Raw genomic sequence first — 55,251 nt, forward strand, 5'->3', positions numbered from 1 at the left:
GACCGAGATTCTCCGGGCGAATGTCGATCTGGGCGACCTTCGCTTCGGTCGGGAAGAACTGCTTGTAGGGAAAATCAGTGCCGAGCATCACCAGCGCGTCGCAGGCGTGCATGGCGGCATAGCCGGAGGAGAAGCCGATGAAGCCGGTCATGCCTACGTCGTAGGGATTGTCGTATTCGACGTGCTCCTTGCCGCCGAGCGCATGCACGATCGGGCTCTTCAAGGCTTCCGCGAGCTGCATCAACGGGGCATGCGCGCCGGCGCAGCCGCGACCGCAGAACAGGGTGATGCGTTCGGCGCCGTTCAGCAGGTCCGCAAGCGCCTTCAGCTCATCGCCCTGCGGCATCACCTTCGGCGCCGACAGCGCAAGACCACGCGCCGTCGACAGCGCGCGCTTCGGTGGGCTGCGGAAGGCGACGTCGCCCGGCATGGCGACGACGGCGACGCCGCGCATACCCACCGCCGCGCGGATGGCGTTTTCCAGCACGTAAGGCAGCTGACTCGGATCGGAGACCAGCTCACAATAATGGCTGCACTCGCGGAACAGGTTTTGCGGATGCGTCTCCTGGAAATAGCCGCTGCCGATCTCGGCAGTCGGAATTTGCGCAGCGATCGCCAGCACGGGAACGCGGCTGCGATGGGCGTCGAACAGGCCGTTGATCAGGTGCAGATTGCCGGGACCACACGAGCCCGCGCATACCGCAAGGCTGCCCGTCATCTCCGCTTCGCCGGCGGCGGCGAAGGCCGCAACCTCCTCATGCCGGACATGGATCCACTCGATCGTGCCGCGCCGCCGCAGCGCTTCAGTCAGCGCATTCAGGCTGTCGCCGACGATGCCGTAGATACGCTTAACGCCGGCCTGTTCGAGCGTTGCCACGAACAGATCGGCCACGTTGTTGATCGCCATGTCGGTCTCCTGATCTCGCTGGTCCAGCAAGATAGGATAACGTGCGACCGTGACGGGATCACGGCTTGTTTATTGCCGCTTCAGTCTTTCGCAATCGCCCGATCGTAGGCCGCGATCGTCAATTTTGCGCGAGCGGCAACGTCCGCTGCCGTCATGCCGGGCTTGTAGAGGCTGGAGCCGAGCCCGAACGCAGTGACGCCGCCCTTGATGTACTCCGCGAAATTCTGATCGGAAACGCCGCCGACGGCGGCGATCATGGCGCCGGCCGGCAGCACGGCGCGGATCGCGGCGATGCCGGACGCGCCGAGCACGCTCGCCGGAAAGAATTTCAGGCCCGAGGCGCCGGAGCGCGCCGCAAGCAGCGCCTCGGTCGGCGAAAACACGCCGGGCAACGTCACCATGGCGTATTGATGGGCACGCGTGAGCACCTGCGTATCGACATTCGGCGATACCATCAGCTTGCCGCCGACATCGTTGAGCCGATCGACATCCGAAGTGGTCAGCACCGTGCCGGCGCCGATGAGCACGCCCGCCGGTGCCTGTTTCACCGCGGTTGCGATGGAGCGGAACGGGTCAGGCGAGTTCAGCGGAATCTCGATTGCAGTCATGCCGGCTTCGATCAGCACGCCGACGATGGCCTGCGTCTCCTCGGGCTTCACGCCGCGCAGGATCGCGACCAGTGGCCGTTTCATCGCCGGAAAGGGAACGCTCATCACAACAGTCCTCTCATTTCGTCCAGATCGCGGCAGACGCCATCGACAGACCGCGGCGGACGGCTTCATCGGCATCGACCGGGTTCACGGTGACGGACAGCGCGTCGAAAGCCAGCCTGTACAGCATTGCGAGCCGCCCCGAGGCAATCAGCGTGATCCCAGCTTTCGGTATCGCGCCGGAAAGCCCTGCCGCCAGCTCGACGCCAATCAACGTGCCCGACAGCGTTTCGCGCGCCGCGGCCGGTGTGCCTCCGAACAGGAGCTGACGCGACCGCGCGCCGAACAGGAAATTGGCGGCGAAGGCCGGTGCTTCGTACGCTGCCTTCACCGCAGCCTGGAAGCTCGTGACATCCTCGGCGTCTTCGGCGCCCGCGACCGCAAGCGACAAAATCGTCTCGCGCGACACCACGCTGAAGAGCTCGCCGGTCATGAAGGTAGAGAAATGCGCGACCGTACCGTCCTTGAGGCGCACCCATTTCGAATGCGTACCGGGCATACAGACCAGAGCTTCACCTGCAGCATCGAGGCCGAGCGCGCCGAGCAGCTGCGTCTCCTCGCCGCGCATCACGTCCGGCGCTTTTGCATCGCGCTGCGCGATACCCGGCAGGATGCGGATGTCGCGCGTTTCGCCGGACACGCGCGCGGCCTGCTTCAGAACAGCGGAGAGTGGCGCGGGCGTATCGACATAGCCGGCCTCGACCCAGCCGGTACGCGCGCCGGCCATGCCGCAGACGAGGACAGGCAGATGATCGGGCGCCTCGACTGCCGCGAGATGCGATTGCAGCACGGCGGCAAAGCCGGCCTTCGCGGCCACCAGCATGCCCTCATCGCTGCGGCGCTCGGCCAGCACCTCACCGGCGCGGTCGATCAGCCAGAGCCGGAAGCTGCTGGTGCCCCAGTCCACCGCGACGTAGGCGGGTTCGGTCATCTCGATTCTCGTCCTCGTCTCACCGGCAAGACGCCGTCTCGCGACAATGAGACGACATCAGGCAATTTCGCCCCGGAGATATCGGCTATTGCGGCCGCAAACCAGCGTTTTTTCGCAGGTTTGAGACGCTGTAGCGATGGCACACCGCTTGCTCAAGCAACCCTGCTCACATCCGTGAACCGCGCAACAAGACGCGTCAATTGTGGAGAGGAAACCCATGGAGATCGGTTATTTCACGATGCCTTCGCACCCGCCGGAGTGCGGCCTGAAGGAAGGGAACGACTGGGACCTGCAGGTCATGCGCTGGCTCGACGAGCTCGGCTATCAGGAGGCCTGGGTCGGCGAGCACCACACCGCGCCTTGGGAACCCAATCCCACGCCGGATCTGCTGATCGCACAGGCCCTGATGCAGACCAAGAATATCCGCATCGGACCGGGCGGCTTCCTGCTGCCCTATCACCATCCGGCCGAACTCGCCAACCGCGTCGCCATGCTCGATCATCTCTCCGGGGGCCGGCTCAATTTCGGCGTCGCGGCTAGCGGCCTGCCGAGTGATTGGGCCATGTTCAACGTCGACGGCATGAGCGGACAGAACCGCGACATGACGCGCGAGGCGCTGGAGATCATTCTGAAGATGTGGAGCGATCCCGCGCCCTGGACCTACAAGGGCAAATTCTGGACGGTGACCAAGCCGGACACGATGTTCGACTTCCTCAAGCCGCACATCAAGCCGTTGCAGACGCCGCATCCGCCGATCGGCGTCGCCGGTCTCTCGAAGAACTCGGACACGCTGAAGCTCGCCGGCGAGCGCGGCTTCATCCCGATGAGCCTCAACCTGAACCCGGCCTATGTCGGCAGCCATTGGGATTCGGTCGTAGCAGGTGCCGCCAAGACCGGGCGCAAGCCGGACCGCGCGGATTGGCGGCTGGTGCGCGAGGTGTTCGTCGCCGATACCGACGAGGAAGCGTGGAGGCTCTCGACCGGCGACATGATGGGCCGGATGATGGGCGAGTACTTCCTGCCGCTGCTCGGCCATTTCGGCTTCAAGGACTATTTGAAGCACGCGCCGGACGTGCCCGATAGCGACGTCACCGTCGAATATTGCGCCAAGCGGAACTGGATCGTGGGCTCGCCCGCGACCGTCGCCGATAAGATCGAGAAGATCTACGAGGAGGTCGGCGGCTTCGGCGTGCTGCTGGTGTTCGGCTTCGACTATAAGCACAAGGCTGAAGCCTGGCATCACTCGCTGTCGCTGCTGAGGAACGAGGTGATGCCGCGCCTGAAGCATCTCGGCTCCGCGCAGAAGGCAGCTTGACCCGACCCGGGTGCGGCGCGATCGTGCCGCACCCGTTCTTTCTGGAGACCATCGCGTGAGCGTGGACGCAAAGGATTTCAAGCAGGCGATGCGCCAGTGCGCCGGCGCCGTCGCGCTGGTGACGGTGGGGGCCGAGCACGGCAAGCGGACGGGGCTGACGGTCACCTCGGCCTGCTCACTGTCGGACTCACCGCCATCCCTGATCGTCTGCGTCAACCGCAATGCCAGCGCGCACGCGCGTATCCGCGAAGAAGGCGCGTTCGCGATCAATTTCCTGCACGAGGACCACGCTCTCCTGGCGCTCACCTTCAGCGGCCAGAAGGGCGTCAATGGCGACGACCGTTTTGCGTTCGGGGAGTGGACACGCGGGGTGACCGGCGCGCCGGTGCTGAGCGACGCGGTCGCCGCGTTCGACTGCGTGCTGGCGCAGGAATTCGAGACGACGACGCATTCGATCTTCGTCGGCGAGGTACGCGGCGCATCGCATTCCGACGGCGCGGCGCCGCTGGTGTATCTGCGCAGCAGCTTCCACGCCCCGCGCGAAATCCGCGGCACCGTCACAGTCGGCGACCTCGACTCGCGGCATCTGAGCTGGAGCGATTTTTCGTAAGGCAGCGGCGACGTTGAAGGTGCGCTCTTCCTTCTCCCCTTGCGGGAGAAGGTGGCGCGAAGCGCCGGATGAGGGGTATCTCTCCGCGTACACAAATGGCTGAGGTGAATGCGGAGAGATACCCCTCACCCGTCTCGCCGCTACGCGGCGAGTCACCCTCTCCCACAAGGGGAGAGGGCAAGAACGCTCGCCGCACACAGCTGAGGACTACTGCGTCGTCTCGATCTTCAACTGCTTGATCTTGCGATACAGCGTTGCGCGGCTCAGCTTCAGCGCGCGCGCTGTTTCCGTCACGCGGCCGCCGTGCTTGCGCAAGGCTTCGACGATCGCCGCGCGCTCCGCCGCCGTGAGGTCCGCCTCCACCGCCCTTCCACCAAACGGGGGCAGATCGAGGTCGGCATCGGTGATGACGCCGTCCTCCGCCGTGCAGCCGGCGAGCCGCAGCACATGCCGGAGCTGGCGCATGTTGCCGGGATAGGGATAGGCCGCCAGTTGCGCCCAGGCCTCGTCAGAGAGGGAGCAGTTCGGCGCTTCCTCGCGCGCGATCTGGCGGATGACGTCGTCGCGGTCGGCGCGATCGCGCAAGGCCGGCAGCCGCACCTCCATGCCGCGCAGACGGAAATAGAGGTCGGTGCGGAAGGCGCCCTCCTCGGCCATGCGGCCGAGATCGCGATGGGTGGCGCTGATCAGGCGAATGTCGATCGGCACGGGCTTCAGCGCGCCGAGCGGCCAGACTTCGCGGTTCTCCAGCACCCGTAGCAGCCGCGTCTGCAGGGCGATCGGCATGTCGCCGATCTCGTCGAGGAACAGCGTGCCACCGTCGGCCTGCACGATCAGGCCCTTCGAGCCGTCGCGGCGTGCGCCGGTGAAGGCACCGGCCTCGTAACCGAACAGCTCGGCATCGATCAGGCTTTCCGGCATCGCCGCGCAGTTCAGCGCGACATAGTTGTGGCGCGCGCGATTGCCGGCTGCGTGAATGGCACGGGCGAACACATCCTTGCCGACGCCGGTCTCGCCATGCAGCAGCACCGGCAGATTGCGATCGCCGATGCTTCTCAGTCGCTTCACGCTCCTGATCAGGCCGGGATCGCGGCCGGCGAGCCGCTGCAGAGCATCGAATCGATCGACCTGTGCATCGCGGCGCGGCGCGAGCGGACGGCTCGAGACCCTCGCCCGCAGCGGGGGCGCGACATGGCCATGCCCCAACGGAGTGCCATCGGCCCGGCGCAGCTCGACGAGATCGTCTGCGTCGCGCGCAGCGGGATGGTCGAACTTGACGTAGCGCGACAGATCGATGCCGGATGCGATCAAGCCGTCGGTGAGACCCAGCAGCGCGCGCGCCGAACGGCAGGCGCCGACGATGCGGCGATCGTCGTCATAGGCGAGCAGGCCGCTGCCGCCATCGCCCGGAACGGTTGCGATCCATGCGTGGCGGAAATGACCGCGGAAGATCGCACCCTCCATGCGCCGCGTTGCCTCCATCGTCACCGCGAGCGCAAGCTGATGCGCGGTGCGTTCGAGGTCTTCGCGGCAGGAAGTGATGTTCACGGCGCCTGCGAGCCGTCCGGCCTGGTCGAACAGCGGCGTCACGGCGCAGGAGAACATGTGCCACTGCGCGCGAAAATGCTCGTCGCGATGCACCAGGATCGGCTTCTGCTCGGCGAGCGCGGTGCCGAGCCCATTGGTGCCTTCGAAGGCCTCGGAAAAATTCGAGCCGGTGTAGATCTTCCAATCCATGAACAGTCTTGCGTCGGCCTCGCCGGGCAGGCGGCTGAACAGCATGGTTGCGTTCACGTCTGCCAGATTGACGCAATAGCCGGCATCGCGCAGCACGCGGGCGAGATCGTCGAGCTCCGGTGTTACGAGCCGGATCGTCTCTTCCATCGGTTCGGCGACGTGACGGATCTCGGCTTCGGTGAGCGTCTGCGGCGGCCCCTGACGGGCGGGATCGAGCTTGTGGCTGACCAGGCAGCGCCGCCAGGAATTGGCAATGCGCGAAGAGGCATCGACGTCGGCCAAGCGGTCTGCAACCTGATTGGCGACGGACAAGACACGGGCGACATGGTTCGAGGCCGAAAGGCTGGCCATCGCGGACGTCTCCACCCTGTATTATTGTGCAAAGTCTGGCACCGCAGGCGGGGATGTCAATCGGGAACCGGAACGCGGCAAGGCGCAATCAGAATTGCTGCACCGCCCTCACCACGTATCGATGCACGGCCGCTTCTTCCCATTGCGCGCCGGCGGCTTCGGCACTGAGCGCAGGCCTGCCATGATCCACCGCCGCGTTTCAGAGGGGTCGATGACGTTGTCGATCTCGAACACCGATGCGATCGAGACCGCCTTGCCGTTGGCATAGAGCTCGGCGACCTTGTTGCGATAATAGGTCTCGCGCTCGACCGGGTCGGCGATCGCCTCCATTTCCTTGCGGAAGCCGAGGCGGACGTATCCCTCCAGGCCCATGCCACCGAACTCGCCGGTCGGCCAGGCCGCGGTAAAGAACGAGGCATGGAAGCCGCCGCCGATCATCGACTGCGCCCCGAGCCCGTAGCCCTTGCGCAGCACGATGCCGAACAACGGCACGCTCAGGCTCGCGCCTGTCACGAACATCCGCGAGACGTGGCGCACGATCGCGGTCTTCTCGGCTTCCGGGCCGACCATGAAGCCGGGCGTGTCGCACAGCGAGACGATCGGCAGATCGAAGGCGTCGCAGAGCTGGAGGAAGCGCGCGGCCTTGTCGCCGGCATCGGCGTCGATCGCGCCGCCGAGATGGCGCGGATTGTTGGCGATCAGGCCGAACGGTCTGCCCTCGATGCGGATCAACGCGGTGATCATGCCGACGCCATAGTCGCGGCGCAGCTCCAGCACGGAGTCCTTGTCCGCGACGAGGTCGATCACGCTCCGGATGTCGTAGACGCGCAGGCGGTTCTCGGGGATGGCGCGGCGCAGCAGCCGCTGGTCGGCGGCCTGCCAGTCCGTCACTGCCCCCTGGAAATAAGACAGATATTTTTGCGCAACACGCGTCGCCTCCTCCTCGTCCTCGACGAGGATGTCGATGACACCGTTCGGCGACTGGAACGTAACAGGACCGACCTCGGCCGGGTGATAGACGCCGAGCCCGCCGCCCTCGATCATCGCGGGGCCACCCATGCCGATCGAGGCGTTTTTGGTGGCGATGATGACATCGCAGCAGCCGAGCATCGCGGCATTGCCGGCGAAGCAATAACCGGAGACCACGCCGATGACCGGCACGAGACCCGAGAGTCTCGCGAACTGCACGAAGGATGGACCATCGAGCCCGGTCATGCCGAGCCGGTCGGTATCGCCGGGCCGGCCGCCGCCGCCTTCGGCATAAAACACCAGCGGCAGGCGCCAGTCTTCCGCGAGCGTCAGCATGCGGTCGATCTTCTTGTGGTTCATGTGGCCCTGCGTGCCCGCGAGCACGGTGTAGTCATAGGCCACGACGATGCAGCGGCCGCTTTCAGGGCCGAACTTTTCGGCGTTGACGGTCGCGACGCCCATGACGAGGCCGTCGGCCGGCGTGTTCTTGACGAGATCATCGAGCTTGCGCCGGCGCCGCTGCGCCGCGATCGCAAGGCTGCCGTACTCCATGAACGAGCCATCGTCGACGAGCTGCGCGACATTCTCTCGCGCGGTGCGCTGATTGGTGTTGCGCCGGCGCTCGACCGAGGCATGGCGATTTTCGTCGAGCGTGTTGGCCTGGCGCGCGATCAGCTCGGCGAGATCAGGACGGATGTGGTCGAGATCGACATCGGTTTCCGTTGCCGACGCATCAGCCGCAACCTCGAGCGGCTCCAGATACATGATCGGCTCGCCATGCATCAGCGTGACACCGTCGCCGGCGAGTAGCTTCATGACACGGCCGCCCTGCTCCGCCATGACCAGATGTTCCATTTTCATGGACTCGATCACGGCGAGCTGCTGGCCCGGGCGTACGACCTCGCCTTCCTTCACCTGGATGGTAACGATGGTCCCCTGCAAGGGCGCTGCGACCATCACGGCGCCTTCAGGCACCACCTGTGCGACGCGTGCATCGGTGTCTTGGCCACCGCTTCGCTCGGTCGCGGCAAAATAGAGTGGTTTTGCGGCGCCATCCGCGGCCTCGACGAGCTTGCCAATGTTGCGATCGATGAAGTCTGTCGCGATGCGGTTGGACCGGAAGTCGGGATGCGCCAGCACGGCCTGGAGGAAGGCGATGTTGGTGACGACGCCGTCGATCCGAAACTCGCGCAACGCGCGCGAAGCCTTGGCAACGACCTCGTGCCAGGCTTCACCGGACGTATGCACGATGACCTTTGCCAGCAGCGAGTCGAAGGCGGCGCTGGTCTTGTAGCCGGCGTAACCGAAACTATCGACGCGGACACCGGGGCCCGACGGCGACTCGAACACGGCGAGCACGCCGCCGGTCGGGTGCGTCGCACCCAGCTCGTCCAGCGTCTCCATGTTGACACGCAACTGCATGGCGTAGCCGCGCGGTTTCGGGATCGAGCCTTGCGCCAGGCCGAGCGAGGCAAGCGAGGCCCCGGCGGCGACCGCGAGCTGAGCGCGGACGAGATCGAGACCCAGCACCTCTTCCGTCACGGTGTGCTCGACCTGGAGCCGCGGGTTGGCCTCGATGAAGGCAAAACTGTCTTCGGCAGCGCCGTCAACCAGAAACTCGAACGTGCCGAGATTGTCGTAAGAGGCGGCCACGGCGAGTTGCTTCGCCGCCTCGATGATGCGGCCACGCAAGCCGTCGCTGAGCGACGGGCTCGGCGCCACCTCGATCAGCTTCTGGTGCCGGCGCTGGATGGTGCATTCGCGTTCCCAAAGATGAGAGATCGCGCCGTGGCGGTCGCCGATGATCTGTACCTCGATATGGCGCGCCTGCCGGATCAACCGCTCGGCATAGACGCCGTCGAAGCCGAAAGCGGCCTTGGCCTCGGACTGGCAGCGCGCGTAGGCCTCCGCCAGATCGGCAGCGCGCTCGACCACGCGCATGCCGCGGCCGCCGCCGCCGGCCACCGCCTTGATCACGATCGCCGCGTTGCTGCCGAGCGAGGTGAAGAACGCCGCGATGTCCTCCAGCGAGGACGGCCCGCTGGTGCCGGCGATGATCGGCACGCCGCAGCGCTTTGCCAGTTGCCGTGCCGCGACCTTATCGCCGAACAGTTCGAGCGCCACGGCCTTCGGCCCGACGAAGGCGATGCCTGCATCAGCGCAGGCCTTCGCAAACGCAGCGTTCTCGCTGAGGAAGCCGTAGCCGGGATGCACGGCATCGCAGCTGGCCGCTTTCGCCGCTCTCACCACCGCGTCGATGTCGAGATAGGCCCGCGCGCCGCGGCCGGGAATTTCGACCGCCTCGTCGGCAACCCGCACGTGCAGCGACAGCGCATCGTCCGCGGGATGGATCGCGACCGTCGCGATGCCGGAATCGGCGGCGGCGCGCGCGATGCGGATGGCGATCTCGCCGCGATTGGCGATCAGGAGCTTCTTGAACGACATGCAGCGTCTCCATGCCCGCGTGCCCAATCGCGGGTCGACAGGTCCGATGGTTCTGCTTCGTCACTTTAACCGAGGCCGTCAAGGGCAAGAACGCCGGTCCCGACGACCGTTCCCGCGGGCCGGAATTTCAGTCGGTCGCGCGCGCCGTGATGAGGCGAATAATCCGCGCCACGGCAGACGCGATCGGGGCGATGATCGGCACGGTGAACATCGGCTGAAGCTCGCGCGCGGCTTCGCCCAGCGGCCCGCCGCCTATGATGACCGCCTCCGCGCCATCCTGCGCGATGCAGGCCTCGACCGCGCCGGCGAGTGCTGCGCACAATCGCGCCGGATCGCGCATTAGCTCCTGCGGATCGCCCTCCGCGAAGCGGACGCCGGTGTAACGCGATCGCAACGCCAGCGCTTCCGGCAAGGCGTCGATCTTTGCTTCCAACAGCGGCGTCGTGGTCGCTATGCCAAAGCGGCGGCCGTTCTCGGCGGCTGCCAGCATCGAGGACTCGCCGATGCCGACCGCGGGCAGCTTTATCGCGGCCCTGATCCCGGCCAATCCGGGATCGCCGAACGCCGCGACGATGATACCGTCGCATGCACGCCGGTTCGACTCCGCGATCTCTAGAACTTCGGCGGAGGCTGCATCCAACGCATCCGGCGTCACGATCATTTGCGGCGCGCGCGTTGCGGTCGCGCCGTCGATCTCGAAGCCATCGACGGCGGCCGACCTCGCGATGGCAACCATCATCGCAGTGGTCGCCACGGAACTGTTCGGATTGATCAGGAGAATGCGCGCGCGCCGATCGGAAGTTTGGCCCATCCCCCTGCTATACTAAGCCGCCCGCACCCCCGCAACGAAAGCGCTGACCTCGTCTTCCAGCGATTGCAGCTTCTGCGACAGCCGGCCGCTCGATTGCAGCACGAGGCCGGCGGCCTGGCCGGTCTCCGCCGTCGCATCGGTCACACCCGAGATGTTCTGGGAAACCTGGTCGGTGCCGGAGGCGGCCTCCCTTACACTGTGGGCGATCGCCGCGGTCGCGGCGCCCTGCTCCTCGACCGCTGCGGCGATCGACGAGGAGATCTCGTTGACCTCCATGATGGTCTTGCGAATGCTGTCGATGTTGCCGACCACCTGGTTGGTCTCGGCCTGGATCGCGGTGATCTGCGCGCCGATCTCGTCGGTCGCCTTCGCGGTCTGGCTCGCCAGCGACTTCACTTCGCTTGCCACCACGGCAAAGCCCTTGCCGGCCTCGCCGGCGCGCGCCGCCTCGATGGTGGCGTTGAGCGCGAGCAAATTGGTCTGCGAGGCGATCTGGTTGATGAGGTCGATGACCTCGCCGATCTTGTGCGCGGCGGCGGCAAGTCCCTGCACTGTGTCGTTGGTGCGCTGACCGTCGGCGGCGGCCTTGTCGGCCACGTTTGCAGCCTGCGCGACGCGCTGGCTGATCTCCGTGATCGAGGACGACAGCTGCGCGGCGGCGGAGGCCACCGTCTGCACGTTGCTTGAAGCCTGCTGACAGGCGGTGGCGACGAAGCTCGCGCGGTCGGTCGCCTTGTTGGCGGTTTCGGACATGCCCTGCGCGGCCTGCTGCATCGCGCGCGCCTCATTGAAGACGTCGCGGACGACGGCCTGAACGTTCGCCTCGAACTTGCCGGCGAGGTCGGTCATCGTTCTGCGCTTCTCCTCGTCGGCCTTCTGCTTCGTCTCCTGCTGTTCGGTGTGCATCCGGCCGACCTCCGCAGCATTGTCCTTGAACACGGCGAGCGCCTTGGCGAGCCCGCCGATCTCGTCGCGTCGGTCGGTATGGGGCACGTCGAACGCGCTGTCACCGGAGGCGAGGCGCTCGGTGAGCGCGGTGATCTTCGTCAGCGGCCGGGTCACGCTGCGGCCGATCACGAAGGAAGCGCCGAGCACGAGCACGAACACGACCAGGCATACCAGGGCGAAGGTCATCGCATTCTGGCGGAAGACGGCGTCGACGTCGTCGAGATAGATCCCGGTGCCGATGATCCAGCCCCAGGGCGCAAAACCCTTCACATAGGAGATTTTCCCGACCGGCTGGTCGAAGCCGGGCTTCGGCCAGAGGTAGCTGTAGAAGCCCGCTCCCTGCTTCTTGACGACGTCAACGAAGCCGACGAACAGCGCGTTGCCGGATGGATCCTTCATCCCGGAGAGATCCTTGCCGTCGAGCTCGGGCTTGATCGGATGCATGACCATTTTGGGGGTCATGTCGTTGAGCCAGAAATACTCGACCCTGTCGTAACGCAGGCTCTTGATCTCCGCGATCGCGCCGGCCTGCGCCTGCTCGCGCTGGAGTTTTCCTTCGCTCTCGAGCTTCTGGTAGTGCGCCAGGATGCCATAGCCGACGTCGACCATATGCTGCGTCTTGGCCTCACGGTCCGCGATCATCTGCGCGCGCAGCGTCGAGAGCGCGATCGGCGCCAGCGCGATCATGCCGAGGAGGCTGATGCCGACAATCAGGACCAGCTTGAAACTGATGCGGGAGAAAAACATCGGTGCTCGCAAGATTTGGAAGGGCTGATATGCCAGTTTATCCCGCGTCCCTTAGCAAAGCTTTAAGCATTCGGGTTCCCCCAAGTCCCCGCAAAACTCCGTAGAATCCTACCGGCATGCCGCGGACGGCCTCGCAGGCTCGCGAGACTGGCTGCATCCGAGATGCGAACTCTTCAAAACTAGAAGGCCTCGATATCGCCCCTGCGAGCGTTGACTTGCGGGGGGCTCTGACCGAACGATCGGCGCAGATCATCGGCGCCGGCCGGGGCGTCGGCGCAGCCAGAGGCCAGAGGCTAGAATGCATCAATCGACATCGACAGGGTCCCTCGATCTTCCGGCGCTGAGCGCGGCGGAGCGGCTCTTCATCTGGGGATTTCGGGCCAAGGCACGCAGCGGAAGCGCTGTTCCCACCGCGGCCGACATCCAGCAAGTGTACGACCATTTTCGCGTGGGCGACGCCGTGCCGTCGCTGGAATCGATCATCGAGATCTTTGCCTGCACGGCGCATACGGCCATCGCGGTGCACTGCCCGACCTGCCCGCGGATGTCCGACAGCGAGTACGGCATGTTGCGGGCGATCGCCGCCGCGCAGAAAGAGCGCGACGATATCGCGCGCGAGCAGTTCGAATGCTGGCTGCCGCCGGTCGGCGCCGATTGGGCTCTCGCACCCGTGCGCGGGCTTGCAACGATCTTCCGCATGGCCGGTCTCATCCTGCCTGACCGACACGTTCCGTCTTTCGACCATGACCGGACGATGGCGATGAAGAGCTGGCTGGTCGGAAGCCCCACGTTGCACTGACGAGATCGCGCATGATGCAGGATAGTTGCGGCTTTGTGCCTGTCACGGAATCCGGCCAAGCGCGGCTCTGTCCACTCCAGGCCGCGCTTGCGACGCGGCCTGACGTCGAGAGCTACGATGATTTTGGCCGCGTCACGCTGTCGCTGTTGCGGTTCATCGCAGCCGCCTATGCGACCGGCGCGTCCGATTGCTGGGAGGCGGCCTATCGCTTCGCCGACGAGGCACCTGATATCGCCGACAGCCCGCTGCTGGTCGCACGCGTTGCCGCGCTCGTCAGAATCCTGCGCAGCGGCCGGCCCTGCCAATTGTGCTTCATGCCGCCGTCGTGCCGGCGCCTGTCGAAGGACGAGGCGGAATTGATGCGGCTGCTGGCGGTGGCACGCGGCAACCAGCCGGGCGAGCTCGAATCCGCCGTCTGTCAGTTCGTCGGCGACGAGAACGGGATTGCGACAACGAGGGCGGTCAACGCGCTCGCCTTCTGCTGACACCTAGCCGCCCTTCTTGCCGAGCACGAGATCGATAGTGTGGGACGCGATCTTGCGCAGCTGCGGCTCGTCGCCGAAGGCGCGTTCGAGCACGGCGAGGCCGCGCGTCACGGTGATGATGTGCAGTGCCGCGGCCGCGGAATTGCCGCTGAACTCGCCGCGCGCCGCACCCGCCGACAACGTCTCCTGAACCAAAACAGTGATGCGCGAGATGAGGTTCGCGAAGGCCTGCCGCGCCGCCTCGTCCAGCCCCTCGCCTTCGGCCGCGCCGAGCTCCATCAGGCCGCGCGTGGTCGGACATCCCCGCGGCGGCGAGCCGGCGCGGAAGTTGCTGATGGTCAGGTCGAAGAACGCGGTGAGGCGCTTTCGCAAGCTGCCCGCGCCCAGCGCCTTTTGCAAAGCGATGAGATAGTCGCCCGCATAGCGCTCGTACGCCTGCAGGAATAGTGCCTCCTTGCTGCCGAAGGCATTGTAGAGGCTGCCGCGCTGCACACCGGCATCCCGTGCGATGTCCGACAGCGAGGTGCCGCGCACGCCCTTGCGCCAGAACTGGTCGAAGGCGATGCGCAGGACATCGTCATGGTCGAATTCGCGCGGCCTCAAGCTTTGCTCCCGTCAGGCATATTTGACACGATGTCAAAAATATGTTTTCTTGACGCTGCGTCAAAAACAAACTGGCGCCTACGCAGCCTTTCGTCAATGAGGAATTCGCGATGCCTCTCCTCCACATCTCGATGCGCGCCGGAAAGCCCGAAGCCTACCGGAAGGCGATCCTCGACGGCCTCTACCGCGCCATGCGCGAGGCGCTGAACGTCCCTGAAGGCGACGAGTTCATGACCATCAGCGAGCATTCGCCCGCGAACTTCCGCTGCGGCAACGCCTACGGCGTCACGCGCAGCGACGACGCCGTTCTGATCCAGATCACCGTGTTCGCCTCGCGCACGCCTGAGCAGAAGAAGGCCCTGTACAGGCGGATCGCGGACCTGCTCGGCGAGAACCCGGGCATCAGGCCCGAGGACGTGTTCGTGAACGTACTCGACGCGCCGGCGGCGAACTGGTCCGTTGGAAACGGCATCGCACAATTCGCTTGAGTTTGCCGAAACTGCTGACGCCCTCTTGAGAATTGCCGGCCGGAAGGGTCTGATAGGCTGCGGAGTACACCTCCTCCAAGCCGAACCCGGGACGTGAGCGGCATGACCATGTCGGTCGAGCAATTGTGGAGCTTGCCGGAAACCGCGCTGATCGGTGCCTACGCGGAGGCGCGGCGGCGCTATGCGGAAAAGAAGTTCGAGCGTGACACCCAGCGGGCGCGGCTCGAATGGATGCGCGCCAAGCTGTTCGTCAACACGCAAGGCAGCGTCACCGAGCGCAAGATGGCGGTCGACGTCTCCGAGGAACTGGCGCGCAAGGGCCAAGAGGTGCGCGAGATGACGCGCGATCTCGACATGCTGAAGATCGAGGTCGACGTGATCGACACCATGATTCGGCTGCGCGGCGCGCACGGCGCTCCGCCAGTTCACGCCGACGAAACCGCCGAGAAACCGACCGAGCCGAAGGGGGAGTGAGATGGCCGCGTTTCGGGGAAGCTGCCTGTGCGGCGAGGTGGCGTTCGAGGTCGAGGCGCCGTTCGAACGCTTCCTCAACTGCCATTGCTCGCGCGGCCGCAAGGCAACCGGGACCGCGCATGCCTGCGAGGTGATCGTGGAGGCGGGGGCGCTACGCTGGCTGCGCGGGGAAACATCCGTTGCGCGCTTCGATCTGCCCAATGCACGAAGCTTCCCGACGGCGTTCTGCAGGACCTGCGGCAGCCCGATGCCGCATCTGACGCGCAGCGGACGCGAAGCGATCATCCACGCCGGCGCGTTCGACGAGCCGCTGGGCGCGACGCCCCACCGGCATGCCCAGTGGACCTCACGCGCGAACTGGTATGTGCACGGCAACGGATTGCCGGTAGAGAACTGAGGCAACGCGCGGTCAGGTGTTGCGCGATTTGACCTGACATGCCTCGCTCGAAGCAGGCTATCCACCGGCAACGCACGTCTCCATAATCCCATCGAGTTCGGCCTTCGAGAGCACCCCGAGCTCGGCGATGAAGACGATGCGTGACCGCGGCGCGCCCGACGTCGGCGCATCGCCATCTGCAGGGGCCAGCGTGGCGCGGCCGGCGGCGAATTGAAACACCATCTGGCGCCCGGGCTGCTCGACGGTCTCGAACAGGCCCTTTGCCCGCGCGAGTTTTGGCGCAAGTTTGCCGATCGCCTGCTGCAGGCGGGCCAGCGAGATCCGGTGTTCCGAGGTCCAGCTCAGCGTTTCGAAGCGTTGCTCTGCCGGACGTTTCGGTCCGGGCTCGCGTAGCGGCGGCGCGCGATCGACGGTTGCGGGAAACAGCAGGGCGGACGGAATCTCGCCGTGCTGCGCATCGACCACCACGGCAGGGAGGCGCTGCGCGCGGATGGCCTCGCGCATCCGCGCACCCGCGCCCTCGTCCGCCAGATCCAGCTTGCTCAGCGCCACGATGTCGGCGACGCGCAGCTGCGAACGATACAGTGCATCATCCAGGGCAGCCGGCGGTGTCGCCGCGTCGATCACGCAGAGCACCGTCTCCAGCGGCGCCTCGCGCAGGATCACCGGATCCATCAGATTGCGGACGATCTCGGCGGGATCGGCGACGCCGCTGGTCTCGATGACGATGTATTCCGGCTTCGGATCACGCCGCAGCAGCGTCGAGAGCGTGCGCAGCAGGTCGCCTTCGAGCGAGCAGCAGATGCAGCCATTGGCGAGGCTGACCACGCCGTCGCTTGCGCCCGCGATCAGTTCGGCATCGATGTTGATCGCACCGAAATCGTTGACCACAGCGGCAATCCGCCGCCCCTCCGCGTGCGCCAGCAGATGGTTCACGACCGTGGTCTTGCCGGCCCCCAGAAAGCCCGTCACCAGGAGAATGGGGACCGGCATGGATCAGCTTCCGACGACGGGACGCCGCACGGGACGGCCGGGCCGCGCCGCGACGTCCAGCACGCCATCGCTGATCAATGGCTGGCCGCTGACGATCAGATGCCGCACGCCTTCGGAGGGGCGGTTCATCGCCGTGAAGGTCGCGCGGTCCGAGAGCTTCTCGTAGTCGAACACGACGATGTCGGCATCGGCGTCCTTCGCGAGCCTTCCCTTGGCGCGCATCGCGGGCGTGCTCTGCGACAGGATTTCCGCCGGGATCAGCGCGCATTTGCGCACGCCTTCGAGCAGCGACACGGTCTTGCGCTCGCGCACCCATTCGCGGATGAACTTCGTGAAGCAGCCGGCCGAGCGCGGATGCGAGGTGGCGTCGTCCGGCAGCGGCCAGGCATCGCCGGTATAGGTCTTGCCGTCCGACGTCGTCCACGGCATCGCGTCGGAGGCGATGGCGCCGCCGGGATAGAGCACCGACATGTCGAGCAGGTCGCGGTGATGCGCATTGTTCTCGGTGTCGAGGATGTGCCACAGCACCAGCGACGACGGCTCTTCAGCCTGCGCCTTCAAGAGCTCCTCGCGATCGCTGAAGCGATGGCCGTCGGTCACCCGCTGCACGGAATCGTAACCGGTGCCGTTGCGCTCGACGAATTCGGGGTCGCTGAAGAAGGCCGCCGCCAGCACGGTCGAGCCGGTGCCGTAGGGATAGGCCTCGACCGTGATCGGCAGGCCCTGCGCCTGCGCTTTCGCGATCAGCACGCGGCAGCGCTCGACGTCGGTCTTGCTCGACGAGTTGAAATGGCAGATGTGCATGTGCGCCCCGGTGGCGCCGGCATAGCCGATCAGGCGGATATAGGCCTCCGCCGCGCTCTCGGGGTCGACGCGCGACATGTAGGCGACGTGGGTGAAGGTCGGAACGTCCTGCGCGGCCGCGAGCTGGCACACCGCGGTCAGCTCCTGCACGCCGGCACCCGGCGCATAGGCGTTCAAGATGCCGATGCCGATGCCGCCCTCGTTCAGGCCGCGCGAAAGGCGCTCCAGAATGCCGGCGACCTCCGCATCGCTGGCCACGTTGTCCATCCAGCGGCGATCGCGCATGGCGTTGCCGAATGCCTCCAGCGAGCTCTCCGCGTTGGAGCCCGTCATCGCGCCAATACGCGCGAAAGCCCAGTTGGTGGCGGCGCCGTAGTTCAGCACGCGTCCCTTCCGCGCCTGGCGCTCATACCAGGACCCGACCGGCAGCACACCCGCTTCGAGATCGAGCGTCGTCGTGACGCCGTCGAACGCCTGCATGCGATCGGCGGGGAGCGACTGGCCATGCGCATGAAGGTCGATGAAGCCGGGCGCGACCACGAGCCCGGTCGCGTCGATCACCCGCTCGGCGCCGCCGAGCGAGGCGCCGACCGCGGCGATCTTGCCGTCCACCACCGCCACATCGCCAACCTCGTCCATTCCGCTGGCGGGATCCACCACCCGGCCGCCAGAGATCACCAAGCCGCTCATATCGTCACTCCCTCACGCTGAGCTCGCATCAAGGCAGATTCCGGGAGGCACGACCACCTCCACCGATGCCGATGCATCATGCTCGCAAGGAAGGCTCGCAAAGCTGGTTCGAAAGGGAGGTCAATTTACATGCGGGTCGCAGACACGCGCGTGCAGTCTCGCGGCAGGTTTGCCCGAGCTATGCTTCTCGCTTCACCCCCTCGAGAAGAAAGCGCGCAGGGAAGACCGGGCGCCGGCTGGCACCCATAAAAACCCCCATGCGAACTGATTGCACACGCAATGCACAGGGGAGCCACAGGGCAGCCGAGACCAGGCCTTCCCTGCGCGATGGTTTGACGGCCTATGCCGCGCTCTCCCCGGAGACGAGTTCCTGCTTGCCTCCGTCACCTCCGCGAAATGCACGGCACCGCGCCGGTTGACGCGCTGACGCCTTCGCAAAGGCTTGACCGTAGCAACGACGGCCAGGACCACACGGTTTCGCCGTACGCGAGCTGACCCTGCTTCGCCTAGAGGCTTCGCAGGGCTTCGGCGCCGTCCGTCGATGCGGTTCGTGCCATGCTCACGAGGTTCATCTCGCCCTGCACGCAACAAGCCCGCCTTTAACGCCGCCCGCGTCCACCGCAACTCCCAACCCGCGTTCGTGACGACGTACGACCGCCCCTTTTGTGGGCTGGGATGGCAGACACATACGACAAATCCGAATTTCGGTAAAGTGGAATATTTTTGATGCGACCGCTTGACTTGCGTTTGCGTCTGTTTCGACCATCGGAGACGACGGACGCCACGACCATGCAAGGGGACCCGCGAAGCTGCTCCGCCGTCTTCTCGCCCCCATTGTCATTCAGGAAGTTAGATGGGGCGCTACGGTGGACAAAGTTCCCAAAGGTTTCGTGTGATCGTTCGACCTCTTCTGCAACGCGACCCTCGTCCTTCTATTTCGCGCCGCGCGCTCCTCGGTGGATTTATGTCGGCAGGGACCGCCATTGCGCTCGGCGGATGCGCCGGCTTGGGTGCGACCGGGGCGCGTTTCGACGCGTCATCGCTCTCCCTTGATCCCACATTGCTCGTCGCTACCACGCGCAAGCCCGTCAACGGTGGTCGCACGAAACCCTGGTTCGGGCCGGAGCGCGCAACCAACGTGACGGTAGCGCGGGCGAAGCTGGTGGCGCCGGACGAGAGCCGACTCTCTCTCGCCTCGGTCGGATTTGGCGATTGGCGCCTTGATCGGCTCGAACCGGTATCGGCAGACGCTGGCGATCTCGTTGCGCAGGCCGGCGGAGGAGACGTGCTGATCTATGTGCACGGCTTCAAGCAGACATTCGAGACGGCGGTGCTGGATGGCGCCCATCTCTCGGACGGCATCAAGTTCCGCGGCCGGACCATGGTGTTCTCCTGGCCCTCCAAGGCAGGACTGTTCGACTATGCCTATGATCGCGACAGCGCGATGTGGTCCCGCGACGAGTTCGAACGCGTGCTCTCTGCGCTCGTGTCGACGCCAGCCGGCGGCCGCGTGCACATCGTTGCGCATAGCATGGGAACCATGCTGACACTCGAAAGCCTGCGTCAGCTCTATGCGCGATATGGCGATACAGTGACGAGCAAGATCGGCGCGGTCGTGTTTGCCGCGCCTGATATCGACATGGACGTGTTCTCGTCGGCGATCCAGCGTATCGGTCCGCTGGCCGGCAAGATTACCGTCATCGCCGCAACGAACGATCGCGCGCTGGCGCTGTCGGGACAGATCGCAGGAGGAATGACCCGGGTCGGCGCCGCCGAGAAAGCCGTCATCGCGCAGCTCGGTGTGCGCGTGGTCGATGCTTCGCAGGAGGGCTGGGGCATCATCAACCACGATCTGTTTCTGTCGAATGCAGAAGTACAGCGGGTGATCCGCCGCTCGATCGACGGCACGATCGCTTAGGAGAGCGCCCGCGCCGAGCCGTGCGAACTGCGCACGCCGGTTGGGGCTACAAGCGGAAATGGCCGGTTTTCGAAGTGCCTAGTCTGGCAGGAAAAATGGCGCTCCCTAGGGGAATCGAACCCCTGTTTCAGCCTTGAGAGGGCCGCGTCCTAACCGCTAGACGAAGGGAGCGTGAGGGAGAGGACATAGCCTCGAATTTTGCCGGCGGCAAGCGGGGATCGAGGGTTTCGGACGTCTGCTTGGGGCCGTCCTGGCTTGGTGCGCAATTGCGCACGAGAGCCAGGACCCATTAACCGGAATGGGGATGGTTAAGGTCGATCGGAACGACGATCTCGTTCACGCAATCGGATTCGGTGGTTATGGGTCCTGGCTTTCGCCAGGACGACGATGGCGGCGAGTTCCGGGGCCCGCCTCACGGCTCGTTGGCGAATTTCAGCTTTCCGGCCGGCCGCAAGGTGTGGGCGTCGAAGGTGCGGATCTCGGTGACGCCGCCGACGTCGAGCGTGATCACGAGCCGGTCGCCGGCGACGCCGCTTGAGACGATTTTGGCGCCCTTGGGCAGGGTCGCGGTGACGTCGCCTGCCGGCTCGGGCGCCCTTCCCTCGGACTTGAAAAGGCGGTAGCCCACCGCGATCAGCACGGCGCAGATTGCCAGCGCCGTGGTCAACCCCGCGATCAGCATCATCCGCCGTACCCGCGCGAACAGCGCGGCCTGCTCGGGGCTCGGGTCGGGAACAACGGTATCAGACGTCGTCATGGAAAATTCTGGCTCTGCGCAAAGGTTGGAGGTTGTCGTCGAAGGCTCCGAGGGCTCGACCCGGCTCGACCGCGTGCTGGCGCTGCACCTTGCCGAGCTGTCGCGATCGAGGCTGAAAACCCTGATTCTGGCGGGCGCGGTGAGCCTCAGGGACGCCGCGATCCGGGACCCCGCTTATCACGTCGCCTCCGGCGATACGATCACAATCGACGTGCCGGAAGCGGCCGCGCCGGAGCCGAAAGGCGAGGATATCGCCCTCGACATCGTGTTCGAGGACGACGACATCGTCGTCCTCAACAAGCCGAAGGGGCTGGTGGTGCATCCCGCGGCGGGCCACGAGACCGGCACGCTCGTGAATGCGCTGATCGCCCATTGCGGCTCATCGCTGTCGGGCATCGGCGGGGTGCGCCGGCCCGGCATCGTGCACCGGCTGGACAAGGACACCACGGGGTTGATGGTGGTCGCCAAGAACGACCTCGCGCATGCCTCGCTCACCGCGCAATTCGCCGACCACGGCCGCACCGGGCCGATGCGGCGCGGCTACATGGCCTTTGCCTGGGGGCTGCCGGGCCGCCATCGCGGCACCGTGGACGCGCCGATCGACCGCCACCCGCATGCGCGCGAGAAGATGGCGGTGCGCCAAGGCGGCCGCGAGGCCGTGACCCATTGGGAGCTTCTGGAGAGTTTTGCCGGGCGCGACGGCAAGCCGATCGCGGCGCTGCTCGCCTGCGAGCTCGAGACCGGGCGCACCCACCAGATCCGCGTCCACCTCGCCCATATCGGCCACCCGCTGATGGGTGACGCCGTCTACGGCCCGCATTTCAAGACCAAGGCAAACCAGCTGAGCCCTGAGTCGCAGGCCGTCTTGGCCGCGCTGGGCCGGCAGGCCCTCCACGCTTACCTGCTGGTATTGCAGCACCCGAGGACTGGAGAATTACTCCACTGGGAGACGCCTCTGCCGGAGGATTTGCTTCTCCTTCAGGGGGTCCTGAAAGCGGCGCTATGACGCAGGCCGCTTCAGAAATGCTTTACATTACAAAAAGTTATAGCTGCCACACGGGGACGTGACGTCAGCAATCCTTCCCTTTTTGCCTCCCGATGGAGTATATTGCGCTTGCGTTGAAGACCAACGCGGAACATCGCAGCACCGATCGGCTTTAACCAAGCGGTCGTCTGCCTGGCCCGCCGCTATCGGGGGCCTGAACCTGTTTGGAGGGCGCACTATGGCCCGTACAGCTACCCTGCCGGTCCTTAACGGCGAATCCGGCCTTTCCCGTTACCTCGGCGAAATCCGCAAGTTTCCGATGCTGGAACCCCAGCAGGAATACATGCTCGCCAAGCGTTGGCGCGAGCACGATGATCGTGACGCCGCGCACCAACTCGTCACCAGCCATCTCCGTCTCGTGGCCAAGATCGCCATGGGCTATCGCGGCTACGGCCTGCCGATCTCTGAGGTCGTCTCGGAAGGCAATGTCGGCCTGATGCAGGCGGTGAAGCGGTTCGAGCCCGAGAAGGGCTTCCGTCTCGCCACCTACGCGATGTGGTGGATCAAGGCGTCGATTCAAGAGTACATCCTGCGTTCGTGGTCGCTCGTGAAGATGGGCACCACCGCGAACCAGAAGAAGCTGTTCTTCAACCTTCGCAAGGCGAAGAGCAAGATTTCCGCGCTGGACGAAGGCGATCTCCGCCCCGACCAGGTGGCCATCATTGCCAAGCGTCTCGGCGTCACGGCTCAGGACGTGGTCGACATGAACCGCCGCCTCGGTGGCGACGCGTCGCTCAACGCACCGATCCGCGACGACGGCGAAGCCGGCGAATGGCAGGACTGGCTGGTCGACAATTCGCCCAACCAGGAAGCCATGCTGGCCGAACACGAGGAGTATGATCACCGCCGTGACGCCCTGAACGGCGCCATGGGCGTGCTCAACCCGCGCGAACGCCGCATCTTCGAGGCGCGCCGCCTCGCCGATGAGCCGATGACGCTGGAAGACCTTGCGGCCGAGTTCGGCGTGTCGCGCGAGCGCGTCCGCCAGATCGAGGTCCGCGCCTTCGAGAAGGTGCAGTCCGCGGTCAAGGGCACGATCGCAAAGGCCGAACAGGCCGCGCTGGAAGCCGCGCTCTAAGCGCGAGGTTTTAGCGCCAGAGATTGGCGGATCGACAAGAGACAGAAAGCCGGCGGCAACGCCGGCTTTTTTATTGGACGCAACTCTCACCGTCATGCCCCGCGACCCGGCTACGCCAAGGCTTCGCCGAGGTTGAGGTCTAGGGGCGCCGAAGCTTTAGCGCAGGCGGCAGGCGGGGCATCCAGTACGCCGCGGCGCTTGTTGTAAGAGCGAGGTCTCCAATGCAGGTCTCTGGAATAGTGGATCGCCCGGCTAAACCGGGCGATGACAGCGGGGTTGTGGCTCTGCGTTGAACCCGCGCTGCCGGTCGACCGACCAAAAGCATCGGACCGGCAGCCTCAAGAGAACGGACACGCACCGTGTCGATCATCCTGCAATCCACCGTCGGCGGTTTCTCCGCCCAGTTCATGCGGAAGCTGCCGCTGGTCGAGCAGGCGATGCGCGACCACGGGCTCGAGCCGTCGGAGTTCGTGATCTCGAAGGACTACGCCTCGACCGCCACGATCCCGCTGATGGGTCCGTTCTTCTTCAATTACAGCGTCTACTTCGGCGACGAAACATTCACCGTCACCGAGCCGAACGACATGGTGTTCCTGGACTACTTCTTCAAACGCGTGCTGGCGGCGGATGACCCGCCGGAACTGCCGCGGCGGCCGGGCTTGATCCGGCGGCTGTTCGGCTGGATGTCGCAACCGGTGTAGCTCGTCACTCCCCCCAAGTTCTTGCCCCCCAAACCCGCGCCAGCGTCGCGAGCCAGCAGCCTTCGCAATAGCGGGCGTCCTTGTAGTCGATCCAGTTGTGCGCATAGACGTGGTCGAGCGGGATGCCGTAGCGCGCGCGCAGGATTTGGACGAGGATCTTCCATGCCGCGACCTGCGCCGCGGTCGGGCCCGTCGTGACGTCGGGATAGTTGCCGGCGAACTCGACTCCGATCGAATTGTCGCGCACCACCTGGCGATAGGTCGGCTTGTTGTCGATGTACTTGTTGTCGTTGCGGTTGGCGCCGTCGCCATGGGTCGGCACCAGGTTTTCCGCGACCGCCCAATAGACGGTGCCGTCGGTCTCGACCCACAATGTGACGCCGCGACGCGTGGGATTCTTCGCTTGCGCCTCAGCACCGCCCCGCGCCGAGCCGGCCGGTCCCTCGGTCTGGTGCACGATGATGTTGCGCCAGGGTTTTGCGTTGCCGACATCGCCCCATGGCGCCAGCCACACCATCTTCAGGCCGGGAATGTCGGGCGTGCCGGAGGCGCGCGCGAGCTTTGCGAGCTCGGCGTCGGTGGCAGCGGCAGGTGCGATCAGAATGAGAGCGGCGAGAACGGCCGCGAGCAGGCGAGAGATCATCATGCGGGTCCAGTGCGGACCTCACGTTAGCACGCCCTTACGCGAATTTGCGCAAGGCCTCGCCTGGACCGACCGGGTCAGGCATGAGCGGCGGCGCCGGATCGTGGACGGCAAAGTCGTTCTTGCCGTTCTTCTTGGCCGCATAGAGGGCGTGGTCGGCATGCGCGATCAGCCGGTCCGGAAACTGGCCGACGCCGCGGTCCCACTGCGCCACTCCGATCGAGATCGCGATCGGAATGTCCACGCCGGTGCAGTTGACGGCATCCTGGCGGCAGACCTCGAGCACGCGGCGGGCGATCGCAGCCGCTTCGCGCAAGGTTGACGACGGCAGCACGACGCAGAATTCGTCGCCGCCGGTGCGGGCGAGCATGTCGCCGGGCCTCAAGCGCGTCTGCGCCATCAAAGTGAAGTGCTGGAGGCAGGCATCGCCCGCGGCATGGCCATGGGTGTCGTTGATGGTCTTGAAGCCGTCGAGATCGATCACCAGCAGCGAGAACGGCTCGCTGCTGCGCTCCGAGCGGGCGCATTCTTCACCCAGCCGCTGCAACAGGTGCCGCCGGTTGGCGACACCGGTGAGATCGTCGAGCAGCGCGAGGTCGGCAACCTCGTTGCGCAGGCGGTCCATCGCCATCAGCAGGAAGCCGAAATTGAGCGTCATCGACAGAAACAGCAGGCCCAGCACCATGACAGCATGAGACTGCCCGCCGGCGACCGACGAGAAATCGCCGCCGAGCAGATTGCCGATCGCACGGGCCGCGAAGATCGCGATGATGGTGATGATCACGATGCCGGAGAGCCGGGCTCCCGGGCTGGCGCGGCCTTCCGGCGGCGACAGCAGCAAACGCAGCGACAGCGCCAGCGGCAGCCCCTGACCGAGCGAGTAGCTGAGCATGCGCAGCTGCATGTGATCGTATGCGACCATGAAGAACACGACGCCACCGAGGCTGAGAATTCCGGTGGCGGCCATGACGCGCCAGGACACCGGTTGGCCGTAGAAGCGCTGAATGCCCATGGCGGCAAGGCAGCTCGCCGCGATGACGCCGGCGGCACCAAGCAGAAGCGGGACAGGCGAAACGACGAAAAGGCGGATCAAGGCCGCCATCGTGCCGGTCGCGCCGACGAAGCACGATGCCATCCAGAACCGTGCGGCCGCGAATTTCGGATAGGAGCGCGTCACGTAGGCCCAGATCAGGCCGAGCGCCAGGAAGTTGACGACGAACACGGTCCAGAGTGTCGGCACGTTCAGCATGGCGCGCGCCACAAGCGCAGCATCGCGCCCTCTGTCCCTGCCAGCTGTCCGTCCATGACCCCGTCCCCGTTTTCTTGCGGGGACAATGCGGCCGTCGCGCTTAACGGAGTCTCACTGCGATCCGCGAAAGCATGCCTTTGGTTTTGGATTCATGAACGGCTGGCGCATTGTCGGATCGTTAGGCATGCCGGCGACGCCGGATTCGCGAACCAAAATCACCCGAAAATGCATCTGAGCTGTGGATAACGCGATGACACGGATGTGACAGCGCGGGGCAGAAGCGCGCGAATCTGCTGAGCTTGTCATCGAGGATGTTGCGAGGCTGGCCCTCCGCCGAGCATCCCTCGTGTCGCGTTTCACCATTAACCCTGAAGAGGATCCTATGGCTAAGAAAGCGAAGAAGGCGAAGAAGGCGACGAAGAAGAAGGCCAAGAAGGCAGCGAAGAAGAAGTAACGAGGCTTCTTATTCTTTGCCCGGGTGGAGCTCGCTCCGCCCGGGCGTCGGGTGGGAGGTCTGAGCTGGAAGATGGCGGGCGCAAGGCCCGCTTTTTTATTGGCTCCCGCGTTGATTGGCTGGAGAAGCTATCGCTCCGCGAACGCCAGCTTGGCGCCGAGCGCGGCGAAGCCGGCGGCAAAGCTCCGGCGCAGCCAGGCCATGACACGCGGGCGGGAGATCACACGCTCGCGCACCGAGGCTGCGCAGAGCCCGTAGACCACGAACACCACAAACGTCATCGCCATGAAGGCGCCGCTCAATTCCAGCATCCGGGCCAGCACATGGGCTTCGTCCACAGCGATGAACTGCGGCAGGAAGGCCAGGAAGAAGATCGACAGCTTCGGATTGAGGATGTTGATCAGGAAGCCGGTCACGATTACCCGGCCAACCGAACGCTCGCGGATCTCGCCATCGACCGCCAGCGCCCCGGTCTCGCGAAGCGCCTGCCAGGACATGTAGAGCAGATAGGCGACGCCGCACCATTTCAGCGCGGCGAAGGCGAGCGCACTGGTGTGGAGCACGGCGGCGAGCCCCAGCATCGCGGCCGTCATATGCGGCACGATTCCGAGGGTGCAGCCGAAGGCAGCCGCGATGCTCGCGCGCGAGCCGCGGGTCAGCGCTGCCGCCAGTGTGTAGAGCACGCCGGTGCCGGGCGAGGCGACGACGATCAGCGAGGTGAGCAGGAAGGACAAGGTCATGGACCGACCTTATCACCGCGCTCCGGACCACGAAAGCCGGCCTGCCGGATCGAGCGTCAGGACAGTTGCGCGATCTCGGCCTCGCGGAGCACGTCGAGCGGCGCCCAGGGCTTGGCCCAGAACTTTGCGCCGTTCGGCAAGGGTTGCATCAAGGGGCGGCCGGAGGTGACGACGATGTCGAGCTTCGGGTTGCGGTCCTTGGCGACATGCGCGAGCTCGACCCCGTTCATGCGGCCGGCGAGTTGCACGTCGGTCATCATCAGGCAGAGCGCGCCGGCGCTCTTCTCCAGCACAAGCTCGGCCGCCTCGGCGCTCTCGCATTGAATGACGTCGTAGCCGCTTTCTTCGAGAAGAAGACTGAGCATCTCCCTCTGCATGAGGTCGTCTTCCACGATCAGTGCGGTGGCGCGAAATGGCTGTGCTTGTCCCATCGGCGGCTCCCAATGCTGCCTGTCTTCATCAAGTAACGTAGGTTAAGGTGGGAACAGCGATGCGGTTCGGTTCCAATATGAAAAAATGTAAATCATAGTTCCGCTCAAGGCTCGACGGGGGATCATCATGACTGCAATCCGCGGCGCCGCCGCCATCACCGGAGCGGCAAGCGGCATCGGCCGCGCGCTGGCGATCGAGCTTGCGCGGCGCGGCTGCGATCTCGCGCTCGCCGATCGCGACGAGGCCGGGCTGAAGACGCTCGCGGCCGAGATCGGAGCCGCATGCAAGGTCAGCCTGCATCGCGTCGACGTCAGCGAGCCCGACGACAACGCGCAGTTCGCGCGTGAGGCGACCACCGCGCATCCCGCGCTCGGCATCGTCGTCAACAATGCCGGCGTGGCGCTGATGGGCTCGTTCGAGGAGATCGACCAGGCGCAGATGGACTGGCTGTTCGACATCAATTTCTGGGGCGTGGTGCACGGCACGCGCGCCTTCCTGCCGCATCTGAAGACGTTGGGCGAGGCGCACATCGTCAACCTGTCCTCGATCTTCGGCATCATCGCCCCGCCCGGACAGTCGGCTTATGCCGCGGCGAAATTCGCGGTGCGCGGCTTTTCCGAGAGCGTGCGGCACGAGCTTGCAGTCGCGGGCAGCCCTGTCAGGCTGTCGGTCGTGCATCCCGGCGGCGTCGCCACCGCCATCGCCCGCAATTCGCGCACCGGGGTCGGCGTCACCGACAATGCGCGCCGGTCGCAATCGATCGAGCGGTTCGAGAACGCGGCCAAGACCACGCCGCGAGACGCCGCGCTGCGCATCATCAAGGGCATCGAGAGAAACGAACCGCGCATCCTGATCGGCAACGACGCCCGCTTCATGGATCTCCTGCAGCGCTTCCGCCCGGCAACGTACTGGGCGCCGTTACAGCGCAAGCTGGAGAGGATGGCGAAGGGGCTGGCGAAGTAAGTCAGGGGCGCGGCACTGTCTCCGCTCGTCATTGCGAGGAGCGCAGCGACGAAGCAATCCAGACTGTCTCCACGGAAAGATTCTGGATTGCTTCGCTGCGCTCGCAACGACGACTGTGGTTAGCTCCCCTCACTGCCCCGCCAGCCGATCGGCAAAATACCCGATCGTCTTGCGATAGATCACCGCCCTGTTCCATTCGCGCATGGCCTCGAAATTGGGAGTGCCTTCGCCGTAGGGCTGGCCCATCTTGAAGCCGCTGGTGTGAAGCAGGGTCGCGGTCGAAGCGAGCACGTCGGGGACGCTGTGGCGGAGATCGACGTGGCCGTCGCCGTCGAAATCGACGCCGTACTTGATGTAGGAGGACGGCAGGAACTGGGTCTGGCCGATCTCGCCGGCATAGGCGCCAATGAGGTCGCGCAGCGGCAGGTCGCCGCGCTGCACGATCTTCAGCGCCGCGAGCAGCTCGCCCTGGAATAGCTCGGTGCGGCGGCAATCATGCGCCAGTGTCGCCAGGGTGCGGACCACCGGCAGCTTGCCGATGTCGCCCTTGCCGAAATCGCTCTCCAGCCCCCAGATCGCGACCAGGATATAGCGGGGCACGCCGAACTGCTGCTCGATGCGCGAGAGCAGCGCGGCATGGCGCTGCAACAGCGCCTTGCCGCCGTTGATACGGCCGGGACCGACGCGGGTCGAGACATACTGCTCAAAGCTCTTGTTGAAGGTGTAGCGCTGGCGCCGGTCGAAGGCGAGCACCGCGCCGTCCTGCTGCACACCGCTGAGCGCCGCGCTGGTCACGCTTGCCGAGACGCCGGCTCCTTGCGCTTCCGAGGCCATGCTGGCGACAAAGCTGTTGAAGTCGCCGCCGCAGCGCGCGGCCTGCGCCGATCCGCCGGCCAGACAGACGATGACGGCGGTGGCGAGGGCATATCGCAGCATATGGGAAAATCCTTGGGTATTTGAGCGGAAAGCAACGCGCGATCATGCCCGGGAAAGCCGCCATCGTCAAAGCGCTGCGCTTGATCCGCATCAACGCGTCTCATGCCCTTCTTCCTAGACTGGAGCAAACAGGAGAGCCGTCCATGATCGGAATTAGCTTGACCGCCGAGCAGGTTCGCAATGCACCGGCACCGGTGCGGCAATGGATCGAGCAGGAGCTGCTCGCCTCGTTCAACCTTGCGCCCCGGTCGCCTGCGGCCGCCCCGGCCGCGCCCGCCCATCTCGTCGCCTGCAGCGTCGAGGACGTGGCCGGCGTGCTCGAGCACATCCGCGGCGTGTTTCCGGCCGTCAACGTGCTGCTGGAGTTCGGTCGACCGGGCATCAGCTACGGCCAGCCCGCGGTGATGACGTTTCGTCTGATCGACGTCCTGCATCACACGCGGCTGCAGGACGTCGGCCAGGTCATCACCTGCCTGGAGATGATCAACCAGGCACTGACCGAAGTGAAGAAGGACCCGGCGGCGCGGTTCTGCGGTTTCGACAATGAAGGCCACTGCCTGATCGCGCCGCAGACGCAGGCCAGCATCGCAACGCTCTGGCAGACCATGACGGAGCGTCAGCAGGCGCAGCAAGCCAACACAACGAACACCAGGACGGCCGACCGGATCGCGCCGGCAGCGTGAGGCGAAGCGGCCCGGATTCTTCCGGGACTATCGCTTCCGGATCGGCCCTCCGGTTAGAACGGCAAGGCGGTCGCAACGGAGCTGGTGAAGAACTTTCGAATCGCGCCGACGCGATTGCGTGAAGTGCGGAACTCAATAATGTTCGCATCGCAACTTCTGCACGCACGCGGGAACACGTGCCGGCGAACGCGCGCTTGCTGACAAGGCGCGCACCGGTCGCTGCATTGCGAGAGCAGGAAATATGAACAAAGTGATTTTGTCCGTCCAAGCAATTGCTTCGGCGAAACGCGATGCCGCGACCACTGCAAATGCGATGTGCTCGCTCAGACATCGCAGTGCTAACGATTTGCCTTGCCACGGCATGGCGCCGGTTATAACCTTCTATTCTAGGTTGTCGCCCCGCCAGCCCCGGGCGACACTGAAGACCAAAATAAACGGCGGGCTTCGCGGCCCGCCGTTTGTTGAGGCAAGGGTGAGGCAAGGCTGAAGGTAAGGGTCTCCTCGGCGGAGCGCATCGGGTTTTGCGAAGCGTTGGATGCTTCCGCCCGACATCAGGCGCCTCGTAAACGGGTTCGTGGATCGATCGCGCAGCCGGTTCTGCCGCCGCAGCGCCCCGCGGCCAGCCCCCGGAAACCTGCCAAAGTCATTTGACTATGGCCCCCTGATCGACGAAAAGCCGGCCATGGCCAAAAAACCCGGAACCAATCCCAAGGGCGAATTCGCCTTTTTCAACGTCTTCTATGAAGACGGCTCCCAACGCTCCAACCGGCGCGTGCCCGCCGAATTGCTCGGCGGCCTCGACGGCGACGAGCCGGCCCGCGCCTACATCATGGAGCAGGACCGCGAGATCGCCGAAAAATCCGGCCGCCCGGCGCTGGAGATCAAGAACCTCGAGCGGGTCGGCGCGAAGAAGAAATAGGCTTCAGCCCTATCCACGTCATTGCGAGCGGAGCGAAGCAATCCACGGCTCCACATGCTGCGCGATGGATTGCTTCGCTCCGCTCGCAAGGACCGGGCGAGAGCGGAAGCTAAAACAAAAACGGCGGGCCTTGGCCCGCCGTTTTGCTTTGAATCGATGTTCGCGCTCAGTTGTCGAGGAAGCTCCGCAGCTTCCTTGACCGCGACGGATGCTTCAACTTGCGCAGGGCCTTCGCCTCGATCTGGCGAATACGCTCTCTCGTCACTGAGAACTGCTGGCCGACTTCTTCCAGCGTGTGGTCGGTGTTCATGCCGATGCCGAAGCGCATGCGCAGCACGCGCTCTTCGCGCGGGGTGAGCGAGGCGAGCACGCGCGTGGTGGTCTCGCGCAGGTTGGACTGGATCGCGGCGTCGATCGGGAGGATCGCGTTCTTGTCCTCGATGAAATCGCCGAGGTGTGAATCCTCTTCGTCGCCGACGGGCGTCTCCAGCGAGAGCGGCTCCTTGGCGATCTTGAGGACTTTTCGCACTTTCTCCAGCGGCATGCCGAGCTTCTCGGCGAGCTCCTCCGGGGTCGGCTCGCGGCCGATCTCGTTGAGCATCTGGCGCGAGGTGCGCACGATCTTGTTGATCGTCTCGATCATGTGCACGGGGATGCGGATGGTGCGCGCCTGGTCGGCGATCGAGCGGGTGATCGCCTGCCGGATCCACCACGTGGCGTAGGTCGAGAACTTGTAGCCGCGGCGGTACTCGAACTTGTCGACCGCCTTCATCAGGCCGATGTTGCCTTCCTGGATCAGGTCGAGGAACTGCAGGCCGCGGTTGGTGTATTTCTTGGCGATCGAGATCACGAGACGGAGGTTGGCTTCCACCATCTCCTTCTTGGCCTGGCGGGCTTCGCGCTCGCCCTTCTGCACCGAGTGCACGATCTTGCGGAACTCGATGATCTCCAAGCCGGTCAGCGCCGCGAGCTGATGCACCTCGTGGCGGAGGTCCTTGATGCGGTCCTTCTCGTGATGGACGAAGTTCTTCCAGCCCTTGGCCGACAGCTTCGAGACACGGTTGAGCCAGCGCGGATCGAGCTCCGAGCCGGTGTAGTTGCGCAGGAAGTCTTCGCGCGCGACACCGTGGCTGTCGGCAAGGCGCATCAGGCGGCCCTCATGCGAGACGAGGCGCTTGTTGATGTCGTAGAGCTGCTCGACGAGTGAGTCGATACGCGCCTGGTTCAGGCGCAGCGACTTCACCTCGACGATGATCTCGTCCTTGAGCTTGCGGTATTTGCGCTCCTGGTGCGGCGAGAGCGAGGGCCCGTGCGAGGTGCTCTCGAGCTGGTTCTGGATGTCCTGCTCTTGCAGCTTGCGCAGCTTCTTGTAGCTGTCGGCGATCTTGTCGAAGATCTCGACGACCTTCGGCTTGAGCTCGGCCTCGATCGCCGCAAGCGACATCTGGTTCTCGAACTCGTCGTCCTCGTCCATGTCGGCTTCGGCGGCGGACTCCGCCGGATCCTTCGCGGCGTCGCCGGCATTGCCGGGCGCAGGCGCGGCGCGGAACGGGGTCGGCGCCGGCGGTGCGGCCGGCGGGGCGACATGCGCGGGCGCGGCGCCGGTGGCTTGGCCGCCTTCGGCCGGCGCTTCACCGGTCTCGCCGTTGGGACCGGCGATCATCGCATTGTTCATGCCGGCCTTGGCGTCGGGGCCGGCATAGGTGGCTTCGAGATCGATGATGTCACGAAGGAAGATCTTGCCTTCGTTGAGCTCGTCGCGCCAGATGATGATGGCCTGGAAGGTCAGCGGGCTTTCGCACAGCCCTGCGATCATCGCCTCGCGGCCGGCCTCGATGCGCTTCGCAATCGCGATTTCGCCTTCGCGCGACAGCAGCTCGACGGTGCCCATCTCGCGCAGATACATGCGCACGGGATCGTCGGTGCGCTCGCCCGGCTCGCTCTTCTTGACCTCGGTGACGGCCTTCTGGGTGACTTCGACCAGCTCGTTGTCGGTCTCGTCCTCGCCGCTCTCGTCCTTGTCCTCCTCGCCTTCGCTATCGTCGGCTTCGGTGACGTTGATGCCCATGTCCGAGAGCATGGACATGATGTCCTCGATCTGCTCGGGAGAGGTCTGGTCGGACGGCAAAACTTCGTTGAGCTGATCGAAGGTCACGAAGCCGCGCTTCTTGGCCTGCTTGATCATCTTCTTCACGGCCGCGTCGGACAGATCGAGCAACGGCGAGGGCGCGTCCTGGGAGTCCTTCTCCGGCGCGTCCGCTGCCTTGTCGTCTTTTTCCTTGTCCTTCGCCTGCAGCGTCTTTGCCTTGGTGGCCATCCATTGCTCCTAAACGCGTTTCACACAGACGTTCGCCGCGCCCGCGTGAAATCACTTGAACCTGTTGCTCGATGCTCTCGCTTCGTCAGATCTCGACACGGAAAGGGCGGCGCGGACCTCTTGTCGCCACCCCCGACCTTTCACTCGCCGGATTTGCCTAACGCTTCGTAGAGCCTCTTTGTCGCAGCGGTTGCAGGTATAGTGCCAACAGCAATTGCGCGGATTCATTCCTGACGCGTCTGTTCTGCCTGCGGCCGCCTGGTGGCCAAAGTGCTACAAGACCGTTAAGCCTCGATTAACCCTGTTTTTGCCGCCAAACCTCGGATTTGGCGAGTCTTTTAGCGGTTCCGGTCCCGGCCGTCCGCATGATTCTTTCATCACACGCTCTTCTGGAACCGGCCCGACAGCTCGCCAAAACCCTCGATCAGGGCCTCGGTGCCGTCGACTTCGCCTATCCGAGCCTTGACGTCGCGCAGCCACGCCATGTTGGCCTCGCTGGGATCCTCGCCCAAGGCCAGCTCGGCGTCTTTCAGCTCTCTAAGTAGTGAATGGTACTGCCGATGCAAGGCGACCAGTTGATGCCAGGTGGAGAGAACGTCGTCCCGTGCGGCGCCCTCACGGGCGCCCCACACCGCCGCGGTCGTGATGCCGCCCTCAACCCTTTGAAGTGCTTGGGAAAATCCACCCTTCTCGAGGTCGCTGCGCATCTTCTCGGCGAGCTCGCCCGGGTCCGGCGAGTGGTGATGGTCGTTGGCAAAGGCGGCGATGATGCCGGCCCGGAGCTTGTGGACCTCGGGATGGGCGAGTTCCAGGGCCGCGACTTCCTCGAGGTGATCATGCAGCAGCCAGGGATGGTTGATCAGGATTTGCAGGATCAGGGCCTCGCGGCGGGAGATGGCGCTGCGCTGTCCCCGCATGATCGGGCTCGCCGCGAGCTGCGCGCTCGCCGCCTGGTAGGGTCCGGAGGGCAGCTGGATCGGACCGGGCGGGCCGCGGCGGCCACCAAATCCCTGACCGCCGAATCGATTCGCACCTCCCCCACCACGGGGCTGGAACTGGCGGCCGCCAGGGCCGGGGCGGAAATTGCCACGGCCGCCGCTAGAGCCGCCGCGCCCGCCTTCGGGGGCAAAGGCGCGCTGAAGCCGCTCGGCAAGATCCTGCCGATAATAGCGCCGCACCACCTCGTCGCGGATGCCGTTGGAAAGCTCCTTGATTCGCGCTTCGAGCGCGGCACGGCGCTCGGGCGTGGCGAAATTGCCGCCTTCGAGCTCGCGCGACCAGATCATCTCGGCGAGCGGACGCGCCGCCGCGATCACTTCCTCGATCGCGCCGCGACCGCCGGAGCGCACGAGATCGTCGGGGTCCTGCCCCTCCGGCAACAGCGCAAAACGAAGACTCTTGCCCGGCGCGAGAAACGGCAAGGCGAGATCCGCGGCACGATACGCCGCCTTCTGGCCGGCGCGGTCGCCGTCGAAACAGAGGATCGGCTCGTCCGCCATCTTCCAGAGCAGCGCAAGCTGGTTTTCGGTGAGCGCGGTGCCAAGCGGCGCCACGCTCCCTGCAAAGCCCGCAGTGACCATGGCGATGACGTCGACATAGCCTTCGACCACGACCAGGGGACTGCCGTCATGGGTGGCTTTGCGCGCGGTCTGGTGGTTGTAGAGATTGTCGCCCTTGTGGAAGAGCGGCGTCTCCGGCGAGTTCAGGTACTTGGCCGGAACGTCCTTCTCCAGCGCACGGCCGCCAAAGGCGATGACGCGGCCGCGCAGATCCGTGATCGGAAACATCACGCGGTCGCGGAAGCGGTCATAGGGCACGGGGATGTCGTTGCCGGCCACCAGCATGCCGGTCTCGACCATGTCGTCGACGGAGACGCCGAGCTTGCCGAGGTGCTCCTTCAGCGCGAAACGATCGGGCGGCGCATAGCCCAGCCGAAACTGCAATTGCGTCGCCGGCGAGATGGCGCGGTCGGCGAGATAGCCGCGCGCCTTGGCGCCGACGCGCGAGGCCAGCGTCTCGGCAAAGAACTTGGCCGCGAGATCCATCACGTCGTGCAGCGAGCGGCGCCGCTGCTCCTGACGCGCCGCATCCGGCGTCACCGCCGGCAGCGGCAGGCCCGCCATATTTGCGAGCCGCTCCACGGCCTCCGCGAACGGCAGGCCGTCGGTCTCCATCATAAAGCTGATGATGTCGCCGTGCTTGCCGGAGGAGAAGTCGTGGTAAAACCCCTTCTGGTCGTTGACGTAGAAGGACGGCGTCTTTTCCTGTTGAAACGGCGACAGTCCCTTCCACTCTCGCCCCGCCTTCTTCAGCTTGACGCGCTTGCCAACGACTTCGGAGACCGAAAGCCTGGCACGCAGCTCGTCGAGGAATTGGGGCGTGAAGCGCATGGGCTCTGTGTAACGCGAAACCGTGTGAGTCGGGCGAAGGGATCAGGGATATAGGGACGACCCGTCCAGAAGTCAGGTTTGTCAGGCTTATACGCGCTGTTCACAGCCCTTCGGTCATCCCGGGGCCCGCGGAGTGTGAGCCCGGACTGCAAGGGGGCCTTGAACCCGCCCCGGTTCCACGCTTCCATGGGCGATGTTCAGGACCTTCCGAGGCGGCCAGAGCGGGGGTTGGCGCATCACCTCGATTTCGCCTGTCACGGGCGAGCCCCTCGCCTTCATGCCGGCGCTGTCGGTCACCGACAGCGAGGCCATCGCGCTGCCGCTGGTGCCCTCGCGCAATGCCTGGCGCCTGGTCGGTGTCGCGAGCAGCTTGCGCTACACCGAGCGCGCCGAGAAGCAGCAGCTCACTGCCATGCAGGCCGGCCTCGGCCGGCTGGAAGCAACCAGCGCGGCGCTGATCCCGATCCGCAAGTCGCAGGCCTGGTGGGATCTGACCCAGGAAGAGCGCCGCAGGATCTTCGAGGACAAGTCGCATCACATCGCGAGCAGCCTGCGCTTCCTGCCTGCGATTGCGCGACAGCTCTATCATTGCCGCGACCTCGGCGGGCCCTTCGATTTCCTGACCTGGTTCGAATTTGCGCCCGCGCACGCGTCGCTGTTCGAGGAGCTGGTTGCGATGCTCAGGCGGACCGAGGAGTGGAGCTATGTCGAGCGCGAGGTCGACGTGCGCGCGGTGAAGGAAGTGCTGTCGGCCTAGTCGTCAAGGAAGCGGCCGGATTCGATGCGCGGCAGATCGGTGACCGGCCAGTTGTAGATGTAAGTCCAGGCCGGGGCCGTCAACCCGTCCGCGCCTGTCACATCGACCAGCTGGCGCAGATATTCGGTCGGCTCCGGAAAGCCTTCGCCGCAGGCCTCGTACATGTCGAGCTCGCGCAACAGCTCGTCGGGCACGCGCAGGTGAAAGAGTTCGCCGTGGACACGGTCGGACGGCACATCGGAGAGCAACAGCCCCGGATAATGCTGCACCAGAACCAGCCGGCCGCGGCAGGTCGCTTCACTAATGAAATCCGCGTGGCCCGCAAGCAGCCGCGCCATCGGATGGTCGAAGCCGCGCATCAGCGTGCCGTAGACGAAAAGACGATCGGAGGTCATGGGGGCTCTATAGCTGCGAATGATTCAGAGCGACAGCGCCACACATTCCAGTGTCGTCCTGGCTTTCGCCAGGACGACGGCGGTGAGCGGCTATGAAACCTCCGCCTCCAGCTCCTCGCCGCTGCGTTGCTCGTCCGATACCACCCTGATGGTCACGTCCATGGCGTCGAACGCGCCCGCAGCGCCGATATAGACGCCGTGGAGCGGGATCGCCTGGCGCGGGTCGCGGGCGACCGCGACGCGGATGAGGTCGCGGGTGCCGACGATGCCGTTGGTCGGATCGAACTCGATCCAGCCCGCGCTCGGCAGGTAGACCTGCACCCAGGCATGCGTCGAACCACCGCCGACATGGCGCTGTTCGATATCCTCCGGCAGGAAGATGTAGCCGGAGACGAATCATGCGGCGATGCCGAGATGGCGCAGCGCCTCGATCATGAACAGCGCGTAGTCGCGGCAGGTCCCGCTACCGGACTGCAAGGTGTCGAGCGGATGCTGCGTGCCCAGCTCGTGGCGCTTGCGGTATTTAAACCGCTCGCGGATGCCGTGGGTCATGCCGCTCAGAATCTTGAAGGTCGGAGTCGGCGCGTCCTCGTCGAGAAAGCCGCGCGCCCATTCCGCGATCTCGCCGTCGGGGTCGGTGTATTGCGGCGTGATGTAGTGGACGAGGTCGGGAAATTCCTCGTCGTCATACGCGAACGGATAGAAATAGGCCGAGTCGTCCGGCGTCAGCGCGAACTCCTCGACTGGATTGTGCTCGACGGTGACGTGCCAGTCGAAGACCAACGTGTCCGCGCGCTCGTCGAAATTCGCGATCGCGACGGAATTGCCAAACACGTCGTGGATCCAGTGCAGCGACATCGGCTCCGGCGAGATCTCGAGCCTGGAGTCGATCACGCGCAGATCATGCCCGTCGCGCGGACGCAGCATGATCCTGTGTTCGCCGAACGCCACGGGGCGGGTGTAGCGATATTCGGTCTTGTGATGAATCGTCAGCAGCGGCATCGTCAGGCAATCATGGTGATGTCGGGCGGAGCAATCTATAGCAATCCCGCCCGATTCTTCGGGGTGACTGCTGTTTCATTAGGCAATCAGGATGGCTTTAGACACAATCGAGGCGACCAATCAACTCCTCAGCGAGGGTGACGTTTCCCCGGTGCACGAGGTGAATGCGCAAGGGACATCGCCTTTTTTGCTCACTTCGGACCACTACGGACGGGTTCTGCCGCGTGCACTCGGCGATCTCGGCGTTGCGGGAGACGAGCTGACGCGGCATATCGCCTGGGACATCGGCATTGCGGGGGTCGCCGACCGGCTGGCAGAGATGCTGGGCGCACATCTGATCGCCCAGCGCTATTCGCGGCTGGTGATCGACTGCAACCGCCCACCCGGCGCCGTGAGCTCGATCCCCCTGATTTCCGAAGCAACCGCGATCCCGCGCAACGAGGGAATTTCGGATCAGGAGCGCACAGCGCGCCGGCGCGAGATTTTCGAACCCTATCACCGCCGTATCGATGCCGCGATCGGCCGCCGCGTGCACGACAAGTGGCCGACGGTGCTGGTGTCGCTGCACAGCTTCACCCCCGTTTACGCCGGCGTCGCGCGCCCCTGGCACATCGGCGCGCTCTACAATCGCGACACCGTGCTGCCGCAGCTGCTGCTCCGACATCTGCGCAGAGAGAGCGATCTCGTCGTCGGCGACAACGAGCCCTACGCGGTGAACGACCTCACCGACTACACCATCCCCGTGCACGGCGAGGGCCGCGGCATCGTCAACACCGGCATCGAGATCCGCCAGGATCTGATCGCCGACCAGTCCGGCCAGCAACAATGGGCCGAGCGGCTGGCGCGGATTTTTGCGGAGATCGAGCTGGAGCTGCGGGCGGAGAGGCTGGTCGACTAGCCCGATGGCGGTTATTTTGCCCTGGTCAGGGCCAGCCAGATGCCGCCACCGATCATGAAGCCGCCGGAGATGCGCGACATCATGCGCGTGCGGCGAGCCGAGAAGAACTTTCGCGCACGCCCGGCGGCGATGGCGTAGAGCGCGTCCGTCATCACCGCAGTGACCATGAAGGTTGCGCCCAGCAGCGCGACCTGCGGGAAGTGGTCGCGGTTCATGTCCATGAACTGCGGGATGAAGGCGCCGAAGAACACCAGCACCTTCGGGTTCGACAGCAGCACCAGGAAACCTTGCAGGAAGAATCCGCCGCGCGGCGGCGCCGGTGGCTGGTCGACATTGACGCCCTCGACCGGCGCCCAGATCAGCTTGATGCCGAGCCAGACCAGATAGGCGGCGCCGGCAAAGCGGACCCAGTCGAACCAGTAGCCCATGGTCGCCATCAGCGAGGTCAGGCCGACCGCGACGATGCCGATGACGATGGCGAGACCGGCCTGCGCACCGGCCACATTGGTCAGCGCCGCACGCGTGCCGTGGCGCAGCCCGTTGGCGATGACGAGAGTGACGATCGGCCCCGGCAGCAGCGCCAGCGCGATGCAGGCGGCAAGGAAGGCGAGATAGGCTTGCAGAGACATCATGGGGAGGACTCGCTGAGAGCGGTTTGGGGCATTAATGCATGGCCCTCGGTTTCCGTCCAGCGCCGCCGCCCCCACGTCTTCATCTCCGGTGTCTGCAGGAACACGAGCCGCGCGCGCTGCATCACCATCTTGACAGGCAACCATTTGGTTGCCTATTATCCCCGTCATGGATATGGATGAGGTCTTCAAAGCGCTCGCCGATGCGTCACGACGGTCGCTGCTCGACAGGCTTCACGCCAGGAACGGCCAGACGCTGAACGAGCTTTGCGAAGGGCTCGCGATGACGCGCCAGGCGGTGACCAAGCACCTTGGGATTCTGGAACAGGCCAACCTGGTCACGACCATCAGGCACGGCCGCGAAAAGCTGCACTATCTCAATCCGGTTCCGATCCATCAGATCGGCGAGCGCTGGATCAAGAAATTCGAGCGCGGCAAGCTCGCCGCACTCGGCGAGTTGAAACGCCAGTTGGAGAAGCGTGATGAGTAAGCCGCAATTCGTCTATGTCACCTACATCGAGACCACGCCAACGAGATTGTGGGAGGCGCTGACATCAAGCGAGTTCACCCAGCAATACTGGTTCGGCGCCGAGGTCAGGTCCGATTGGAAAATCGGCTCCCCGTTCGCGCTGCTGCTGGACGGCGAGACCACCGATTCCGGCGAAATCCTAGAAGCCGATCCGCCGCGGCGGTTGTCCTACAGCTTCAAGCATCAGAAATACGAAGAGCTGCGCGGCGAACCGATCTCGCGCGTCGTGTTCACCATCGAACCGTTCGGCTCGCTCGTGCGTTTGACGGTGCTGCATGACGGCTTCGTCGAAGGCGGCAAATATCTCGGCGCCGTTTCCAACGGCTGGCCGGCGATCCTGTCCGGTCTCAAGAGCCTGCTGGAACGCGGCAAAGTGCTGGCCATTCCGCGCGCAGCCCTCAACAAGGGATTTGATGCAAAATGAACCTCGATCAGTTCAAGCCGCTCACCGTCTACACGATCTACATCGCCGCGACGCCGGACAAGGTGTGGGAGGCGCTGACCTCCGCCGAGTTCAGCCGCAAATACTTTTCCGGCTTTGCGGTTGAGATGGAGCCAAGACTCGGCGGCAAATTCGTCGTGCGCGCGCCTGATGGGTCGGAACACATCTCGGGCGATGTGTTCGAATACGATCCGCCGAACAGGCTGACGGTGACGTGGAACGTCAACTGGCCCGACCTCGTCGCGAAGCTCGGCACCACGCTTGTCACTTACGAGATCGAACAAGCCGGCGAGGCCGTCCGCCTCACCATGAGCGAACGTCACGACCGCCCGCTCAGCGACGACATCCTGTCCGGCGGCCGCACCGGCTGGCCCGCAATCCTGTCGGGGCTGAAGAGCCTGCTGGAAACGGGCAAGGCGCCTCAGATCAAGATGGCGCCGCCGGCGCGGATGCTGGAAGCGTTGAGGGCGATGGGTATCAAGACGCCGTAGCGGACGAACCCTGCGCCGTCACCGCTTCTTCTTCACCGGCGGATTGATTTCGTCGATCTTGCGACTGCAATCCGCTTCCGAATCGTGCGGGCCCGAGACAAAGGTCCCACTGACCTTGATCGCGTACCAGCCCGACTCGACGCCGAGCCGGAGCGCTTCTTCTGTCTTGACGTGCCGTGGGGAGAGAGCTTGCATCTGGTGCTTTCGGTTGGCGTTCGATCTCATGATCGAATCGCGGTGAAACCTTCAGGTGTCCGCGGCACGCGCCTGCCGCGTCCAACTCACCGCTGGAGTGGGCAATCTACGCAACGACCGCTGCTGCGACGTGGCGACTCCGCCGGGGCGAGGGAATGAGGCGCTTCACGTCGCGCGAATAGTCGTGGCGCTGCATAGGCGCAGAAACGACAGATCTTTCGACATTCCCGCACCGTGCGCGCAATCGCCGCAATTAGCTATCGTTTTCTCGCCCGTGCCGCACTTTTGAGGCGCCAAATGCCGCGCGCGACCGAATAAGCCGTCAAAGCCTTGTGATCGGCCGCTTCGTAGCCATGTTGGGAGCTTAGCCAAGGGAAAATCGTATGAAGCTCCGCGTCGGGTTTGAGATGCTATACGAATTCCCGCAGCCCACGCCCATGATCATGGTGTTGGGCACGCACTTCACCCGCGCCTCCGATGTCATCGTGCCCGACCTGGTGACCACGAGACCCTCGGTGCCGATCACCCCCTATCGCGACCTCTTCGGCAATTGGTGCAGCCGTATCGTAGCGCCGGCCGGCGCCTTTCGCCTTGCCGGCGATGGGGTCGTGAGCGACAGCGGCCTGCCCGACCCGGCGTTTCCGAACGCGGCTCAACACGCCGTCGAGGCGCTGCCGACCGACACGCTCGTCTATCTGCTCGGCAGTCGCTACTGCGAGACCGATCGCCTGTCGGATATCGCATGGAAATTGTTCGAGCACACGCCGCCCGGTTGGGCGCGGGTCCAGGCCATCTGCGATTTCGTTCATCGTCACATCGCTTTTGGCTATGAGCACGCGCGCGCAACCAAGACGGCGCGAGAAGTCTACGACGAAGGCAAGGGTGTGTGCCGCGACTATGCTCATCTTGCCATCGCGTTCTGCCGCTGCATGAACATCCCGGCACGCTACTGCACCGGCTATCTCAGCGACATCGGAACGCCGAAGCCTTGGGCCGTGGGAGATTTCGCCGGCTGGTTCGAGGCTTATCTCGGCGGAAGCTGGCACATGTTCGATCCCCGCAACAACACGCCGCGGATCGGCCGCGTGCTGATCGCGCAAGGACGCGATGCCGCGGACGTCCCGATCACCCAGACCTTCGGTCCGAATAAGCTGCTCAATTTCAAGGTATGGACCGACGAGGTTGCCTGATGACAGACAGCAGCGTTGCGCTCAGCGCCGATGAATTTGCGTCCTTGGCCGAGATCGGCAAGGGCAAGGCGCAAGGCGAAATTCCGCAAGCGCACGGCGAGCGGCTGACCAACCTCGGTTATGCGATCAGGCGCCTCGGTGAACTCGAACTGACCTCATCAGGCGAGCGCCGGCTGGCTACGGGCGAATAGCTCGCTGCCGTTGCGTCCGGCTCGCTGTTACGCCACCGGCACCACGATCCGCCGATAAAGATGCCAGGTCGCGTGCCCGAGCACGGGCAGCGTCACCACCAGCCCCAGAAAATACGGCAGCGCCGAGACGATCAGGACCATCACGATCACCGCGGCCCAGCCAATCATCGGCAGCGGGCTGGCGACGACCGCGCGCACGCTTGTCACCATCGCCGTGACGAAATCGACCTCGCGGTCGAGCAGCAGCGGAAAAGACACCACGGTCAGCGAAAACAAGATCAGCGACAGCACTGCGCCCACCGCGTTGCCGATGCCGAGGAACAGCAAGCCCTCGTTCGTGGTCAGCACCACCGTCATGAACTCCTGCAGGCTCGAGAACGAGGCATGCAGGCCAAGCAGCAGCGCGATCAGAAGCCGCACCTGATACATCCAGACCACGAAGACGAACAGCGTGACGAAGGCCATCCAGCCGATCTCGCTGCGCGCGCGCACGGCCGACCAGATCGCGCCGGGCGAGACGGGCTTGCCGCGCTCGCGACGGCGGCTGACTTCATAGAGCCCGATCGCCACGAATGGCCCGAGCAGCGCGAAGCCGGCGGCCAGCGGATAGACCAGATAGACCATGCCGAACGCGGTGAAGCACAGCATGATGGCAATGCCGCCGGCCGCGTAGAGCGCACCGAAGCAGAGGCCGTAAAGCGGCAGCGCCTGGAAGTCACGCAGGCCCTCGACCAGCGCCTCGGCGATGTCGGTCGCCGCGACGGGACGCACCACCGGATCGACCTTGCCCGAAATGGACATCAGCTTCCTCCTCGTTGGCCGGCGCGATCTCCGTCGCACGCGGATTGACCTCGATATTAGCGTTCCCGCGGCCGGCGCGCACGCGCGAGTTGACGGCCGGACGACGGTATCCCGAGGCCGCCGGCGCCGACCCGGGAAAGCCATCGCGTCGTCGGCGGCGCTCGTTTCGAGAAGCTCATCCGTGCGCAACTAGCTCGAAATCTTTCCCCATCGAGGACTTTTTCGGCCCGTCGCCTATGGACTGAGCGGAGGGTGGTGCCGCAAATTGGGTCCTTGAACGAGCGCGCGATGACCAGATTGGACCGTTCGACCGATGAGCTTGCGTACCCGGCTATTGATACTCGTCATCGCGGCCATGCTGGTGCCGGCGAGCCTCGTCGGGCTGCGTTTCGTGCAGAACCGGAGCAGCGAAATCAACGCCGCCCTCGCCAATCTGGCCGCCTCGGCCGACGACATTGCCAGCGATCTGAGTGAGAAGATTCAAGGCACCGCGCAGCTTCACTACGGTCTGGCCCGCGCGCGCGACCTCGACACGCGCGACAAGGCGGCGTGCTCGGCGTTTCTATCGGACGTGCGCGAGGAATACCCTCAGTTCACGGGAATCCTGACCATCGACCCGGACGGCAGCCTGTTCTGCGACTCGCTGCGGACCAACCGCACCCTCGATCTGAGGGATCGCGCCTATTTCAAGCAGGCCCTGGTCTCGCGCAGCGTCGTGGTTGAGCCGGTATTCGGCCGGCTGACCGGAATATCGGTGCTCCAGATCGCATATCCGGTGCGATCTGAGGCGGGCGCGCTGAAGCTGGTGCTGCTCGCCTCGTTCAACCTGCGCAAATTTGCCGAGTATCACCACAAGCGGCTGCTCGCCGAGAAGGATATCCTGCTCATCGACGCCACGGGCACCGTTCTCGTCGCCCCCTCGACAGCCGGCTGGACCGCGCCCGTGGGCGCGTCGATTGCGGGATCCGACCTGCTCCGCTTCGCGACGGCTCCCGATCAAAAGGCATTTCAGGAAGTGACCGATCGCGACGGCCGCACGCAGGTCTGGGCCGTCGCCCACTCGCCTTCGATCCGTGATGCCGGCCTCTTCATCCTGGTCGGACGTTCCAAGGACGGACTGGTCGCAGCGGCGAATCGCCGGCTTTACGAGGACATGGCGATCCTCGCGGTGGCCTTGCTGCTGCTGCTGGCCGGCGTATGGATCCTCGCAACCGTGAGCGTCGGGCGCCAGGTCGGGCGGCTCGCCAACATGGCGAAGAGACTCGGGCTCGGCGATCTCAGCGCGCGAATTCCCCCGCCCCATCCGCGCGGCGAGCTGGGGAGATTGATGACCCTGCTCAATGGCACCGCCGAGTCGCTCGAGCAGCAACGCGCGGCCATCGCGGACCTCAACCAGAAGCTCAGTCAATCCCAGAAAATGGAGGCCATGGGCCAGCTCACCGGCGGCGTGGCGCATGATTTCAACAACCTCCTCACCGTCATTCTCGGCAATTCGGAGCACCTTGCCGACAGGCTGGCGGGAAATAAGGAGTTGCACCGGATCGCCGGCGACATCGCAACAGCCGCCGAGCGCGGCTCCGACCTGACGCGGAGCCTGCTCGCCTTCGCGCGCAAGCAGCCCCTGAGGCCGCGAGACATCGACATTAGCAAGAAGATTCAGGAGATGGAGGCGTTGTTGCGCCGGCCGCTGGGCGAACACATCGAATGCGCTTTCGTGCTCGAACCGGATGTGGGGTTGACCAGCGTCGATCCCGGCCAGCTGACGACGGCCCTGCTCAATCTCGTGCTCAACGCGCGCGATGTCATGCAGTTGGGCGGCAGGCTGACCATCGAGGCGCGCAACGTCTCGCTCGGTGAATCCGACTTGGACATCAACGGCGAGCCGCGACCGGGCGACTATATCATGGTGGCTGTGACGGACACCGGCAGCGGCATGACCGCCGAGGTGGCGAGCCGGGCGTTCGAGCCGTTCTTCACCACCAAGGAGGTCGGCAAGGGGACCGGGCTCGGCCTGAGCATGGTCTACGGGTTTGTTCGGCAGTCCGGCGGGCTGGTGCAGATGCAGTCCGCACCGAGACAAGGCAGCACCGTCAGGCTGTTCTTTCCCCGCCTGGCGACACCGCCAAACGAGGACGCCCCACCCGCCGAAGGGATCGTCACGCGCGAAGGAAACGAGACCATTCTCGTCGTCGAGGACGACGACATGGTTCGGACTTATGTCGAAAGCGAGCTGAAGGCGCTCGGCTACCGCGTCATCACGGCCGCAAGCGGCCCGGCGGCGCTCGAATTGTTGCGCCAGTCCGCGGACATCGACCTGCTGTTCACCGACGTCGTGATGCCCGGCGGCATGTTCGGGCCGGAGCTTGCCAGGCAAGCAATCCAGTTGCGGCCCGGGCTCAAGGTGCTCTTCACCTCCGGGTACAGCCAAAATCCGGTCAAGGCGCCCGACGGGATCGGCGATGCCCGCATCCTGACCAAGCCGTTCCGGCGGCGAGACCTCGCCGCGATGCTGCGATCCGCGCTGTCGACGCCGCAGCGGTGAGATGACGATTTGCTCTACCCGAGCGCTCGCAGCTCGCGCCGCAGCACCTTTCCGGTCGCGGTCATTGGCAGTGTCTCCGCGAACTCCACGAAGCGCGGGTATTCGTGGGCGGCGAGTTGCACCTTGACGAATTCCTGGATCTCGCGCGCGAGTGCGTCGCCGGCGGCAAAGCCCGGGCGCAGCACGATCCAGGCCTTGATCGATTCGGTGCGGATCGGATCGGGAATGCCGACCACCGCCGCCATCGCCACCGCCGGATGCTTCATCAGCGTGTGCTCGATCTCGGACGGTCCGACGCGATAGCCGGCGGTGGTGATGACGTCGTCCTCGCGGCTGACGTACCAGAAGTAACCATCCTCGTCCTGCACGCCGAGATCGCCGGTGAGCAGGAACTCGCCGGCATATTTCTTCGCCGTCGCTTCCGGATTGCGCCAGTATTCGAGCATCGTGCAAGGACAGGGTTGGCGCACGCCGATGATGCCGCGCTGTCCGCGTGGCTGCTCCTCGCCTCTGTCGTTGACGATGCGGACGTCGAAACCCGGCGTCGCCTTGCCCATCGAACCGGGGCGGATCGGAAACAGATTCGCGTTGCTGCCGATCACGAGATTGCATTCGGTCTGGCCAAACACCTCATGCGCGTCGACGCCGAAAGTCTCGCGGACCCAGCCGAGCAGCTCGCCGCCGAGGGACTCGCCACCGGTAAAGATGCTGCGCAGCTTGACTCCCGGATGCGTCACGCCGGCCTGCCGCATCAGCTTCAGCGCGGTCGGCGGCAGGAAGACATTGCGCACGCCGAGATCGGCCATCATCTGCATCGCCGCTTGCGGCTCGAACTTTCGCGCGCGGTGACCGACCAAGGGAATGCCGTGATACCAGAACGCGAACAGACCGTTGATGAGGCCGCCGATCCAGGCCCAATCCGCCGGCGTCCACATCAGATCGCCGGGGCGCGGCAGGAAGTTGTGGCACATCTCGACATTGGGGAGATGTCCGAGCACGACGCGGTGGGCGTGCAGCGCGCCCTTCGGATTGCCCGTCGTGCCCGAGGTGTAGATGATCAGCGCGGGATCGTCCGCAGACGTGTCCACCAGCGTGAAGTCGGGCGATGCAGCCTTGACCGAATTCCAGAACGATGTCGTGCCCGCCGGCGTTCGTTCGCCAACGATGTAGACATTCTTCAGCTCCGGCAGACGGTCGCGAATCTTCGAAAGCTTCTCCCAGCCGCCCTCGTCGGTGACGATCGCCTTGGCCTGCGAGTTCGACAGGCGGAATTCCAGCGCGTCCTCGCCGAACAGGGCGAACAGCGGGATGGAGATCATCGCCGAACGGAACGCGGCCATGTGCGCGATCGGCAGCTCCAGCGACTGCGACAGGAACACCGCGACGCGGTCGCCGCGGGCAAGGCCATCCGCCTTCAGCACATTGGCGAAGCAGCGCGACATCTCCGCGACGTGGTCGAAGGATGTGCGCGTGATGGCGCCGTTCTCGTCGACATAGACCAACGCGAGCCGGCCGGTGCCGTCGGCGTGGCGATCGCAGCAGGCCTCCGCCATGTTGAAGCGCGCCGGGATCTCCCAGCGGAAACTGCCGTAGAGTTCGTCATAGGTGTTGGCTTCGGTGAGCATGGTCGTTTCCCGGCAGCGTCGTCTTGACCGGACTTGTCCCGGCCATCCACTTCTTGTTTGACCTGAGTTTAAGGGCGTGGATGCCCGGGACAAGCCCGGGCCTGACGGAGAATGCGTCTCAGCGCACCGTCCGGAAGAACTTTCTGACCTCGCCGACATACAGCTCCGGCTGCTCGAATGCGGCGAAATGGCCTCCCTTCTCCATCTCGCTCCAATGCGTGATGTTGTGAAAGTTCGGCTCCATCCAGCGCCGCACCGGCGTGATGATCTCCTTGGGGAAGACAGCCACGCCCGTCGGCACCTTGACGACCGGCGAGGTCCGGCGCTTGCCGAAACTTTCCCAATAGAGCCGCGCCGACGAGGTCGCCGTCTCCGTCGCCCAGTAGAGCATGACGTTATCGAGCAACTCGTCCTTGGTGAAGATGTTTTCGGGATGACCGTTGCAATCGGTCCAGGCCCAGAATTTTTCCAGAATCCAGGCCGCTTGTCCGCTCGGCGAATCGGTCAGAGCGTAACCGAGTGTCTGCGGCCGCGTCGATTGCTGCTTCGAATAGCCGGAGTCGAGGTCGACATAATGCTTCAGGCCGGCGAGCGCGCGCTTCTCTTCCGGCGTCGGCTCGCCCTCGACTTTCGGCGCGGCGTTGAAGGCGAGCGTGACGTGGATGCCGGCGCAATGCTCGCCGTCCTGCATGCCAAGCGAGGTCGTCACCGCCGAGCCCCAGTCGCCGCCCTGCGCGCCATAACGCGCGTAGCCGAGCCGGTCCATCAGCTTGACCCAGGTCGCGGCGATGCGATCGACGCCCCAGCCGGTGGTGTTCGGCTTGCCGGAGAACCCAAAGCCCGGCAGCGACGGACAGACGACGTGGAAAGCATCGGCGGGATTGCCGCCATGCGCGACAGGATCGACCAGCGGCGCGATCACCTTCTGGAATTCGACGATCGAGCCGGGCCAGCCATGGGTGATGATCAGCGGCAGCGCCGACGGCTCGTTCGAGCGCGCATGCAGGAAGTGGATATCGAGCCCGTCGATCTCGGTGGTGAACTGCTCGAAGCGGTTGAGTTTGGCCTCACGCGCGCGCCAGTCATAGCCATCAGCCCAATAGGCGCAGATCTCCTGGATCCATTTCAGCGGCGCACCCTGGCTCCAGTCGTCGACCAGCTCCGCCTCCGGCCAGCGCGTGCGGGCGAGGCGCGATTTGAGGTCGGTGAGAATGTCGTCGCTGATGGCGATGCGAAACGGCTTGATGGCGGTCATCGGTTGCCTCCCGATTTGTCTATCGGGAGAGAGTAGACCGAACGGGCGCCGCATCAAAGGTGCACCCTTCTCCCCTTGTGGGAGAAGGTGGCGCGAAGCGCCGGATGAGGGGTTTCTGTCGGCAAATTCTTGTCTTGAGAGCGGCACACGCGGAGCGAGACTCCTCACCCGTCTCGCCGCTACGCGGCGATCCACCCTCTCCCACAAGGGGAGAGGGGAAGAACTAGCCCGTCAACGCAGCCTTCACCAAACCGGACGCCTTGCCGAAATCCATCTGGCCGGCGTACTTCGTCTTCAGCACGGCGATCACCTTGCCCATGTCCTTCATGCCGGCGGCGCCGGTCTCGGCGATGGCATCCGAGATCGCCTTCTTGACGGCGTCGTCCGACATCTGCTTCGGCAGATACGCCGAGATCACCGCGATCTCCTCGCGCTCCTGCGCGGCGAGTTCGGCGCGGCCGCCCTTCTCATAGAGCTCGACCGATTCCTGGCGCTGCTTGATCATCTTTTGAAACACGCCGAGCAGATCAGCGTCGGAGAGCGGCGGCTTGCCGCTGCCGCGCGCCTCGATGTCGGCGTTCTTGATGGTCGAATTGACCATGCGCAGCGTTGACAGCTTGCGCTCTTCCTTGGCCTTCATGGCCTCCTTGACCGCATTGTTGATGTCGTCGCGCAGCATGGTCGTGCTCCCCTAGAATATCCGACGCCTGATCTAGGCCGTTCGCGGCCCTGAGACAACCGGGGGTCCCAGCCATTCGACCAACGCCCGCACCGTCGCCGCGGGCTGCTCCGGCTGCGGCAAGTGTCCGCAATCCTCCAGAACGACGAGCCTTGCACCGGCAATGCCCTCCGCCATCTCCCTCGAGAATGCGTTGGGAATCGTATTGTCCGCATCGCCCGTCAGCACCAGCGTCGGGCATTTGATCGTCGCAAGCGTCGGCCGTGAATCCACTCGCGCGATGATCGCGGTCTGCTGTCGCAGATAGCCTTCGACGCCGACGTCCTCGCCCTGCTCATGCACGAGCTGGCGAATGCCGGAATCGTCGCGGCGCGACGGATGCACCAGTTCGGGAAACATCTCCTCGCGCGCGGCACGCAGCTCGCCGCGCCTGGCCCGCTCCATCAGGCCCCGGCGGCGCGCGGTCGCCTCCGCCGTGTCGGGCCGCGCCTGAGTGTTGATCAGCGCGAGCTTGGCCACCCGCTCGGGCGCCTGGCGCATGATCTCGAGCGCGATGTAGCCGCCCATGGAATGGCCGGCGAGCGCGAAGCGCGGCGGCGCCTCGCTCAGCACCCGCCGGGCGATCGCCGCCATGCTGTCGTCGCGAATATGGTTGGCGACCATCACCGGGCCGAACCGCCACAGCGACGGGATGACCGGCGCATAGATCCGGGCCGAGGAGGCTAATCCCGGAACCAGCAGAATCGGCATCGTCTGGTCCATTATTGCCTCCCAAGCCCCCGAATTTGCCGGAAATTATGCCGCGGAGCTTAGGGGTCCAAGGCGACCTGTCAAATATGCAAAAACGCATGTGAATCGGCGCATCTCCGCTTTGACGGCGGCGCCCGCGGGGACTATGAACCGGGCTCATGACACAACATGATAACGATCACGCTTGGCCGGACCACAAACCGACCGCGCTGTTGGTGCTTGCTGACGGCACGGTGCTGGAAGGCTTTGGCCTCGGCGCCGAAGGCCAAGCCGTCGGCGAGGTCTGCTTCAACACCGCGATGACCGGCTATGAGGAGATCCTCACCGATCCCTCCTATGCCGGCCAGCTCATCACCTTCACGTTCCCGCATATCGGCAATGTCGGCACCAACGACGACGACATCGAGACGGTGAACATGGCCGCGACGCCCGGCGCGCGCGGCGTGATCCTGCGCACCGCAATCACCGATCCCTCGAACTACCGCGCCACCAAGCATCTCGACCAGTGGCTGAAGGCCCGCGGCATCATCGGCCTCTCCGGCATCGACACCCGCGCGCTGACCGCGCTGATCCGCAGCAAGGGCATGCCCAACGCCGTGATCGCACACGCCAAAGACGGCGAGTTCGACCTGCACGGCCTGAAGGAAGAAGCGCGCGAATGGCCGGGCCTCGAGGGCATGGACCTCGTGCCGATGGTCACCTCCGGCCAGCGCTTCACCTGGGACGAGACGCCCTGGCTCTGGGACAAGGGCTTTGGCCGCCAGGACAACCCGGAGTTCAACGTCGTCGCCATCGACTACGGCATCAAGCGCAACATTCTGCGCCTGCTCGCCGGCGTCGGCTGCAAGGTGACGGTGGTGCCGGCAACGACGTCATCCGAGGACATCCTGGCGATGAAGCCGGACGGCGTGTTCCTGTCGAACGGTCCCGGCGATCCGGCCGCGACCGGCAAATATGCCGTGCCCGTGATCCAGGACGTGATCAAGTCGGGCACGCCGACATTCGGAATTTGTCTCGGCCATCAGATGCTCGGCCTCGCCGTCGGCGCCAAGACCAAGAAGATGCACCAGGGCCATCACGGCGCCAATCATCCCGTGAAGGACGAGACCACCGGCAAGGTCGAGATCACTTCGATGAACCACGGCTTTGCCGTGGACGAGAGCACCCTGCCGACGGGCGCGACGCAGACCCACATCTCGCTGTTCGACGGCTCCAATTGCGGCATCCAGCTCGACGGCAAGCCGGTGTTCTCGGTGCAGTACCACCCCGAGGCCTCACCGGGTCCGCGCGACTCGCACTATCTGTTCCAGCGTTTTGCGGATCTGATGCGGCAGAAGAAGACCGCGTAGGGCGCGCGCACTCTTTCGCAATTGACGTCATGACAAAGAGCCCGGGCCTGGACCCGGGCTTTTTTCGTGAAAGGAACGCCGCTTAACTCCCTTCGTTGATCCCTGCTACGCTCACGCAGGAGCCTCTTATGTCCGTCGTCCGCGACAATGCCGAGCCGCTCGCCATCGTGTTTGAGGATGACGGGCTCGTGCCGAACAATATTCTGCCCTTCCTGGTCTACCAGGCTGCGGTGAAGCTTGATTCCAAACAGCCGGAAGAAACGATCGAACGCTTGTTCGAAGCGAACGGCTGGGGCGGCACGTGGCGCAATGGCGTTTTCGATTATCTGCATTATCACGCGACGGTGCACGAGGTGCTCGGCGTTGCGCGTGGCAGCGCGCGCGTCCGCTTCGGCGGCGACCATGGCCAGGAGCTGGAGATCAAGGCCGGCGATGTCGCGATCCTGCCCGCCGGCACAGGTCACCAACGCATCAAGGCCAGCGCGGATTTCTGCGTGATCGGCGCTTATCCGCCGGGTGCGAAGATGGAGGTCACCCGCGCAACGCCGGAGAACCACGCCAAGGCGCTGAAGACGATTCCAAACGTCGCGCGGCCGCCGGCCGATCCGGTGACGGGCAAGAATGGCGCGTTGATGCGGTTGTGGCAGCCCTGAGTCGCGAACGCTAGCTGCACACTACGGCGTCGTCCCGGCGAAGGCCGGGACCCATACCCCCAGGGAGAAGTTGCAACGAGAGATGCGCGTGGGCGAATCTTCGCCAAACCAGCGTTCGTGGTTATGGATCCCGGCCCCCGTGCGCAATTGCGCACTAGGCCGGGACGACCGTGTTGATGCAGTCCGGCTACGCCTCGTTCGCGCCTTCCTGTCTCGTGGCTTCGAACAGGAACCAGGTGCGGCGCTCGGTCTCGTCGATGAAGTTTTCGAGAATGCTGGCGCTGGCAACGTCACCGGCGTCGTCGCACACGTCGTGCGCTTTGCGCATTGCCGCGGCGACCTGCTTGTTGTCCTGCATCAGCTCGCGCAGCATCTCGCGCGGCGGGACATAGTCTTCGTTGTTGTCCTTGATGGTCTGGAGCTTGGCGATCTGCCCGATCGATTTCAGCGTGGTGCCGCCGATCTTGCGGACGCGCTCGGCGAGCTGGTCGGTGGTGGCGAAGATCTGGTCGGACTGCTCGTCAAGCAGCAGATGATAATCGCGGAAATGCCGGCCGCTGATGTGCCAGTGGAAATTCTTGGTCTTCAGATACAGCGCGAACGCGTCGGCCAGAAGCACGTTGAGCGCCTCCGAAACTTTGTTGACCGCCTGGGACGACAGATCGGTGGGGGTATCGAGGTCGGGCGAGACCTTTTGTGGGGCTTTGCTCACGGGAAACCTTCCTGTTAGGACGCAGACATTGACGGCGCGCCGCCGCACCCCTAACGCAGGCGGGCAGCGCCGGTTCCTTCAGCGGAACCGTTTGGCCGGGGCCCTCGACGACCATGGACGATTGGATCGATTACTACGACTCGACGCATACGATCTATGTCAGCAAGCTGCATCGTGACTTGCACTTCCAGATCATCGCGCGGGACATCATCGGCTACATCTCTTCGCCCGAGGCGACCGTGCTCGACTATGCCTGCGGCGAGGCGCTGTCGGCGAGCCAGGTCGCGGCGGCCTGCGGCAAGCTGATCCTCACCGAGCCCGCGCCCGGCGTGCGCGGGCGTCTCATCGCGCGGTTTGCCCCCAACACGAAAATCCGCGTCCGGTCGCTCGACGACGTCCACAACATGCAGGAGCAGTCGATCGATCTCGTCGTGATGAACTCGGTCGCGCAATACATGGCGCCGGACGAGCTCGACGCCGCGCTCCTCAACTTCCGCCGCATCCTGAAGCCCTCCGGCAAGCTGGTGCTCGGCGACATCCTCCAGCCCAATGTCGGCATGTTCCGGGACGTCACAGCGCTACTCAGCTTCGGCCTGCGTCACGGTTTTTTGAAAGATGCGCTGATCGGGCTGATCAGCACCGCACTGTCGGATTACCGTCAGCTGCGCACGCGCATCGGGCTGCAGCGCTACAGTGAGGAGGAGATCACCGCCAAGCTCAAGGCGGCCGGCTTTGCGGTCCAGCGCGCTCACCGCAATCTCGGCCACAATAGCTGGCGCATGACGTTCGTCGCGCGGCCGCCGTTAGTTCGGTAAACCTCTCGGATTCGGTAAGCTTCCTGAATTCGTTAAGCATAACGTCTGCCTGAGGTGGCTTGTCGCACCCCGATCAGTAATGATCGCCGCGGCCCGGTGGCGGAAGTGTCTACGCGAGGGCGATGCATCGCTCTTTATCCTGGTTCAAATCCAGGCCGGGTCTCCACGCTTCGCCCCTGCGGGGCTACGCGTGGCGGAGCCACGCGAGGCCCGAAGGGGCGAAGCGTGTCCGGCGTAGCTGAGCGAAGCGCAAGCGAAGGCGGACTGGCCGCCCAATCCTCAATCAGCCTCAACCACATTGCGCTCCGACAGCAGCCGCAGCCGGTCGGCATCCTTCGCTGCGGAGGTGATGACGGCATCGAGCAGACCCGGAAAGCGTGCGTCCAGATCATCGCGGCGCAGCCGCACAAAGCGGTTGGTGCCGGCGACGCGGGTCTGCATCAGACCGCATTCGCGTAGCTTGGCGAAGTGATAGGCGAGATTCGACTTGCCGCTGAGCGCGTTGAAGTCGCCGCAGCACAGCTCGCCGCTGACAGGTTCCTGCTGGGCGAGCTGGTACACAATCGCCAATCTGATCGGATCGCTGAGGCAATCCAGGACCATCGGCAGTTCGATCTGCTCGCGGGTGGGGTGAGGAGGCGTGCGGCTCATGGTCTGAAGAGCATAGCGAAATGGGCTCGATGTTCAATAGTTCTTGAACCAATTGACTCCTGACCGGGTCCACCGTAGTTCAATAAACGTTGAACATAGGAAATTCTCGGATGAGCGTATTCTGGCTGGCACTGGCGGCCTTTGCGATCGGCACGGAAGGCTTTGTCATTGCTGGGCTTTTGCCGTCTATCGCAACCGACCTGGCGATTTCTGTCCCCGCCGCCGGCCAGTTGGTCACGGCCTACGCCCTCACCTATGCGATCGGCTCCCCGATCCTGGCGGTGACGCTGAACAATATCGACCGCCGCACCGTGCTGGCCCTGGCGCTATCGACCTTCATCGCCGGAAACCTCGCGGCGATGGTGGCGTCGAATTACGCCCTGTTGCTGGCCTCGCGCATGCTGATGGCGCTGGGCTCCGGGCTGTGCATGCCGACCGCGCTGGCCGTATCCGTGGCCGTCGCCGCGCCGGAGCGACGCGGCCGTGCGGTGGCACTCGTCACCTCAGGCCTCACGATTGCGACCGTCATCGGCGTTCCCCTCGGCAATCTCGTCGGCAGCCTGCTCGGCTGGCGTGCGACCTTTGCTATGGTCGCCCTGATCGGCGCCGTTGCGCTCGCCGGTCTCTTGCTCGGCCTGCCCCGCGGCCTGCCGCGCAACACGGCCTCGCTCAGCGATCGGCTGGCGGTGGCGCGTCACCGCAATGTCCTGACGGCGCTTCTGATCACGATTTTATGGGCGCTCGGCGGCTTCACCGTGTTCACCTATTTCGCGGTCCCGCTGCGTGGCCTTGGATTCGACGCGTCGCAGATCAGCCTCGCGTTGCTGGTGTTCGGCGGCGCCGCCGCGATCGGCAACATGCTCGGCGGCGTCCTGGCGGACCGGCTCGGCACGCTCGCGACGGCAGGTCTCGGCCTTGCCGGCATGGCCAGCGCGCTGATCCTGCATTCGCTGGTCCTGAAGCTGATGCCGGGACAGGCGCATTATGCGGTGCTGGGCGCGATCTTCCTCTGGGGCATCTCGGGATGGGCGTTCTACCCGGCCCAGGTCGCCAGCATCATCCGGATCGAGCCGCAGGCCTCGATGATCGCGCTCTCGCTCAACGCCTCGGCTATGTATCTCGGCTTTGCGATCGGCGGAGCCGTGGGAGGCGCCGTGCTTGCGGCGTGGAGCCCGGCCGATCTCGGCTGGGTCGGCGGATTAAGCGTTTCGGCGGCTGTTCTGGTGCATCTCGCCCGCGGCTGGCAGGCCCGGCCAAAACC

53 protein-coding genes, 1 tRNA gene and 2 pseudogenes (2 of these 56 only partly in view) are annotated in these 55,251 nt (G+C 64.9%); 26 read left to right on the forward strand and 30 right to left on the reverse strand.

Annotated features, from left to right (window positions below; all coding sequences use genetic code 11):
* The 3 genes from poxB to BRA1417_RS0137885 form a co-directional block, all read right to left on the reverse strand.
* Positions 1–907, reverse strand: the 5' portion of a protein-coding gene (gene poxB / locus BRA1417_RS0137875; protein WP_027520254.1) for a ubiquinone-dependent pyruvate dehydrogenase. 830 nt of this gene lie to the left of the window's left edge; only the first 907 of its 1,737 coding nucleotides appear in the window; it begins with the start codon at positions 905–907; its stop codon lies off the left edge, out of view.
* An 80-nt stretch (positions 908–987) separates the two neighbouring features.
* Complete coding sequence (locus tag BRA1417_RS0137880; RefSeq protein ID WP_027520255.1) at positions 988–1,620, reverse strand: 2-dehydro-3-deoxy-6-phosphogalactonate aldolase; 633 nt, start codon at positions 1,618–1,620, stop codon at positions 988–990.
* A 13-nt stretch (positions 1,621–1,633) separates the two neighbouring features.
* Positions 1,634–2,548, reverse strand: a complete 915-nt coding sequence (locus tag BRA1417_RS0137885; protein WP_027520256.1) for a 2-dehydro-3-deoxygalactonokinase — start codon at positions 2,546–2,548, stop codon at positions 1,634–1,636.
* Between the two features lie 217 nt (positions 2,549–2,765).
* Here BRA1417_RS0137885 and BRA1417_RS0137890 point away from each other — a divergent pair, with 217 nt between their 5' ends.
* Complete coding sequence (locus BRA1417_RS0137890; RefSeq protein WP_027520257.1) at positions 2,766–3,863, forward strand: LLM class flavin-dependent oxidoreductase; 1,098 nt, start codon at positions 2,766–2,768, stop codon at positions 3,861–3,863.
* Positions 3,864–3,918: 55 nt separating this feature from the next.
* Entirely contained in the window at positions 3,919–4,473 is a 555-nt protein-coding gene (locus BRA1417_RS0137895; RefSeq protein ID WP_027520258.1) for a flavin reductase family protein, read from the forward strand.
* A gap of 207 nt (positions 4,474–4,680) precedes the next feature.
* Here BRA1417_RS0137895 and BRA1417_RS0137900 read toward each other — a convergent pair whose 3' ends face one another.
* From BRA1417_RS0137900 to BRA1417_RS0137915, 4 genes are all read right to left on the reverse strand, one after another.
* Complete coding sequence (locus tag BRA1417_RS0137900) at positions 4,681–6,561, reverse strand: sigma-54-dependent Fis family transcriptional regulator (protein WP_027520259.1); 1,881 nt, start codon at positions 6,559–6,561, stop codon at positions 4,681–4,683.
* A gap of 108 nt (positions 6,562–6,669) precedes the next feature.
* Complete coding sequence (locus BRA1417_RS0137905) at positions 6,670–9,975, reverse strand: carboxyl transferase domain-containing protein (RefSeq protein WP_027520260.1); 3,306 nt, start codon at positions 9,973–9,975, stop codon at positions 6,670–6,672.
* A gap of 127 nt (positions 9,976–10,102) precedes the next feature.
* Positions 10,103–10,786, reverse strand: a complete 684-nt coding sequence (locus BRA1417_RS0137910) for an aspartate/glutamate racemase family protein (protein WP_027520261.1) — start codon at positions 10,784–10,786, stop codon at positions 10,103–10,105.
* A gap of 12 nt (positions 10,787–10,798) precedes the next feature.
* A complete protein-coding gene (locus BRA1417_RS0137915) occupies positions 10,799–12,481 on the reverse strand; it encodes a methyl-accepting chemotaxis protein (RefSeq protein WP_027520262.1) in 1,683 nt (560 codons plus the stop codon).
* 298 nt (positions 12,482–12,779) lie between these two features.
* On the opposite strand from BRA1417_RS0137915, the gene BRA1417_RS0137920 reads away from it, so the two are divergent.
* On the forward strand, positions 12,780–13,280 hold the full coding sequence (locus BRA1417_RS0137920) for a hypothetical protein (protein WP_027520263.1): 501 nt from the start codon (positions 12,780–12,782) through the stop codon (positions 13,278–13,280).
* Positions 13,281–13,291: 11 nt separating this feature from the next.
* The gene (locus BRA1417_RS0137925) at positions 13,292–13,765 is read left to right on the forward strand and encodes a hypothetical protein (RefSeq protein ID WP_027520264.1); all 474 of its coding nucleotides are present in this window, start codon (positions 13,292–13,294) and stop codon (positions 13,763–13,765) included.
* A 3-nt stretch (positions 13,766–13,768) separates the two neighbouring features.
* Here BRA1417_RS0137925 and BRA1417_RS0137930 read toward each other — a convergent pair whose 3' ends face one another.
* Positions 13,769–14,368, reverse strand: a complete 600-nt coding sequence (locus BRA1417_RS0137930) for a TetR/AcrR family transcriptional regulator (protein ID WP_027520265.1) — start codon at positions 14,366–14,368, stop codon at positions 13,769–13,771.
* 110 nt (positions 14,369–14,478) lie between these two features.
* Here BRA1417_RS0137930 and BRA1417_RS0137935 point away from each other — a divergent pair, with 110 nt between their 5' ends.
* The 3 genes from BRA1417_RS0137935 (at position 14,479) to BRA1417_RS0137945 (ending at position 15,727) form a co-directional block, all read left to right on the forward strand.
* Positions 14,479–14,856, forward strand: a complete 378-nt coding sequence (locus BRA1417_RS0137935; protein WP_027520266.1) for a tautomerase family protein — start codon at positions 14,479–14,481, stop codon at positions 14,854–14,856.
* 102 nt (positions 14,857–14,958) lie between these two features.
* A complete protein-coding gene (locus tag BRA1417_RS0137940) occupies positions 14,959–15,330 on the forward strand; it encodes a hypothetical protein (RefSeq protein ID WP_027520267.1) in 372 nt (123 codons plus the stop codon).
* Position 15,331: 1 nt separating this feature from the next.
* Positions 15,332–15,727 (forward strand): GFA family protein, encoded by a 396-nt coding sequence (locus BRA1417_RS0137945; protein ID WP_027520268.1) that lies wholly within the window; start codon positions 15,332–15,334, stop codon positions 15,725–15,727.
* A 57-nt stretch (positions 15,728–15,784) separates the two neighbouring features.
* On the opposite strand, the gene BRA1417_RS0137950 is transcribed toward BRA1417_RS0137945, so the two are convergent.
* The gene (locus tag BRA1417_RS0137950) at positions 15,785–16,720 is read right to left on the reverse strand and encodes a GTP-binding protein (protein ID WP_027520269.1); all 936 of its coding nucleotides are present in this window, start codon (positions 16,718–16,720) and stop codon (positions 15,785–15,787) included.
* 3 nt (positions 16,721–16,723) lie between these two features.
* Complete coding sequence (locus BRA1417_RS0137955; RefSeq protein WP_027520270.1) at positions 16,724–18,214, reverse strand: amidohydrolase family protein; 1,491 nt, start codon at positions 18,212–18,214, stop codon at positions 16,724–16,726.
* A 964-nt stretch (positions 18,215–19,178) separates the two neighbouring features.
* On the opposite strand from BRA1417_RS0137955, the gene BRA1417_RS0137960 reads away from it, so the two are divergent.
* Positions 19,179–20,132 (forward strand): alpha/beta hydrolase, encoded by a 954-nt coding sequence (locus BRA1417_RS0137960; protein WP_035969070.1) that lies wholly within the window; start codon positions 19,179–19,181, stop codon positions 20,130–20,132.
* A 96-nt stretch (positions 20,133–20,228) separates the two neighbouring features.
* Here the strand turns inward: BRA1417_RS0137960 and BRA1417_RS0137965 are convergent.
* Together BRA1417_RS0137965 and BRA1417_RS0137970 are read right to left on the reverse strand one after the other, a co-directional pair.
* Positions 20,229–20,303, reverse strand: a tRNA-Glu gene (locus BRA1417_RS0137965).
* Between the two features lie 241 nt (positions 20,304–20,544).
* Entirely contained in the window at positions 20,545–20,889 is a 345-nt protein-coding gene (locus tag BRA1417_RS0137970) for a hypothetical protein (protein WP_027520272.1), read from the reverse strand.
* On the opposite strand from BRA1417_RS0137970, the gene BRA1417_RS0137975 reads away from it, so the two are divergent.
* The 3 genes from BRA1417_RS0137975 (at position 20,888) to BRA1417_RS0137985 (ending at position 23,713) form a co-directional block, all read left to right on the forward strand.
* A complete protein-coding gene (locus tag BRA1417_RS0137975; RefSeq protein WP_027520273.1) occupies positions 20,888–21,895 on the forward strand; it encodes an RluA family pseudouridine synthase in 1,008 nt (335 codons plus the stop codon). The genes BRA1417_RS0137970 and BRA1417_RS0137975 overlap by 2 nt on opposite strands.
* Positions 21,896–22,112: 217 nt before the next feature.
* A complete protein-coding gene (gene rpoH, locus BRA1417_RS0137980) occupies positions 22,113–23,012 on the forward strand; it encodes an RNA polymerase sigma factor RpoH (protein WP_007596598.1) in 900 nt (299 codons plus the stop codon).
* Positions 23,013–23,371: 359 nt separating this feature from the next.
* Complete coding sequence (locus tag BRA1417_RS0137985) at positions 23,372–23,713, forward strand: hypothetical protein (protein WP_027520274.1); 342 nt, start codon at positions 23,372–23,374, stop codon at positions 23,711–23,713.
* A gap of 4 nt (positions 23,714–23,717) precedes the next feature.
* On the opposite strand, the gene BRA1417_RS0137990 is transcribed toward BRA1417_RS0137985, so the two are convergent.
* The 4 genes from BRA1417_RS0137990 to BRA1417_RS0138010 all read right to left on the reverse strand — a co-directional run bounded on the left by BRA1417_RS0137990 (position 23,718) and on the right by BRA1417_RS0138010 (position 27,230).
* Positions 23,718–24,359 carry a peptidoglycan recognition family protein gene (locus BRA1417_RS0137990; protein WP_027520275.1) on the reverse strand — a complete coding sequence of 214 codons (642 nt, stop codon included), beginning with the start codon at positions 24,357–24,359 and terminating at the stop codon, positions 23,718–23,720.
* 34 nt (positions 24,360–24,393) lie between these two features.
* Positions 24,394–25,605 (reverse strand): GGDEF domain-containing protein, encoded by a 1,212-nt coding sequence (locus BRA1417_RS0137995; protein ID WP_027520276.1) that lies wholly within the window; start codon positions 25,603–25,605, stop codon positions 24,394–24,396.
* Positions 25,606–26,187: 582 nt separating this feature from the next.
* Positions 26,188–26,799 (reverse strand): LysE family translocator, encoded by a 612-nt coding sequence (locus BRA1417_RS0138005; RefSeq protein ID WP_027520277.1) that lies wholly within the window; start codon positions 26,797–26,799, stop codon positions 26,188–26,190.
* 56 nt (positions 26,800–26,855) lie between these two features.
* Positions 26,856–27,230, reverse strand: coding sequence for a response regulator (locus tag BRA1417_RS0138010; RefSeq protein ID WP_027520278.1), 375 nt, complete (start codon positions 27,228–27,230; stop codon positions 26,856–26,858).
* A gap of 127 nt (positions 27,231–27,357) precedes the next feature.
* Here BRA1417_RS0138010 and BRA1417_RS0138015 point away from each other — a divergent pair, with 127 nt between their 5' ends.
* Positions 27,358–28,194, forward strand: a complete 837-nt coding sequence (locus BRA1417_RS0138015) for an SDR family oxidoreductase (protein ID WP_027520279.1) — start codon at positions 27,358–27,360, stop codon at positions 28,192–28,194.
* 129 nt (positions 28,195–28,323) lie between these two features.
* On the opposite strand, the gene BRA1417_RS0138020 is transcribed toward BRA1417_RS0138015, so the two are convergent.
* Positions 28,324–29,130, reverse strand: coding sequence for a lytic murein transglycosylase (locus BRA1417_RS0138020; protein WP_027520280.1), 807 nt, complete (start codon positions 29,128–29,130; stop codon positions 28,324–28,326).
* Between the two features lie 143 nt (positions 29,131–29,273).
* On the opposite strand from BRA1417_RS0138020, the gene BRA1417_RS0138025 reads away from it, so the two are divergent.
* Positions 29,274–29,813 carry a hypothetical protein gene (locus BRA1417_RS0138025; protein WP_027520281.1) on the forward strand — a complete coding sequence of 180 codons (540 nt, stop codon included), beginning with the start codon at positions 29,274–29,276 and terminating at the stop codon, positions 29,811–29,813.
* Between the two features lie 682 nt (positions 29,814–30,495).
* Positions 30,496–30,732, forward strand: coding sequence for a hypothetical protein (locus tag BRA1417_RS0138030; RefSeq protein ID WP_007614643.1), 237 nt, complete (start codon positions 30,496–30,498; stop codon positions 30,730–30,732).
* Positions 30,733–30,898: 166 nt separating this feature from the next.
* On the opposite strand, the gene rpoD is transcribed toward BRA1417_RS0138030, so the two are convergent.
* Together rpoD and dnaG are read right to left on the reverse strand one after the other, a co-directional pair.
* Positions 30,899–33,049 (reverse strand): RNA polymerase sigma factor RpoD, encoded by a 2,151-nt coding sequence (rpoD, locus tag BRA1417_RS0138035; RefSeq protein WP_027520282.1) that lies wholly within the window; start codon positions 33,047–33,049, stop codon positions 30,899–30,901.
* 377 nt (positions 33,050–33,426) lie between these two features.
* Positions 33,427–35,439 (reverse strand): DNA primase, encoded by a 2,013-nt coding sequence (gene dnaG / locus BRA1417_RS0138040; protein ID WP_027520283.1) that lies wholly within the window; start codon positions 35,437–35,439, stop codon positions 33,427–33,429.
* A gap of 193 nt (positions 35,440–35,632) precedes the next feature.
* Between dnaG and BRA1417_RS0138045 the strand changes: the two genes are divergently transcribed.
* On the forward strand, positions 35,633–36,196 hold the full coding sequence (locus BRA1417_RS0138045; protein ID WP_027520284.1) for a chlorite dismutase family protein: 564 nt from the start codon (positions 35,633–35,635) through the stop codon (positions 36,194–36,196).
* On the opposite strand, the gene BRA1417_RS0138050 is transcribed toward BRA1417_RS0138045, so the two are convergent.
* Positions 36,193–36,591, reverse strand: coding sequence for a gamma-glutamylcyclotransferase (locus tag BRA1417_RS0138050; RefSeq protein WP_027520285.1), 399 nt, complete (start codon positions 36,589–36,591; stop codon positions 36,193–36,195). The two genes, BRA1417_RS0138045 and BRA1417_RS0138050, sit on opposite strands and share 4 nt — an antisense overlap.
* 90 nt (positions 36,592–36,681) lie before the next feature.
* Positions 36,682–37,593 (reverse strand): annotated as a pseudogene (locus BRA1417_RS41555) (transglutaminase N-terminal domain-containing protein).
* 91 nt (positions 37,594–37,684) lie between these two features.
* Here BRA1417_RS41555 and BRA1417_RS0138060 point away from each other — a divergent pair.
* On the forward strand, positions 37,685–38,491 hold the full coding sequence (locus BRA1417_RS0138060; protein ID WP_027520286.1) for an N-formylglutamate amidohydrolase: 807 nt from the start codon (positions 37,685–37,687) through the stop codon (positions 38,489–38,491).
* An 11-nt stretch (positions 38,492–38,502) separates the two neighbouring features.
* On the opposite strand, the gene BRA1417_RS0138065 is transcribed toward BRA1417_RS0138060, so the two are convergent.
* The gene (locus tag BRA1417_RS0138065) at positions 38,503–39,123 is read right to left on the reverse strand and encodes a LysE family translocator (RefSeq protein WP_081747781.1); all 621 of its coding nucleotides are present in this window, start codon (positions 39,121–39,123) and stop codon (positions 38,503–38,505) included.
* A 172-nt stretch (positions 39,124–39,295) separates the two neighbouring features.
* Here BRA1417_RS0138065 and BRA1417_RS0138075 point away from each other — a divergent pair, with 172 nt between their 5' ends.
* Genes BRA1417_RS0138075 through BRA1417_RS0138085 form a run of 3 tightly spaced genes read left to right on the forward strand, consistent with a single transcriptional unit; the run spans position 39,296 to position 40,582 of the window.
* Positions 39,296–39,610, forward strand: coding sequence for a helix-turn-helix transcriptional regulator (locus BRA1417_RS0138075; RefSeq protein ID WP_027520288.1), 315 nt, complete (start codon positions 39,296–39,298; stop codon positions 39,608–39,610).
* Positions 39,603–40,073: an SRPBCC family protein gene (locus tag BRA1417_RS0138080; RefSeq protein ID WP_027520289.1), complete on the forward strand. Its 471-nt coding sequence runs from the start codon at positions 39,603–39,605 to the stop codon at positions 40,071–40,073. Before BRA1417_RS0138075 ends, BRA1417_RS0138080 begins: the two co-directional genes overlap by 8 nt.
* Positions 40,070–40,582, forward strand: coding sequence for an SRPBCC family protein (locus tag BRA1417_RS0138085; RefSeq protein WP_027520290.1), 513 nt, complete (start codon positions 40,070–40,072; stop codon positions 40,580–40,582). Before BRA1417_RS0138080 ends, BRA1417_RS0138085 begins: the two co-directional genes overlap by 4 nt.
* A gap of 18 nt (positions 40,583–40,600) precedes the next feature.
* Here the strand turns inward: BRA1417_RS0138085 and BRA1417_RS0138090 are convergent, their stop codons facing one another.
* On the reverse strand, positions 40,601–40,777 hold the full coding sequence (locus BRA1417_RS0138090) for a hypothetical protein (protein WP_245286329.1): 177 nt from the start codon (positions 40,775–40,777) through the stop codon (positions 40,601–40,603).
* 383 nt (positions 40,778–41,160) lie between these two features.
* On the opposite strand from BRA1417_RS0138090, the gene BRA1417_RS0138095 reads away from it, so the two are divergent.
* Positions 41,161–41,967, forward strand: a complete 807-nt coding sequence (locus BRA1417_RS0138095) for a transglutaminase family protein (RefSeq protein WP_027520292.1) — start codon at positions 41,161–41,163, stop codon at positions 41,965–41,967.
* A complete protein-coding gene (locus BRA1417_RS0138100; RefSeq protein WP_018453604.1) occupies positions 41,967–42,158 on the forward strand; it encodes a hypothetical protein in 192 nt (63 codons plus the stop codon). Before BRA1417_RS0138095 ends, BRA1417_RS0138100 begins: the two co-directional genes overlap by 1 nt.
* A gap of 27 nt (positions 42,159–42,185) precedes the next feature.
* Here the strand turns inward: BRA1417_RS0138100 and BRA1417_RS0138105 are convergent, their stop codons facing one another.
* Positions 42,186–42,959 carry a DUF2189 domain-containing protein gene (locus BRA1417_RS0138105; RefSeq protein ID WP_027520293.1) on the reverse strand — a complete coding sequence of 258 codons (774 nt, stop codon included), beginning with the start codon at positions 42,957–42,959 and terminating at the stop codon, positions 42,186–42,188.
* Between the two features lie 313 nt (positions 42,960–43,272).
* Here BRA1417_RS0138105 and BRA1417_RS0138110 point away from each other — a divergent pair, with 313 nt between their 5' ends.
* A complete protein-coding gene (locus tag BRA1417_RS0138110) occupies positions 43,273–45,501 on the forward strand; it encodes an ATP-binding protein (RefSeq protein WP_027520294.1) in 2,229 nt (742 codons plus the stop codon).
* Positions 45,502–45,515: 14 nt separating this feature from the next.
* Here BRA1417_RS0138110 and BRA1417_RS0138115 read toward each other — a convergent pair whose 3' ends face one another.
* From BRA1417_RS0138115 to BRA1417_RS0138130, 4 genes and pseudogenes are all read right to left on the reverse strand, one after another.
* Positions 45,516–47,126, reverse strand: a complete 1,611-nt coding sequence (locus tag BRA1417_RS0138115; protein WP_027520295.1) for an acyl-CoA synthetase — start codon at positions 47,124–47,126, stop codon at positions 45,516–45,518.
* Positions 47,127–47,244: 118 nt separating this feature from the next.
* Positions 47,245–48,381 carry an epoxide hydrolase family protein gene (locus tag BRA1417_RS0138120; RefSeq protein ID WP_027520296.1) on the reverse strand — a complete coding sequence of 379 codons (1,137 nt, stop codon included), beginning with the start codon at positions 48,379–48,381 and terminating at the stop codon, positions 47,245–47,247.
* A 223-nt stretch (positions 48,382–48,604) separates the two neighbouring features.
* Positions 48,605–49,060, reverse strand: coding sequence for a GatB/YqeY domain-containing protein (locus BRA1417_RS0138125; protein WP_027520297.1), 456 nt, complete (start codon positions 49,058–49,060; stop codon positions 48,605–48,607).
* Positions 49,061–49,093: 33 nt separating this feature from the next.
* Positions 49,094–49,837, reverse strand: a pseudogene (locus BRA1417_RS0138130) (alpha/beta fold hydrolase); the annotation flags it as partial.
* A 131-nt stretch (positions 49,838–49,968) separates the two neighbouring features.
* Between BRA1417_RS0138130 and carA the strand changes: the two are divergent.
* Together carA and BRA1417_RS0138140 are read left to right on the forward strand one after the other, a co-directional pair.
* Positions 49,969–51,159, forward strand: coding sequence for a glutamine-hydrolyzing carbamoyl-phosphate synthase small subunit (carA, locus tag BRA1417_RS0138135; protein ID WP_027520299.1), 1,191 nt, complete (start codon positions 49,969–49,971; stop codon positions 51,157–51,159).
* 128 nt (positions 51,160–51,287) lie between these two features.
* Positions 51,288–51,812 carry a hypothetical protein gene (locus BRA1417_RS0138140; RefSeq protein WP_027520300.1) on the forward strand — a complete coding sequence of 175 codons (525 nt, stop codon included), beginning with the start codon at positions 51,288–51,290 and terminating at the stop codon, positions 51,810–51,812.
* 187 nt (positions 51,813–51,999) lie between these two features.
* On the opposite strand, the gene BRA1417_RS0138145 is transcribed toward BRA1417_RS0138140, so the two are convergent.
* Complete coding sequence (locus BRA1417_RS0138145) at positions 52,000–52,524, reverse strand: Dps family protein (RefSeq protein WP_027520301.1); 525 nt, start codon at positions 52,522–52,524, stop codon at positions 52,000–52,002.
* 113 nt (positions 52,525–52,637) lie between these two features.
* Here BRA1417_RS0138145 and BRA1417_RS0138150 point away from each other — a divergent pair, with 113 nt between their 5' ends.
* Complete coding sequence (locus BRA1417_RS0138150) at positions 52,638–53,339, forward strand: class I SAM-dependent methyltransferase (RefSeq protein WP_027520302.1); 702 nt, start codon at positions 52,638–52,640, stop codon at positions 53,337–53,339.
* Positions 53,340–53,618: 279 nt separating this feature from the next.
* Here BRA1417_RS0138150 and BRA1417_RS0138155 read toward each other — a convergent pair whose 3' ends face one another.
* Positions 53,619–53,990, reverse strand: coding sequence for a helix-turn-helix transcriptional regulator (locus BRA1417_RS0138155; RefSeq protein WP_027520303.1), 372 nt, complete (start codon positions 53,988–53,990; stop codon positions 53,619–53,621).
* 110 nt (positions 53,991–54,100) lie between these two features.
* On the opposite strand from BRA1417_RS0138155, the gene BRA1417_RS0138160 reads away from it, so the two are divergent.
* Positions 54,101–55,251, forward strand: the 5' portion of a protein-coding gene (locus tag BRA1417_RS0138160; RefSeq protein ID WP_027520304.1) for an MFS transporter. Its footprint extends 19 nt past the window's final position; 1,151 of the gene's 1,170 nt are visible here — the first part of the coding sequence; it begins with the start codon at positions 54,101–54,103; its stop codon lies off the right edge, out of view.

This window comes from Bradyrhizobium sp. WSM1417, assembly GCF_000515415.1.
GTDB lineage: Bacteria > Pseudomonadota > Alphaproteobacteria > Rhizobiales > Xanthobacteraceae > Bradyrhizobium.

Excerpts from the sequence above, each read along its gene's own strand:
- BRA1417_RS0138140 (WP_027520300.1), top strand. The coding sequence starts at position 51,288 with ATGTCCGTCGTCCGCGACAATGCCGAGCCGCTCGCCATCGTGTTTGAG.
- BRA1417_RS0138090 (WP_245286329.1), bottom strand. The coding sequence starts at position 40,777 with ATGCAAGCTCTCTCCCCACGGCACGTCAAGACAGAAGAAGCGCTCCGG.
- BRA1417_RS0137880 (WP_027520255.1), bottom strand. The coding sequence starts at position 1,620 with ATGAGCGTTCCCTTTCCGGCGATGAAACGGCCACTGGTCGCGATCCTG.
- BRA1417_RS0137885 (WP_027520256.1), bottom strand. The coding sequence starts at position 2,548 with ATGACCGAACCCGCCTACGTCGCGGTGGACTGGGGCACCAGCAGCTTC.
- BRA1417_RS0138015 (WP_027520279.1), top strand. The coding sequence starts at position 27,358 with ATGACTGCAATCCGCGGCGCCGCCGCCATCACCGGAGCGGCAAGCGGC.
- BRA1417_RS0137990 (WP_027520275.1), bottom strand. The coding sequence starts at position 24,359 with ATGATGATCTCTCGCCTGCTCGCGGCCGTTCTCGCCGCTCTCATTCTG.
- BRA1417_RS0137900 (WP_027520259.1), bottom strand. The coding sequence starts at position 6,561 with ATGGCCAGCCTTTCGGCCTCGAACCATGTCGCCCGTGTCTTGTCCGTC.
- carA (WP_027520299.1), top strand. The coding sequence starts at position 49,969 with ATGACACAACATGATAACGATCACGCTTGGCCGGACCACAAACCGACC.
- BRA1417_RS0138050 (WP_027520285.1), bottom strand. The coding sequence starts at position 36,591 with ATGACCTCCGATCGTCTTTTCGTCTACGGCACGCTGATGCGCGGCTTC.
- BRA1417_RS0137960 (WP_035969070.1), top strand. The coding sequence starts at position 19,179 with ATGTCGGCAGGGACCGCCATTGCGCTCGGCGGATGCGCCGGCTTGGGT.
- BRA1417_RS0137935 (WP_027520266.1), top strand. The coding sequence starts at position 14,479 with ATGCCTCTCCTCCACATCTCGATGCGCGCCGGAAAGCCCGAAGCCTAC.
- rpoD (WP_027520282.1), bottom strand. The coding sequence starts at position 33,049 with ATGGCCACCAAGGCAAAGACGCTGCAGGCGAAGGACAAGGAAAAAGAC.
- BRA1417_RS0138005 (WP_027520277.1), bottom strand. The coding sequence starts at position 26,799 with ATGACCTTGTCCTTCCTGCTCACCTCGCTGATCGTCGTCGCCTCGCCC.
- BRA1417_RS0137915 (WP_027520262.1), bottom strand. The coding sequence starts at position 12,481 with ATGTTTTTCTCCCGCATCAGTTTCAAGCTGGTCCTGATTGTCGGCATC.
- dnaG (WP_027520283.1), bottom strand. The coding sequence starts at position 35,439 with ATGCGCTTCACGCCCCAATTCCTCGACGAGCTGCGTGCCAGGCTTTCG.
- BRA1417_RS0137975 (WP_027520273.1), top strand. The coding sequence starts at position 20,888 with ATGGAAAATTCTGGCTCTGCGCAAAGGTTGGAGGTTGTCGTCGAAGGC.
- BRA1417_RS0138085 (WP_027520290.1), top strand. The coding sequence starts at position 40,070 with ATGAACCTCGATCAGTTCAAGCCGCTCACCGTCTACACGATCTACATC.
- BRA1417_RS0138060 (WP_027520286.1), top strand. The coding sequence starts at position 37,685 with ATGGCTTTAGACACAATCGAGGCGACCAATCAACTCCTCAGCGAGGGT.
- BRA1417_RS0137970 (WP_027520272.1), bottom strand. The coding sequence starts at position 20,889 with ATGACGACGTCTGATACCGTTGTTCCCGACCCGAGCCCCGAGCAGGCC.
- rpoH (WP_007596598.1), top strand. The coding sequence starts at position 22,113 with ATGGCCCGTACAGCTACCCTGCCGGTCCTTAACGGCGAATCCGGCCTT.
- BRA1417_RS0138075 (WP_027520288.1), top strand. The coding sequence starts at position 39,296 with ATGGATGAGGTCTTCAAAGCGCTCGCCGATGCGTCACGACGGTCGCTG.
- BRA1417_RS0137950 (WP_027520269.1), bottom strand. The coding sequence starts at position 16,720 with ATGCCGGTCCCCATTCTCCTGGTGACGGGCTTTCTGGGGGCCGGCAAG.
- BRA1417_RS0138045 (WP_027520284.1), top strand. The coding sequence starts at position 35,633 with ATGTTCAGGACCTTCCGAGGCGGCCAGAGCGGGGGTTGGCGCATCACC.
- BRA1417_RS0138010 (WP_027520278.1), bottom strand. The coding sequence starts at position 27,230 with ATGGGACAAGCACAGCCATTTCGCGCCACCGCACTGATCGTGGAAGAC.
- BRA1417_RS0138120 (WP_027520296.1), bottom strand. The coding sequence starts at position 48,381 with ATGACCGCCATCAAGCCGTTTCGCATCGCCATCAGCGACGACATTCTC.
- BRA1417_RS0137910 (WP_027520261.1), bottom strand. The coding sequence starts at position 10,786 with ATGGGCCAAACTTCCGATCGGCGCGCGCGCATTCTCCTGATCAATCCG.
- BRA1417_RS0138150 (WP_027520302.1), top strand. The coding sequence starts at position 52,638 with ATGGACGATTGGATCGATTACTACGACTCGACGCATACGATCTATGTC.
- BRA1417_RS0138100 (WP_018453604.1), top strand. The coding sequence starts at position 41,967 with ATGACAGACAGCAGCGTTGCGCTCAGCGCCGATGAATTTGCGTCCTTG.
- BRA1417_RS0138080 (WP_027520289.1), top strand. The coding sequence starts at position 39,603 with ATGAGTAAGCCGCAATTCGTCTATGTCACCTACATCGAGACCACGCCA.
- BRA1417_RS0138065 (WP_081747781.1), bottom strand. The coding sequence starts at position 39,123 with ATGATGTCTCTGCAAGCCTATCTCGCCTTCCTTGCCGCCTGCATCGCG.
- BRA1417_RS0138105 (WP_027520293.1), bottom strand. The coding sequence starts at position 42,959 with ATGTCCATTTCGGGCAAGGTCGATCCGGTGGTGCGTCCCGTCGCGGCG.
- BRA1417_RS0137940 (WP_027520267.1), top strand. The coding sequence starts at position 14,959 with ATGACCATGTCGGTCGAGCAATTGTGGAGCTTGCCGGAAACCGCGCTG.
- BRA1417_RS0138115 (WP_027520295.1), bottom strand. The coding sequence starts at position 47,126 with ATGCTCACCGAAGCCAACACCTATGACGAACTCTACGGCAGTTTCCGC.
- BRA1417_RS0137890 (WP_027520257.1), top strand. The coding sequence starts at position 2,766 with ATGGAGATCGGTTATTTCACGATGCCTTCGCACCCGCCGGAGTGCGGC.
- BRA1417_RS0137995 (WP_027520276.1), bottom strand. The coding sequence starts at position 25,605 with ATGCTGAACGTGCCGACACTCTGGACCGTGTTCGTCGTCAACTTCCTG.
- BRA1417_RS0138030 (WP_007614643.1), top strand. The coding sequence starts at position 30,496 with ATGGCCAAAAAACCCGGAACCAATCCCAAGGGCGAATTCGCCTTTTTC.
- BRA1417_RS0138110 (WP_027520294.1), top strand. The coding sequence starts at position 43,273 with ATGAGCTTGCGTACCCGGCTATTGATACTCGTCATCGCGGCCATGCTG.
- BRA1417_RS0137955 (WP_027520270.1), bottom strand. The coding sequence starts at position 18,214 with ATGAGCGGCTTGGTGATCTCTGGCGGCCGGGTGGTGGATCCCGCCAGC.
- BRA1417_RS0137925 (WP_027520264.1), top strand. The coding sequence starts at position 13,292 with ATGATGCAGGATAGTTGCGGCTTTGTGCCTGTCACGGAATCCGGCCAA.
- BRA1417_RS0138095 (WP_027520292.1), top strand. The coding sequence starts at position 41,161 with ATGAAGCTCCGCGTCGGGTTTGAGATGCTATACGAATTCCCGCAGCCC.
- BRA1417_RS0137945 (WP_027520268.1), top strand. The coding sequence starts at position 15,332 with ATGGCCGCGTTTCGGGGAAGCTGCCTGTGCGGCGAGGTGGCGTTCGAG.
- BRA1417_RS0138025 (WP_027520281.1), top strand. The coding sequence starts at position 29,274 with ATGATCGGAATTAGCTTGACCGCCGAGCAGGTTCGCAATGCACCGGCA.
- BRA1417_RS0137905 (WP_027520260.1), bottom strand. The coding sequence starts at position 9,975 with ATGTCGTTCAAGAAGCTCCTGATCGCCAATCGCGGCGAGATCGCCATC.
- BRA1417_RS0138020 (WP_027520280.1), bottom strand. The coding sequence starts at position 29,130 with ATGCTGCGATATGCCCTCGCCACCGCCGTCATCGTCTGTCTGGCCGGC.
- BRA1417_RS0137920 (WP_027520263.1), top strand. The coding sequence starts at position 12,780 with ATGCATCAATCGACATCGACAGGGTCCCTCGATCTTCCGGCGCTGAGC.
- BRA1417_RS0138125 (WP_027520297.1), bottom strand. The coding sequence starts at position 49,060 with ATGCTGCGCGACGACATCAACAATGCGGTCAAGGAGGCCATGAAGGCC.
- BRA1417_RS0138155 (WP_027520303.1), bottom strand. The coding sequence starts at position 53,990 with ATGAGCCGCACGCCTCCTCACCCCACCCGCGAGCAGATCGAACTGCCG.